Consider the following 57,671-nt stretch of genomic DNA (forward strand, 5'->3'; position numbering starts at 1 on the left):
ACCTTCCGGAGCAAGCCGTGCACCCCACCGCGTTGAAAACCCTGCAGCAACTCGATGCCGCCCATCACCTGCATCCGTTCAACGACAACGCGGCATTGGCCGAGCAGGGCACGCGCATCCTGACCCGCGGCGAGGGCGTGTATGTCTGGGACGCGCAGGGCAACAAGCTGCTGGATGCGTTCGGCGGCCTGTGGTGCGTGAATGTAGGCTACGGGCGCACCGAGCTGGCGCAGGCCGCAGCGCGGCAGATGGAACAGCTGGCCTACTACAACAGCTTCTTCCAGTGCACCACCGAGCCCACCATCCATCTGGCCGCCAAGCTGGCGGAGCTGGCGCCGGGCGATCTGAACCACGCGTTCTTCGCCAACTCCGGGTCGGAGGCCAACGACACCATCCTGCGCTTGGTGCGGCATTTCTGGGCGGTACAGGGGCAGCCGGCAAAACGCATCTTCATCGGCCGTCACGACGGTTACCACGGCACCACCATGGCCGGTGCCAGCCTGGGTGGCATGAAAGGCATGCACAGGCAGGGCGGCTTGCCGATCCCGGATATCCACCACATCGCGCCGCCGTATCACTTCGGCGATGGCGGCGACATGGACCCCGAGGCCTACGGACTGCTGGCGGCACGTCGGCTGGAAGACCGGATTCTGCAGCTCGGGCCGGAGCAGGTGGCGGCGTTCATCGGCGAACCGATCATGGGCGCGATCGGGGTGTACATCCCGCCGCGCAGTTACTGGCCGGAAATCGAACGCATCTGCCGGCGCTACGACGTGCTGCTGGTAGCCGACGAGGTAATCTGCGGGTTCGGGCGTACCGGTGCCTGGTTCGGTGCGGAGTATTACGGCTTCCAGCCCGACGTGATGACGCTGGCCAAGGGCATCACCTCCGGCTACATCCCGTTGGCAGCGGCAATGTTCAACGATCGCGTGGCCGGTGTGCTCAAGGCGCAGGGCGGCGAGTTGGCGCATGGCGGCACCTATGCGGGGCATCCGGTCTGCGCGGCGGTGGCACTGGAGAACCTGCGCCTGCTGCAGGACGAGGGCATCGTGGAACGCGCGCGCACCCACATCGCGCCGAATCTGGCGCAGCGCTGGGCCGAGCTGGGCGAACACCGGCTGGTGGGGGAGGCGCGTATCGCCGGGCTGGTCGGGGCACTGGAATTGGTGCCGGACAAACGCCGGCGCGGCGTCTACTTTCCCGAGCGCGGACGGGTTGGCGCCCTGTGCCGCGATTTCGCGCTGCGGCGCGGGCTGATCCTGCGTGCCACCCATGACGCCATGCTGCTGTCGCCGCCGTTGATCATCACCCGCGAACAGGTCGACGAACTGTTCGACAAGGCCTGGGCGGCGCTGGACGATACCGCGCAGGCGCTGGGCGTCGGCGCGGCGTAAGCCCTGCCGGCGCAGCTCCCGAGGCTGAAGGTCTCGCGCGCATGTGCAAAGGGCGGCGGGCCGGTGCGATTCCGGCATCGGCCGTGCCCGCCTGCCGCAGCGCACGCGGGAATTGCGCCACGCCACGCTGTGCAAACACAAACACCATGGGTAGGCTGGACCTCCGACCGGCCGTACACCGGCCCGCCCTGATCGCGCTGCCCTGGAGACCCGCATGACGCTGCGACTGCTCGCCCTGACGCTGTCCACCACCTTGCTGGCCGCCTGCGGTGGCCGCAATGCGCCCGGCGACGCCGAGGCGCAGGCCAAGGTGCTCAATGTCTACAACTATTCGGACTACATCGCCGAAGACACCATTCCCGCGTTCGAAAAGAGCACCGGCATCAAGGTCACCTACGACGTGTTCGACAGCGACGAGATGGTGGAAACCAAGCTGCTCGCCGGTGGCAGCGACTATGACGTGGTGGTGCCAACGCTGAACTTCTTCGGCAGGCAGATCCAGGCCGGCGTGTTCCTGCCGCTGGACAAGGGCAAGATCCCCAATCTGGCCAATCTGGACCCGGACATCATGCGGCGCATCGCCACGCAGGATCCGGGCAATGCCTATGGCGTGCCGTACATGATCGGCACCACCGGCATCGGCTACAACGTGGACAAGCTCAAGGCGATCTTCGGCAGCACCGAGGTCGCCAACAGCTGGGATCTGGTGTTCAAGCCGGAAAACCTGTCCAGATTGAAGGACTGCGGCGTGACCCTGCTGGACACGCCCTCGGACCTGATTCCGATCGCGCTCAACTACCTGGGCCTGGATCCGCACAGCAGCGCACCGGCCGACATCGAAAAGGCCGCCGCGCTGATCAAGACGATCCGCCCGTATGTGCAGAACTTTCATTCCAGCCAGTACGTGACCTCGCTGGCCAACGGCAACACCTGCCTGGCGGTGGGCTGGTCGGGCGACATCATCCAGGCGCGCGACCGCGCGGTGGAAGCCGGCAACGGCATCAAGGTGGCCTACGCAATCCCCAAGGAAGGCGCGCCGCAGTGGTTCGACATGCTGGCCATTCCCAAGGACGCCAAGCACCCGGACAACGCCTACGCCTTCATCAATTATCTGTTGAAGCCGGAAGTGGCCGCGGCCAACAGCAACTTCATCCACTACGCCAACCCGGTGCGCACCGCCACGCCGCTGGTGGACGCGGCGATCCGCAACGACCCCACCATCTACCCGCCGCCGGAGGTGACCGCCCGGATGTTCACCTATGCGATCAATCCGCCCGAGGTGGACCGGCTGTATACGCGGCTGTGGACCGAGATCAAGACCGGGCGCTGACAGCCGCCATCGCTGTTTTATTCCTGTAGGAGCGTCCGCCGGCGTTTGTCCGGAAGTCCGAGCGGACGCTGACTGCGGTCATCACGCAATCTGTACCGGGCGGTTCAAATAATTGTATGGTTGCGCCGCCTTCGCCGAACCGCTGATGCGGCCCCGTCGTCGCGCGCGCCTCGCCCACGACACAGGACACCCCACCTTGAGCAATCACGACCAGCAGTCCAACGACGGCCAGCCTTCGGGCACGGATGCGCAAGGCAGCGGCGCGCACAACGAGCAGGAGCCACCCAAGCCCTCGCCGTTGAAGAATCCCAAGGTCAAGTGGACGCTGATCGTGGTCGGGGTGCTGGTGGTGGTGCTGCTGGTGATCTGGCTGGCCTATTACCTGATCAAGGGCCGCTACATGCAGGACACCAACAACGCCTACCTGCAGGCCGATTCGGTCGCCGTGGCGCCGCGGGTCAGCGGCTACGTGACCAAGGTGATGGTGAGCGACAACCAGATCGTGGAGGCCGGCCAGCCGCTGCTGCAGATCGACGACCGTACCTATCAGGCCACGCTGCAGCAGGCCGAAGCCGCAATCGCCGCGCGCCAGGCCGATATCGCCGCTGCCACCGCTAATGTCTCCGCACAGGAGTCGGCGCTGGTGCAGGCACGTAGCCAGGTGAGCTCGGCAGCGGCGAGCCTGACGTTTGCCCAGGCCGAAGTGAAGCGCTTCGCGCCGTTGGCCGCCTCTGGCGCGGACACCCACGAACACCAGGAAAGCCTGCAGCACGAACTGCAACGCGCACGCGCGCAGTACCAGGCCGCGCAGGCGCAGGCCAAGGGTGCGCAAAGCCAGATCCTGGCCAGTAACGCGCAACTGGAACAGGCCCAGGCCGGCGTCAAGCAGGCCACTGCCGACGCCGACCAGGCCCGCGTGGCGGTGGAAGACACCTTGCTGACCAGCCGCATCCACGGCCGCGTCGGCGACAAGACCGTGCAGGTCGGCCAGTTCCTCGGGGCGGGTACCCGCACCATGACCATCGTGCCGCAGGAATCGCTGTACCTGATCGCCAATTTCAAGGAAACCCAGGTCGGCCTGATGCGTCCTGGCCAGCCGGCCGAAATCGAGGTCGATGCCTTGTCGGGCGTCACGCTGCACGGCAAGGTCGAGAGCCTGTCGCCGGGGACCGGCTCGCAGTTCGCACTGCTGCCGCCGGAAAATGCCACTGGCAACTTCACCAAGGTGGTGCAGCGCGTGCCGGTGCGCATCCGCGTGCTGGCCGGCGAGGAGGCGCGCAAGGTGCTGGTGCCGGGCATGTCGGTCGAGGTCACCGTGGACACGCGCTCGGCCAAGGACGCCAAGCAACGGGCCGAGGAGGAATCCGATCGCGTGCAGGCGCAGGAGCGCGCGCAGTGAGTGCAGCGGCGGCCACCGGCCCGCGTGCCGGCGGCAGCGCGCAACGCGAGAAGGCCGAGCCGGGCGCCTGGCTGGCGGTGCTGGCTGGCACCATCGGCTCGTTCATGGCGACGCTGGACATCTCCATCGTCAATGCGGCGCTGCCCACCATCCAGGGCGAGGTCGGCGCCAGCGGCACCGAAGGCACCTGGATCTCCACCGCGTATCTGGTGGCCGAGATCATCATGATCCCGCTGACCGGCTGGTTCGTGCGCACGCTGGGCCTGCGCAACTTCCTGCTGATCTGCGCGGTGATGTTCACCGCGTTTTCGGTGGTGTGCGGGCTGTCGACCTCGTTGACGATGATGATCATCGGCCGCGTGGGGCAGGGCCTGGCCGGTGGTGCGCTGATTCCCACCGCGCTGACCATCGTCGCCACGCGCCTGCCGCCCAGTCAGCAGACCATGGGCACCGCCCTGTTCGGCATGACCGTGATCATGGGCCCGGTGATCGGCCCGCTGCTCGGCGGCTGGCTCACCGAAAACGTCAGCTGGCACTATGCGTTTTTCATCAACGTGCCGATCTGCGTTGGCCTGGTGGCCTTGCTGCTGCTCGGCCTCAAGCATGAGAAAGGCGATTGGGCCGGCCTGCTCAATGCCGACTGGCTGGGTATCTACGGCCTGACCGCCGGCCTGGGCGGGCTCACCGTGGTGCTGGAAGAGGGCCAGCGCGAGCGCTGGTTCGAATCCAGCGAGATCAACACGCTCAGCGTGATCGCGCTCAGCGGATTTGCTGCACTGGTCGTGGGCCAGTTCCGCAAACGGCCGCCGGTGATCCACCTGTCGCTGCTGCTGCACCGCAGTTTCGGCGCGGTGTTCGTGATGATCATGGCGGTGGGCATGATCCTGTTCGGCGTCATGTACATGATCCCGCAGTTCCTGGCGGTGATCTCCGGCTACAACACCGAGCAGGCCGGCTACGTGCTGCTGCTGTCGGGCCTGCCGACCGTGCTGCTGATGCCGATGATGCCCAAGCTGCTGGAGGTGGTGGACGTGCGCATCCTGGTGATCGCCGGGCTGATCTGTTTTGCCGCAGCCTGCTTTGCCAATCTGTCGTTGACCGCCGACACCGTCGGCATGCATTTTGTCGCCGGCCAGTTGTTGCAGGGTTGCGGCCTGGCGCTGGCGATGATGTCGTTGAACCAGGCGGCCATTTCGTCTGTGCCGCCCGAACTGGCCGGCGATGCGTCCGGCCTGTTCAATGCCGGCCGCAACCTGGGCGGCTCGGTGGGGCTTGCGCTGATCTCCACCTTCCAGGAGCGCCGCATGACCTTCCATACCGAAACCATCGGCAGTGCGATCACTGCCAATTCCTCGCGCGCGCAGGATTTTCTTTCCGGCCTGACCGCGCAGATGCAGGGCAGCGCCGGCGGCGAGGCGGCCATTCGCTCGGTTGCGCAGCTGGCGCGGCTGGTGCAACAGCAGGCCCTGGTGATGACCTATAGCGATCTGTTCTGGATCTTCGGCGTGATCGTGGTCTGCACGATTCCGCTGGCCTTTTTGCTCAAGCCGTTACCCAAGGGGGCGCACCTTGCAATGCACTGATTCCATGCGCCTGATCCGCATGCCGCTGGCCGCGGCGTTGAGCGTGGTCCTGCTCGGCGGCTGCATGCTGGGTCCCAACTACACCAAGGCGCCGGCAGTGGCCGATGCGGCGATGCAGGCGCCCGCATTGCATCGCGCCAGTGGCGCCGACGTGGTCGCTGCCGCGCCGCTGAATCACTGGTGGGAGGAGTTGCACGACCCGACCCTCACCCAGCTGGTCACCCAGGCCCTGGCCGACAGCCCCAACCTGCGCGCGGCGCAGGCGCGGCTGCGCGCCAACCGCGCACTGGCCAGCCAGCGCCGTGCCGAGCGCCTGCCCAAGCTCAATGCCAGCGCGGTGTATGCGTACGCCGAGCCGCCGCAGACCATCGTCGATACGCTGGGCGGCTTGCAGAATGGCCAGAACGGCCAGCCACCGGCCCAGGGCAGCGAGGCGCTGGATCTGGAAAAGACCCAGATCTACAGCGCCGGTTTCGATGCCAGCTGGGAGCTGGATTTCTTTGGCCGCCGCCGTCGCGCCGCCGAAGGCGCCCTGGCGCAGGCGCAGGCCTCGGAAGCCGAGCTGGCCGATGCGCAGGTGCAGCTGGCGGCCGAAGTGGGGCAGGTGTACCTCAACTACCGCGGCCTGCAGGCACGGCTGGCGATCGCCGATGCCAACCTGGACAAGATCGGGCAGACCCTGCGCCTGACTCAGCAGCGCCGCGCGCGTGGTGCGGCCTCGGACCTGCAGGTCGAGCAGATCGCCACGCAGGTGCAGCAACAGGAAGCGCAGCGCCTGCCGCTGGAGATGCAATCGCAGGAAGCGCTGGACCAGCTGGCGCTGATGGTGGGGCGCGCGCCCGGCGCGCTGGATGCGCAGTTGCGCGCGCCGCAGCCGTTGCCGATGCTACCCACGCAGGTGCGCGTGGACGATGCCGGCGCCCTGATCCGTCGCCGCCCCGATGTGCGCAAGGCCGAGCGCGAGCTGGCGGCCTCCAGCGCGCAGATCGGCGAGGCGTTGAATGGCTATTTCCCGCAAGTGACCTTGCTGGGCGGCCTGAGCTGGGTCGCCGGTTCGCCCAGCGATTTCAATTCCGACGCGTTGACCACGCTGGCGGTGCCGATGCTGCGCTGGTCGATCTTCGATTTCGGCAAGACCCGCGCGCAGGTGGAGCAGGCGCGTGCCGGCAACGCCGGCCGCGAGGCGGCCTACGAGGGTGCGGTGCTGGCGGCGTTGCAGGACGCCAACTCCGCGTTGTCGCGTTTCGGCTCGGCGCGCAAGCAACTGGTGGTGGCGCGGCAGGCCGAAGCCTCGGCAACGCGTTCGGCCGGGTTGATGCAGCAACGCCGCGATGCCGGTGCCACCTCGTCGATCGATCTGCTCGACGTGCAACGCCAGCAGCTGTCGGCGCAGGACGCTGCCGCACAGGCGCAGGTGCAGTTGCTGGTGAACTACGTCGCGCTGCAGAAGAGCCTGGGGCTGGGCTGGAGCGCGCCGGTGCAGGAGGCACGCTGATCGCGACCGGTCGCGGCGGGCATGGGCACGTGGTCCTGGCAGGGTGCTGCCAAGCTGCGCTACCCGCGCTGGCAGGTGCGCATCAGACATGCCGCGTCGGCGTCAGCTGGTGGCAGAGCACGCGATTGAACTGAAGGGGACCGGTGCCGACATTCGCACCGGGCACTGGCGGCCCCGGCGTCTTGCGGTGCACAGTCATTGCCGGGCCACGCTTCGCAAACGAGAGGGTTCATGGCACTTACCCAGGCCGCAGCGGCGCCGCTTTCCGCTGGCGACAACGCCTATCTGAGCATCAGCGAGGTCCGCAAGGAGTTCGACGGCGTCGTCGCGGTCGACGAAGTCAGCCTGCAGATCCGCAAGGGCGAAATCTTCGCGTTGCTGGGCGGCTCGGGCAGCGGCAAGTCCACCTTGCTGCGCTGCCTGGCCGGCTTCGAGCGGCCGACCAAGGGCCGCATCGTCCTCGATGCCCAGCCGATCGACGCGCTGCCACCGTACGAGCGCCCGATCAACATGATGTTCCAGTCGTATGCGCTGTTTCCGCATATGAGCGTGGAGCAGAACATCGCCTTTGGACTGAAGCAGGAAGCCCTGCCCAAGGCCGCAATCGCGGCGCGCGTGGGCGAGATGCTGGAGCTGGTGCAGCTCGGCAGCCTGGCCAGGCGCAAGCCGCATCAACTCTCCGGCGGCCAGCAGCAGCGCGTGGCGCTGGCGCGTTCGCTGGCCAAGCGGCCCAAGTTGCTGCTGCTGGACGAACCGATGGGCGCACTGGACAAGAAGCTGCGCTCGCAGATGCAGCTGGAGCTGGTCAACATCATCGAGACCTCCGGCGTCACCTGCGTCATGGTCACCCATGATCAGGAGGAGGCCATGACCATGGCCACCCGCATCGCATTGATGGACCAGGGCTGGATCCAGCAGGTCGGCACCCCGGACGAAATCTACGAGCAACCGGCCAACCGCTTCGCCGCCGAATTCATCGGCTCGGTCAATCTGATCGATGCGGTCATCGTCGAGGACAAACCGGACCACGTCAGCCTGAAGTCCCCGGCATTCGACGCCAGTATCCGGGTCGGCCATGGCATCACCGGTTTCGAAGGGCAGGCGGTGGCGTTCGCGCTGCGTCCGGAAAAACTGGTCATCGGCAAGGAGGAACCCGCCCAGCCCTGCAACAAGGCGCAGGGCGTGATCGAGGACATCGCCTATTTCGGCAGCCACTCGGTCTACCACGTGCGCCTGCCCGGTGGCTTCAAACTGATGGCCAACTTCGCCAATCGGCAGCGCTGGGCCAGCGAAGCACTGACCTGGGGCGACACCGTATGGCTGAGCTGGGGCGAGGACGACGGCGTGGTGCTCACCGCATGAGGCGCCGCCTGTTCCGCGCAGCAGTGCCGGGCGCGCGCTGGGGCGTGATCGCCGCACCGTATCTGTGGCTGCTGGTGTTCTTCGCGATCCCGTTCCTGATCGTGCTGAAGATTTCCTTTGCCGAGCGCGCCACCGCGATGCCGCCGTACACGCCGCTGTTCGCCATCGCGGCCGATGGCGCGGTGAGCGTCAAGCTGCATCTGGGCAACTATCTGGTCCTGCTGCACGACAGCCAGTACCTGGCGGCGTATGCGAGTTCGATCAGGATCGCGGCGCTGTCGACCGTGTTCGCGCTGTTGATCGGCTACCCGATGGCCTATGTCATTGCGCGGCTGCCGCTGGCCACGCGCAACGTGGCGATGATGCTGGTGGTGCTGCCGTCGTGGACCTCGTTCCTGGTCCGCGTGTACGCCTGGATCGGCATCCTCGACGGCAACGGCTTGCTCAATCAGGCGCTGCTGGCGCTGGGAGTGATCCGCCAGCCGTTGCAGTTGCTGTACACGCCGCTCGCCGCCTATATCGGCATCGTGTACTGCTATCTGCCCTTCATGGTGCTGCCGTTGTACGCCAACCTGGTCAAGCACGATCGGCGCCTGCTCGAAGCCGCCTACGATCTGGGTGCGCGGCCGTGGCAGGCGTTCGTGCGCATCACCTTGCCGCTCTCGCGCAACGGGATCGTGGCCGGCTGCATGCTGGTGATGATTCCGGCGGTGGGCGAATTCGTGATTCCGGAAATGCTGGGCGGGCCGGATACCTTGATGATCGGCCGCGTGCTGTGGGGCGAGTTCTTCAACAATCGTGACTGGCCGGTGGCCGCTGCGGTGGCCACGGTGATGTTGCTGCTGTTGCTGGTGCCGATCGTGCTGTTCCACCGGTATCAGCAGCGCGAGCTGGAAGGGCGGCTGACATGATGCGCGCCTGGCGCGGTGGTCGCGTGCTGGGTGGCAGCGTGCTCGCGCTGGGCTTCGGCTTTCTGTACCTGCCGATCCTGTTGCTGATGGTCTACTCGTTCAACGCCTCGCGGCTGGCGATGGTGTGGGGCGGCTTTTCCACGCGCTGGTATGGCGAATTGCTGCGCGATCGCCAGCTGCTGGATGCGGCCTGGGTCAGCCTGGAAGTCGCGTTCTGGACCGCCGGGGCATCGACGGTGCTGGGCACGATGGCGGCGCTGGCGATGGTGCGCATGCGCCGTTTCCCCGGCAAGACCCTGTTCGGTGCGCTGATCACCGCACCGTTGGTGATGCCGGAGGTGATCATCGGCCTGTCGATCCTGTTGTTGCTGGTCTCGATGGGTGGCGTGCTCGGCATCGCACCGCGCGGCGCGGTGGCGATCTGGGCGGCGCATGTCACCTTCACCGTCTCGTTCGTGACGGTGGTGATCTCCTCGCGCCTGCAGGAACTGGATCGCTCGCTGGAAGAAGCGGCGATGGATCTGGGCGCGACACCGTTGAAGGTGTTCTTCCTGATCACCTTGCCGATCATCGCCCCCGCATTGGCATCAGGCTGGCTGCTGGCGTTCACGCTGTCGCTGGACGATGTGGTGATCGCCAGCTTCCTGGCCGGGCCCAGTTCGACCACCTTGCCGATCAAGGTGTTCGCGTCGGTGCGGCTGGGCATCAGCCCCAAGATCAACGCGCTTGCCACGCTGATGGTGCTGGCGGTGTCGATCGCCGCAGCGATCGGCTGGTGGCTGCTGGCGCGCAGCGAACAACGTCGTCAGCGTGATGCGCAACTGGCGCTGCAAGCTGCTTCCTGAGCAGGCACCAATATGAGTGTGGCGAATGCATCGCCACCAGCGGCGGCCAGACGGCTGCGAACGCCGACGCCACCGACATCCACGATGGCTGCACGCCGATTGCGGACGCCTGATGCGGCCACCGGACGCCGGGCACGGCAGTTGGTTGGGCCGCTGTTACCTGGCCGGAGGCGTGTACCCGCTGTCCCAGGGCTGCGGCTTGGTCAGGTAGCACTGATACTCGGCGCTGATGTCGTAGCCCTGTTGCTCGACCTTGGGTTGTTCGTCGGCGCGATCCTTGTCCTTGTTCTTTCCGTTCTTGTCGCCGTCGTCCTTGGATTTCTGCTTGCTCGGATAGATCGTGACCATGTTCGGCGACGAGTGCGCGGTGACGAATTGGCGGATGGCAGTGTCCGAGCAGGCACGCAGTGCCTCTTCCTCGCAGGGTTGGCTGGGATTGGGCAGCGTGTTGTTGCAGCTCACGGTGACAAATCCGTTCGGGCCGGGGCGCGGGCCGTGCAGCATGTCCTGCAGGACGGCGCATCCCGGCAGGCAGGCGCCGATGCCAAGTACAACTAGAACAATCAGATCCCGGCGCATCGTGGTGGTCTTCCATGAATGGATGAAGCTGCCAAGTGCCGAATGCTAGAGCATTTTTGTGCGGTGGGACGGTCAGGACAGGGCAGGGCTGCTTTCATCAGCGTGTCTGGGTGCGTTGTTCCAACTGCCATTGATCCGCGAGCGGTGCGATGTGGGTGCGGCATTGCGTCGCGGCTCGGGTAAACACAGCGTTGCAGCGATTTGCTGCGGTTGTGACGCGGCTGCAACTTGCCGGCGACTAGCATGGCGGGCCTGTAACAGGAGACCGTCATGTCCTACGACACCGTCAACCCGGCCAATGGCCAGGTCGAGCACACCCAGCACACCCTCGACGCCGCCGCCATCGAGGCGCGTCTGGCTGCTTCCGCCAAGGCATTCCCGCAGTGGGCGGCGCTGCCGTTGGCCGAGCGCGGCGCGCTGTTGCGGCGCGTGGGCGAAGAGCTGACCCGGCGGCGCGAGGAGTTGCAGCGCATCATGACCGCCGAGATGGGCAAGCTGCGACACGAGGCGCTGGCCGAGGTCGACAAGTGCGCACAGGCCTGCGCCTATTACGCCGAGCATGCGGCCGAATATCTGGCACCGCGCGACATCCCGACCGAGGCGCAGTCCAGCTATGTGCGCTACGAGCCGCTGGGTTGCGTGTTTGCCGTGATGCCGTGGAATTTCCCGCTGTGGCAGGCGTTTCGTTTCCTCGCCCCGGGGCTGATGGCCGGCAATGTCGCGCTGCTCAAGCATGCCAGCAATGTGCCGCGCTGTGCCGATGCGATGAAGCAGGTGCTCGATGCCGCCGGTATTCCGCCCGGCGTGTTCGACGTGCTGCATATCGACAACGATCAGGCCGCAGATGTGCTGCGTGACGATCGCATCGCCGCGGTGACGCTGACCGGCAGCGAGCGCGCCGGGCGGTCGCTGGCTGCAAATGCGGGCGATCAGTTGAAGAAGTGCGTGATGGAACTGGGCGGCAGCGACGCGTTCGTGGTGCTGGAAGACGCCGACCTGGAGCACACCGTCGCTTCAGCCGTGCAGTCGCGTTTCGACAACAGCGGGCAGACCTGCATCGCCGCCAAGCGCTTCATCGTGGTGGACGCCATCGCCGATCGCTTCATCGAACGCTTCGTGGCCGCCGCGTCCAAGCGCGTGCTCGGTGACCCGCAGCAGGAGGGCACCACGCTGGCGCCCATGGCCCGCGCGGATCTGCGCGACGAGTTGCACAAGCAGGTACAAGCCAGCGTGGAAAAAGGCGCCAAGGTGCTGCTGGGCGGCGAACCGGTGCCTGGTTCGCATGCCGGCTATCCGGCCACCATTCTCGATCACGTCGCCCCGGGCATGCCGGCCTACGAGGAAGAATTCTTCGGTCCGGTGGCCTCGGTGATTCGCGTGCGCGATGAGGCGGAGGCGGTACGCGTGGCCAACGACACCAGCTTCGGCCTGGGCGGCAGTGTGTGGACTTCCGATGCCAAGCGCGGCGAGCGTGTGGCGCAGCAATTGCAGTGCGGCGCGGCGTTCGTCAATTCGGTGGTCAAGAGCGACGTACGCCTGCCGTTCGGCGGCATCAAGCGCTCGGGATTCGGCCGCGAGCTGGCCGAGCACGGCATCCACGAGTTCATGAACATCAAGACGATCTATGTGGCTTGATGGCCGGGATTGGCGATTCGGGATTTGGGATTCGTAAAAGCAGGCCTTCCTTCTCCCCTCGGGAGAAGGTGCCCGAAGGGCGGATGAGGGTACGGGCAGCCCACGATGATGCCGACGCCTTCAAACCAGCCAGTACAGAGCCAGCGCGCCTTGCAGTACGTGCAGTGCGGGAACCTCCAGCAGCTCTGCGCCAAGCCAACACTCAGCAGTCAGAAAAACCTGCTCTACCCATTCCCGAATCCCGAATCCCGATTCCCAGGCCGCAGCGCGGCCTCAAAGCCACCGCGCACGCTTGAACAGGCGATACAGCACCAGGCATGAGGCGACCACGCCGGCGACCAGCAGTGGATACGCGTAGCGTTTGTCCAGTTCCGGCATGTGGGTGAAGTTCATGCCATACCAGCTGGTGATCAGGGTGGGGGCGGCCAGCAGCGCGGCCCAGGCGCCCAGGCGCTTGACGGTTTCGCCCTGGGCCAGGGTCACCATCGACAGGTTGACGCTCAGCGCAGTGCCCAGCATCTCGCGCAAGGTGTCGATGGCGTCGTTGATGCGCACCGCGTGATCGAGCACGTCGCGCAGGTAGATGCCGACTTCGTCGTGGATCAGCGAGCCCGGGTTGCGCTTGAGGTGCGAGAGCACGTCCTGCAGCGGCGCCACCACCAGCCGCATCTTGTTGAGTTCGCGCTTGAGCTCGTACAGGCGCACCACGGTTTCGCGCTTGTAGTTGTCGGCAAAGATGTCCTTTTCCAGGCCTTCCAGCGTGTCGCGGAACTCGTCCATGATCGGCAGATAGTTGTCGACCACGAAATCGAGCACGCCGTACAGGCAGAACGAGGCGCCCATGCGCAGCATGGCCGGTTCGCGTTCGACCCGGTGCCGCACCGGCGTATACGACAGCGATGCGCCATGGCGCACCGTCAACAGAAAGCGCGCGCCCAAAAACGCGTGCGTCTCGCCGTAGCGGATGCGCTCGTTGACCAGCTGCGCGGTATTGACCACCACGAACAGGGAGTTGCCGTAGCTCTCGGCCTTGGGGCGCTGGTGCGCCTTGAGCGCATCCTCGATGGCCAGATCGTGCAGGCCGAACTCGTCCTGCAGTTTGTGCAGCACCGATTCCTGCGGCTCGTACAGCCCCACCCAGACGAACCCATCCGGGCGCTGCAGCACGTCGCTGATCTGCTCCAGGCTGATGTCGTGGCGTTCGCCCTCACCGTCGTAATAGGCACAGGTGATGACGCAGGAGGGGTTGTCCGGATGGCGGCCGTGGTGGTTCATGGACGCATCCTGGATCAGCGCGTGCGCACGGACAAGTCACGCCGCCGCAAGGCGATGGCGAGCGCGGTGTGGATGGGCAACAGCAGCAGCACCCATTGCAGGTTGTCCTGCGCCTGGAACGACAGCCAGTGGATCAGCAAGGCCAGCAGGGCTGAGCCGGCGACCAGCCAGCGCAGCACGTCGAACCAGCGTCCGGGCCGGCGCCCGCGCAGCAGGGCGATGCCGCCGACCCACAGCAGCACGCACAGCGGGTTGACCAGCAGCAGGTTGCGATTGGCCCAGGCCGATTGATGCACGGTGAAGTCCCACAGATACACCAGCAGGCCGCCGCCGATCGCGCACAGCAGCCAGTACGGCAGGGCGAGAGCGGCGAGCACGCGCTGCCGGCGACCGAGCGCCAGCACGCCGGCAGCGACGATCAACCCGGTCAGCAACCATGGCCACCAGTGCCGTTGCTGTTCGGCCGGCTCCGGTGCGATGCGATGTGGCAACAGCACCTGCGTGGACTGCACCAACGGGCGGCCGGCGCTGTTGTGCACCTGGGTCAGGCTGTCGGCCAGCCGCATCGGTACGAAGGCTTCTTCCCAGCGCGACAACGGGCGGTCCGCGTACGGCCCCAGGCCCAGGTCGAAGCCCAGCCACATCCACGGGGCGGGAGAGGCCAGGCGTACTGCCTCGCTGCGGTAGGTATTGCCACGCGAGCGCCCGGCCAGTTGCGACTTCAATGCGCCGCCCATCGCCCGGTCCAGCGTGTCGCGGACCATCGTGGCGCAGTTGGCCACGAAATAATCGTAGTGGTAGCGCGCGTTCTCGGGCCGGCTGCGGACGGCCAGCCCGTCGGCCAGCGCGCGCGCCTGGTCCGGTGGCAGATCCAGCCACTGGATGCTGACGCCGCGGCCGACCGCGCGATATTGCTGCAGGTCTTCGTCCAGCGGCAATGCAACCAGGTAGTACATCATCTCGCCACGCGCGAAACGCGGAACGAAATCCGGCTCGCTGGGATCGAAGAAGCCGAAGTTGTAGGAGGTGGCCTGCCCGGTGACCGGATCGACCACCACGATGGCATCGTGGCCGAAGCGCTCGAAGAACACCTCGCCCGGCTGCATGGTGACCACGCCGACACGCGGTGCCGGCACGGCGGGCTGGGCCGCCGCCCGATCTGCACCCTGGGCAACGGCGGCAGGCGCCACCAGCAGTGCAAGCAACAGCAGCAGACAGGACGCCGCCCATCGCCGAACCCTGCCGCGGCCTGTTGCTGCAGCAGTCATGCGGTGCGAAAGGTTCAAGCGTCGTCCTGCGGGTCTGGCGGCAGGATGGTCACGTGGAAGGCGTGCACGCGCCGCGCATCGGCCTTGGCCACGCGGAACGCAAAGCGCCCCAGCGTCAGCTCCTCGCCGGTTTCCGGCAGATGCCCGATCGCATCGGTAACCAGGCCGCCGACGGTGTCGTACTCGTCATCGGGGAAGTCGGCGCCAAAGCGCTCGTTGAAGTCCTCGATCGGCGTCAGCGCATCGACCACATAGCGGCCGTCGGCCTGGATGGCGATCAGCGAATTCTCTTCCTCGGCATCGTCGTGCTCGTCGTCGATCTGGCCGACGATCTGCTCCAGCACGTCCTCGATGGTGACCAGCCCGGCGACACCGCCGTACTCGTCCACCACGATGGCCATGTGGTTGCGCGACAGGCGGAATTCCTTGAGCAGGACGTTGAGCTTCTTCGACTCGGGGATCAGCACCGCCGGGCGCAGCAGCTCGCGCACATTGCCGGGGCCGTTGTCGGCGACCACGCCGCGCAACAGGTCCTTGGCCAGCAGGATGCCGAGCACTTCGTCCTTGTTCTCGCCGTGCACCGGGAAGCGCGAATGGCCCGATTCCACCACCTGCTTCATCAGGTCGATGAAACGCGCCTCCACCGGCAGCGAGACCATCTGCGAGCGCGAGATCATCACATCGCCCACGGTGAGCTCGGACACGGAGATCGCGCCTTCCATCATGCGCAAGGTGTCTGCGGCGATCAGGCCGTCCTGTTCGGCGGTCCGCAGCAACGCGACCAGTTCGTCGCGGGTATGGGGCTCGCCAGAGAAGGCAGCGCTCAGGCGCTCGAGCCAGCTACGGCGTTTTTCGGGTGTTTCTTGAGATTGGCTACTGTCGTCTTCGGACATCGTGACGGGGGGCGGCACCCGGCAAACCAGGCGATAGCAGGCAGTCTAACAGGAAGCCGCTAAGGCGCTGTAGACGGGGCGGGCGGGGCGGGCACCGCGTCAGGGCAGGTCCAGGCTGTAGCCGCAGCCGACCACGGTCTTGCCCGGATGCGACTTCACGTTGGAGACGCTGAGCACGATCGATTCGATCATCGCCTCGCCGGTCTTGGGGTTGGTGGTGTCTTCGCTGACCAGCTCGCGGCCGTACATGACCTTGTCGGCGTTATCCACGCCCAGTTCCAGGTTCAACTGCTTGGCCAGCGGGCGCGGGTCGGGCAGGTCCAGCAGCGCCATGACGCTGGCGCCGGAGAACGCGATATGGGTGGTGTGGTGGCCGAACACGCTGATCGGCGTGTTGAGCGTGTACTCGGTCATGAACAGGTTGGCCTGTTCCAGCGGCGTCCAGCCCAGCGCCACCGCCTTGAGCGGGTCGGCCAGCACCGGCGCCAGCGCGTTGAAGTCGCCGATACGCTGGCGGCATTCGATCAGGGCCGGCAGGTCCGGACGCACCGGCGCGGTCTGGGCCCAGGCGCCGGAGCAGGCCAGCAACAGCAACGCGGTGGCGACACAGGCCCGCATCAGTGCTCTCCCGCATAGGGATCGTCGATGCCGAGATCGGCCAGGATCTCGCGTTCGAGTTGCTCCATCGCGTCGGCCTCCTTGTCGTCCTCGTGATCCCAGCCCAGCAGGTGCAAGGTGCCGTGCACGGTCAGATGGGCGTAATGGGCGGCCAGCGACTTGCCTTGTTCGGCGGCCTCGCGCGCCACCACCGGCGCACAGATCACCAGATCGCCGAGCAGCGGCATCTTGATGCCCTTGGGCAGGCCCTCGGGCAACTCGGCCGGAAAACTCAGCACATTGGTGGCGTAATCCTTGCCACGGTAATGGTGGTTGAGCGAGCAGCCTTCCTTCTCATCGACAATGCGCACCGCCAGATCGGCCTCGCGGATGCGCCCCTTCAGCGCGGCCGCCACCCATTTGCGAAAACTCACCGCCGACGGCAGGCCGGCGCGCGGCAGCGCATAACTGACAGCGACGTCGAGGCGGACAGGTCCACGGGTCATGGGGAGAGTTTCCTGGGCTGGGGTCAGTGCGTGCACGTGATCAGCAGTATCACCGCAGGCCCGTTGGCCACGCGGTAGCTCGAACTTCCGATCGGGCCGCGCCCGCAGCCGTGATTGTAATCCCGCACCCGCAACCTTGAAACGAATCCGGGGTGATCATGCACCCAGACCGCAGCGATACCGCTTTCCAGGAGCCCGCCGACCAGTGACTGGCTTGCGCGGTGCGCGTGCTGGATCGGTGAGCTTTCGCAGCCGCGTGCATCGGTGACCGTTCCCGGTAGATCGAGCAGCCAGCGTGCACTGCGCCCTTGCTGCCAAGCACCGAATCGTGCGCGCTCGTTTCCTGCCGGCATATCGCCTTGCGCCTGTTCGGCCAGTTTCTCCAGGTACGTGGTTGGAATGCTGATGCTGGTGTGGTCGGCAGCCAGCGATACACAGGGGGGCGCCACTTGCGCCGCCGGGATCACATCGCGATCCACAACGGGGATTCCAGGTCCCGGCGGCGCTTCGGTGGCATCGAGCGATGCCGCCGCGAGCAATCCGCTTGCCAACGTCAGGCCGGCAAAGCGCAGCTTCATTCAGCGTTGTTCTTGGTAGCGGCGTCCTGCTGATCGCGCTTCTCATAAGCGGTAACGATGCGCTGCACCAGCGGGTGGCGCACCACGTCGCGCGCCTCGAAGAAGGTGAAGCTGGCGCCGTCCACATCGCGCAGCACCTCGATGGCGTCGCGCAGGCCGGATTTGACGTGCTTGGGCAGGTCGATCTGGGTCAGGTCGCCGGTGACCACCGCGGTGGAGCCGAAGCCCAGGCGGGTCAGGAACATCTTCATCTGCTCGATGGTGGTGTTCTGCGCCTCGTCCAGAATCACGTAGGCATCGTTGAGCGTGCGGCCGCGCATATAGGCCAGCGGCGCGATCTCGATGACGTTCTTTTCCAGCAGCTTGACCACCTTTTCCACGCCCAGCATCTCGTACAGCGCGTCGTACAGCGGGCGCAGGTACGGGTCCACCTTCTGGCTGAGATCGCCAGGCAGGAAACCCAGCTTCTCGCCGGCTTCCACCGCCGGGCGCACCAGGATCAGGCGCTGTACGCGCGATTCGTTCAAGGCTTCCACTGCGCTGGCCACGGCCAGGAAGGTCTTGCCGGTACCGGCCGGGCCGATGCCGAAATTGATGTCGTGCGTGGCAATCGCATGCAGGTACTTGGCCTGGTTGGCGCCGCGGCCACGCACGGTGCCGCGCTTGACCTTGATCGCCACGTCCTGGGCCACGTAGGAACGATCGACCACGTGCTCGACATTGGCATCGTTCAGGCGCAGGTGGATGGCGTGGTTGTCGAACGTGGTGGCGGCGGCTTCCTCGTACAAGGCCTTCAGCAGCGACTGCGCGGCGGTGACCGCCGGCTCCGGGCCGGTGATGCGGAAGATGTTGCCGCGGTTGGCGATCTCCACGCCGAGCTTGAGTTCGATCTGGCGCAGGTGCGCGTCGAACGGGCCGGCCAGATTGGCCAGGCGCTCGATGTCGTCGGGTTCCAGGGTGAAGTCGCGATGTGCAGGTGAGTTCATGGTCGGATCGGACCGCGCACGCATGCGCTGGTCGGTTGGGCGGCAGACGAGGGTAGCGCGCAGCGTGTGATCCCACCAACACGCCCGGGCACTGCAATCACCCGGTCTGGCCGGGACCCGGCGGCGTGCGCGGGTTTTCCACAGTCGCTGTGGAGTCACGCATCACTAACCTGTGGATAAAAATTGTGGCGCCTACTCGCACAAGGTCTGGCAGGCAGGTGGCGAAAAAATCGCCACTGCGATGGCGGTTGTCCACAAGCGGTGTGGATCGAATTCGGCAAAGCCTGTGGGTAAGTGCTCGCACGCCTTGTGCTGCAAGGTGTTGCAGATGGGTGGTGAAATTTTGATCACTCGCTGTGCGTGCTGCGTGCTGAGGTGAGTCACTGTCGATGTTGTGGCTCTGCGCGATCAACAGATTGCCCGGGGTCTGCGAACGATGCGCGCTGTCGTTGGCTTGCACACCGAACATGGTCCAGTACAGCGCAAGGCCACAGGCGCAATTGCAGACGCTCGAGCGCCAGTTGGCGACTCAGCGCGATGCGCACGCCGCTGCGTGCTCGCGAAAGATCGAGGCGCGCGGCGTGACGCGCGTGAGCTGGCTGAAGTGCCAGCGTATTGCACACACGCACGCAGCCACGCAAGGTAAGAACCATCGCAGGCAGATGCGACATCGGGTGGCTGACGGCAGCACCACGACCGTCGCGACCGACCAGCACGCACTCTGTCCTCCATCACGAATCCGCCACCGAGCGCTGACGGAAGGCGCCAACGCAAGCCGGCGCCCGTGCCGCGTCAGCTTGCGCTGTCGTCCACCTGGATAAGGCCACGCAGCGAATTGCTCATCGCCTCGGTGATCAACACATCGACGAAGTGCCCGATCAGGCGCGGGTTGCCGGGGAAATTCACCGGGCGCATGTTCTCGCTCTTGCCGGTCAACTCGTTCGGATCGCGCCGCGACGGGCCTTCCACCAGAACCCGTTGCACGCTGCCGACCATGGACTGCGAGATACGCGTGGCGTGCGCATTGATCTGCGCCTGCAGGCGGGCAAGCCGCGCCTGCTTGACGGCTTCCGGCGTGTCGTCCTGCAGGTCCGATGCCGGCGTGCCGGGACGCCGCGAATACACGAACGAGAAACTCTGGTCGAAGCCCACATCCTCGATCAGCTTCATGGTCTTTTCGAAATCCGCTTCGGTCTCGCCGGGAAAGCCGACGATGAAGTCCGAGCTGATCGAAATGTCCGGGCGCACCGCGCGCAGCTTGCGGATCTTGGACTTGAATTCCAGTGCGGTGTAGCCACGCTTCATCGCCGACAGGATGCGGTCGCTGCCGGCCTGCACCGGCAGGTGCAGGTAATTGGCCAGCTGCGGCACGTCGCGATACGCATCCACCAGCGAATCGGAAAATTCCAGCGGATGGGAGGTGGTGAAACGGATACGACCGATGCCGTCGATCTGCGCGATGGTGCGGATCAGCAGGCCCAGATCCGCGTACTGCGCCGCGTCGCCGGCATCGGCGCCGTACGCGCCGCGATACGCGTTGACGTTCTGGCCGAGCAGGTTGATCTCACGCACGCCCTGCGCAGCCAGTTGCGCCACTTCTACCAGCACGTCCTCGAACGGCCGGCTGACTTCCTCGCCGCGGGTGTAGGGCACCACGCAGAACGAGCAGTACTTGGAGCAGCCTTCCATGATCGACACGAATGCCGACGGGCCATCGGCACGCGGCTCGGGCAGGCGATCGAACTTCTCGATTTCCGGAAAGCTGATGTCCACCTGCGACTTGCCCGATTCGCGCCGCGCGCGGATCAGCTCCGGCAGGCGATGCAGGGTCTGCGGGCCGAACACCAGATCCACGTAGGGCGCGCGCTTGACGATGGCCTCGCCTTCCTGCGACGCCACGCAGCCGCCCACCCCGATGATCACCGGCTTGCCGCCGGCCTTCAGTGCCTTCCAGCGGCCGAGCTGGCTGAACACCTTTTCCTGCGCCTTCTCGCGGATGGAGCAGGTGTTGACCAGCACCACGTCGGCGTCTTCGGGGTTGTCGGTCAGCTCCAGGCCCTCGGAGGCGGCGAGCACGTCGGCCATCTTGGCCGAGTCGTACTCGTTCATCTGGCACCCGTGGGTCTTGATGTAGAGCTTGCCGCGCACCACGGCAGGCGCCGACGGGCGGGCCACCGGCAGCGGCAACAGGGCAGGTGCGTCCACGGCGGTGGCCGCGGACAGGTCGGAAACGGATGTCCCGGGCATGGCGCTTATTCCAGGCGGGTAGAAGATAGCCGCACAGTTTACCCGCTTGCGCCGGGCCCGTCCGCCTGGTCAGGCCTTGGCGTTGGTCGCCTCGGCACGTGCAAACGCCGGCCGGTCGGCCATGCGGGCGATGTAGGCGCGGGTGCTGGCAGGCGGATCGACCAGGCCGAAATCGAGCATCCAGCCCAGCGCGCCGCCCCACAGCACATCGGCCGCGCTGCAGCGTTCGCCCAACAGATAGTCGCCCTTGGCCAGTTGCGCATCGATCACCTGCAGCACCGTGTCGCAGTCGGCGTAGGGCGAGATCGCGCGCGGCGGCGCGTCGCGCTTCAGCGCGCGGTCGATGATTGCCGGCTCGAACGCCGAGCCGTAGAAGGCCAGCCAGCGCAGGTAGGCGCCGCGATCGGCATCGCCCGGGGCCGGCGACAGGCCGGCTTCCGGATACAGCTCGGCCAGGTACTGGTAGATCGCACCCTGTTCGGTGACCACGCTGTCGCCGTGCCGGATCGCCGGAATCTTGCCCATCGGGTTGATCGCCAGGTAGTCGCTCGTCAGTTGCTCGCCTTTTTCCAGATTGACGATCTGCAGGTCGTAACTGGCGCCGAGCTCTTCCAGCAGCACCAGCACGCCGCGCGAGCGCGAGCGGGGATTGTGGAACAGGGTGATGTGGCGCTGGTCGGACATTGCAGGTTCCTTGGTGGAGGCGGAAGGCATGGGCCGCGGTACCAGCCCATCCTACGCAGCCATTGCGGACAGTTCCTGTCCGCAATACGGTAGCGCGATGGCTTCGACCGCTGCCCGCTTGTTGCGTCTGCTCGCCCTGCTGCAAGGCGGCCGGACCTGGTCCGGTGCGGCGCTGGCCGAGCGCCTGGACCTGCATCCGCGCAGCGTACGGCGCGCGGTCGAGCGCTTGCGCGAACTGGGCTACCCGGTGCAGGCCGCGCCCGGGGCCGGAGGCGGTTATCAGCTGGGGCAGGGCGCTGCGGCCCTGCCGCTGTTGTTTGAAGAGGACGAAGCGCTGACCGTGGCGATCGCCTTGCGCGCAGCGGCTCCGGTGATGCGCGGCATGGATGCGTCGGCGGCGCGGGTGCTGCGCAAGCTCGATCCCTTGTTGCCGCAGCGCAGCGGCCAGCGTGCCAGTGGTGCGCATGCGGCCACGGCCAGTCTGCCGATCACCGAGGACGCCGCTGCCTTGGTGGATGCGGCACTGCTGGCGCACCTGGCCAGCGCCAGCCGCGACCGGGCCACGCTGCGGCTGGACTATCGCCGGCATTCCGGCGCGCCCATCACGCGCTGCGTGGAACCGGCCTTGCTGGTGAACTACGGGCGGCGTTGGTACCTGCTGGCCTGGGACTGCAAGCGTCAGGACTGGCGTACCCTGCGGGCCGACCGGATCGACCAGGCCAGCGCGACCGGCGCCCGGTTCGCCGCGCGCGCGTTGCCGGAGGAGCCGCTGCAACTCCTGCGCAAGGCGATCGGCGAGTCGCCGTTTCCGTGTCGGGCCCGGGTACGCCTGCACGGCACGCTGGATGCACTCGCCGCGCGCATCCCGCCCTGGCTGGGCGCGCTGGAAGCCGACGGGCCGGCACATTGCTGGCTGGGCCTGGGCGCACCGAGCATGCCGGCCCTGGCGGCCAACCTGCTGCTGCTCGATCTGCCCTTCGATGCGATCTCCCCGCAGGCCGTGCGTGCTCCCCTGACCCAGGCGCTGAACGTGTTGCGGACGCGGCTGGAGCAACTGCCCGGATAACCGCGGCAGCCACTTGGCAAGCCGGGGCCAAGCTGGGACACTCCGCCGAATGAAGGGGATGTCAAGAGTGCTGGGGCTGCTAGTTGTCACGTTGTCGGCGGCGCCGGTCAGCGCCGGCACCTTGTACAAGTGCGTCAGCGGCGACGGGATCACCAGCTACCTGAGCAAGCGCCAGAGCGGGGCGACCTGCAGCGTCATCAGCAGCTACACCCCGGACCGGTCCGCGCGCCGCGCCGCGCCGTCCACGCTTCGGCCGACGCCGGGGGTGGCCGCCAACCCGGCGCGCAGCAGCGCCACGATCGACAGTGGCGCGCCGGCCACGATCATCAGCCAGCCAGCCAGCCAACCGCCTCCGCGCGCTGCCGAGCTCGCCTCGGCGCTGAGGCCGCGCGCGCAGGCGGTGTCGGAGTCGTCGATCGTTCAGCCGCCCGCTGCTGCCGCGGTCAATCCGCGCCGGGTGGTCAGCGGGCAGGTCTATTCGTACATGAAGGACGGTGTGCGCCATTACACCAGTGCGCGCCCGCGCCAGGTCGCCAGCATCCAGGGCCTGCGCACCATCCACTACAGCTTCATCGAAACCTGCTACGCCTGCGGGGCTAAGCCGGGCGTCAATTTCGGCGCGATCCGGCTCAATACCAACGCCTACCAGCAGGAAATCACTGCGGCCGCGCGCGAGTTCGGGGTCGAAGAGGCGATCGTGCGCGCGATCATCCATGCCGAGTCGGCCTACAATCCGCTGGCATTGAGTCGTGCCGGCGCGCAGGGGCTGATGCAATTGATGCCCGGGACCGCACGCCGCTTCGGGGTCAGCGATGCCTATGATGCAACGCAAAATATTCGCGGTGGCGTGCAATATCTTTCGTGGTTGCTGAAGCGCTTCAACGGCGATCTCACGCTGGCTGCTGCCGGCTACAACGCGGGCGAGGGCGCGGTGGATCGCTACGGTGGCGTGCCGCCTTACAGCGAGACCCAGCGCTACGTGCAACGCGTCGGCCTGCTGGCCGGACGCTATCGTGGGCAGGCCACGGCAGCCAACTGAGCTGCGTGCCTTCGCACGCATGCGCTGCCCGCTTCGGCCTGCCTTGACCGCAACCAATCGGGACGGATGTCGGGCGGCCACCACGTCGCGCAGGCAGCCCTCGCGGCTGCGCGATGCCGCAGCCCACGCGCAGCAGGTCTTCGCCGGGGCAGGGTCGATGCCAGCACTGCGTCACAGCTGTCGGTCCTGTGCCAGGCTGGCAAGTGATGCAATCGGCGCGCGCCTGCATCCGGTGTTTGCACTGCGCCGGTCCGACTGCGTACATTGCGTTGTCTGTGTATTAAGCGTTCCGCTACACTGCGGTCGATTCATCGCGGCTGGACCCCCCGCCAGCCGTTGGCAGCCTCACGCTACCTAATCAAGATCGGAGAGCCGGATGGCCAACGATGGGGTTAACGCACCTGCGGATATCGGGCGTCGCCGGTTTTTGACCGCGACAACGGCCGTGGTCGGTGCGGTCGGAGCAGGATTTGTCGCAGTTCCGTTCGTGAAGTCGTGGAATCCCAGTGCACGCGCCAAGTTGGCCGGTGCCCCGGTGACTGCCGACATCAGCGCCTTGCAGGAGGGGCAACGGCTGGTTCTGGAATGGCGCGGTCAGCCGATCTGGATCGTCAAGCGCTCCAAGGCGATGCTCGACGCGCTGCCATCGCTGGATGACCGGCTCAAGGATCCCAAGTCCGAGAACAAGGACCAGCAGCCGGACTATGTACTGAAGAATCCCGAATACCGCTCGATCAAGTCCGACATCTCGGTGCTGGTCGGGCTGTGCACGCATCTGGGCTGCTCGCCGGAAATGGTCGCCGAAATCCGCCCCGAGCCCTACGACCCGCAATGGAAGGGCGGCTATTTCTGCCCCTGCCACAAGTCGCGTTTCGACATGTCCGGCCGCGTCTTCGACGGCGTGCCGGCACCGATCAATCTGCTGGTGCCCCCACACCATTACGTGGACGACAACACCCTGGTGATCGGCGTCGATCCCGATGGTGCCGGTACGTCGGCCAACAGCACGGGGGCTGCCTGATGAGCAATATCCTGGTCCGTACCGCCAACGGTGTGTTCGATTGGGTCAACGAACGCGCGCCCGGGCTGATGCCCATGTATCGCAAGCATGTCAGCGAGTACTACGCGCCGAAGAACTTCAACCTCTGGTACTACTTCGGCTCGCTGGCCATCGTGGTGCTGGTCAACCAGATCGTCACCGGCATCTTCCTGACGATGCACTACAAGACCAGCGCCGCCGATGCATTCGCCTCGATCGAATACATCATGCGCGACGTGGAGTGGGGCTGGCTGATCCGCTACATGCACAGCACCGGCGCCTCGCTGTTCTTCATCGTGGTGTATCTGCACATGTTCCGCGGGCTGATGTACGGCAGCTACCAGAAGCCGCGCGAATTGGTGTGGATTCTCGGCATGCTGATCTACCTGGTGCTGATGGCCGAAGCCTTCATGGGTTATGTGCTGCCGTGGGGTCAGATGTCGTTCTGGGGCGCCAAGGTCATCATCTCGCTGTTCGGTGCCATTCCGGTGATCGGCAACGGGCTGACCGAATGGATCATGGGCGACTACCTGCCCGGCGATGCCACGCTCAACCGCTTCTTCGCGCTGCACGTGATCGCGCTGCCGCTGGTGCTGTTGTTGCTGATCGTGCTGCACATCGGCGCGCTGCATGAAGTGGGTTCCAACAATCCCGATGGCGTGGACATCAAGAAGGGGCCGAAGGGCAACCGCTGGGACGCGCACAAACCGGCCGACGGCATCCCGTTCCACCCGTACTACACGGTCAAGGATCTGGTCGGGGTCGGCTTTCTGCTGTTGATCGCGGCCTTCATCATCTTCTTCGCGCCGGCGTTTGGCGGCCTGTTCCTGGAGCACGACAACTTCACCGAGGCCAATCGCCTGGTGACTCCCGAGCACATCAAGCCGGTCTGGTACTACACGCCGTATTACGCGATGTTGCGGGTTGTGCCGAACAAGCTCGGCGGCGTGCTGGTGATGTTCTCGGCGATCGCGATCCTGTTCCTGGTGCCGTGGCTGGATCGGGCCAAGGTGCGCTCGATCCGCTACCGTGGCTGGATCTCCAAGGTCGCGCTCGGCGTGCTGGTGGTGTGCTTCGTGTGGCTGGGCGTGATCGGCTCCGGCCCCGGCACCGACGCGCACGAAACCTATGTCGGGCGCGTGCTGACCTTCCTGTACTTCGCCTTCTTCATCACCATGCCGGTGTGGACGCGGCTGGACAAGACCAAGCCGGTGCCGGAGCGGGTGACCACCCATGACTAATTCCAACGTGAGGTCATGGACGTCGCGCCTGGTCGCCCTGCTGTGCGGGCTGCTCATTGGCGGCGGTGCGATCGCGGCCGAAGGCGGTGCGGTGCAGCAGGCCGGCAACGACCTGAGCGACCGTGCCTCCCTGCAGCGTGGCGCGCAGTTGTTCATGAACTACTGTTCCGGCTGCCACTCGCTGAAATACCTGCGCTATTCGCGCATGGCCAGCGATCTGGGCTTGAGCGAAGCAGAGGTCATGACCAACCTCAACTTCACCGGCGCCAAGATCGGCGAACACATCGAAGGCACCATGCCGCACGATGCGGCGGCCAAGTGGTTCGGCAAGGCGCCGCCGGACCTGACCCTGATCGCCCGCGTGCGCGGCACTGACTGGGTCTATACCTACCTCAAGTCGTTCTACCTGGATCAGACCCGCCCCCTGGGCTGGAACAACCAGTTGTTCCCGAATGCGTCCATGCCCAACCCGCTGTGGGAGCTGCAAGGCCTGCAGCAGGCGCAGTTCGGCCCGCCCGACAAGGCGACCGGCGACAAGCCGGTGCAGGCGCTCAAGCTCGGCCAGCCCGGGCGACAGACGCCGGTGGAGTTCGACCAGACCGTGCGCGACATCGCCAACTTCCTCGAGTACGCGGGCGAGCCGGCGGCGCTGAAACGGCAAAGCATGGGCGTGTGGGTGATCCTGTTCCTGGCCTTGCTCACCTTCATTGCTTACTTGCTCAAGAAGGAATACTGGAAGGACGTGCATTGATCGTGCGGTGAACCCGAGGCGGCCGCGCAATGCCGCGGCCGCCCAGGAATAGCAACCGATCGCCCGGTGCATGCAGGCGCTGCGCAGGGCAGGGGTGCGCATGCTATGTGCCGATTCCGGGCCTGGGCCGCGTCCATCGGCGGTGGCGCAGTCGTTGAGCGGCATGGACGCCGTTCAAGAGCCTAGATCGACTCAAGAGCCTACATCGACGTACTTGCGGCGTGTGCCGCGATGGTGGGCGGGCAAGGGCCCTGCAGCACACTCGCAACGTCGAGGGCGCGGCGCCCTCACCGCTTGCGGGACACGCCGTGAACCCGTCCCTGGGGGCTCGGTGGCGGCATCCATGCCGCCACACGGTCCCGCAACCGGCAAGGGCACCGCACCAGACAATTGGTCGGCGCTCATCTGAAAGCCGTCTGTCGTGCGGTGTGCATCAGACGTGGAGCCGCTGCTCATGATCAAACGAGGCGCTTCCAGCACTGCTATTGCCATGCACACCGACCATCTCGACTGGTCCTTGCCCGCTCACCGTCGCGGGACCCTAAGCGGCATGGATGCCGCGCCGGAGCCTACACGGACGTACTTGCGGCGTGTCTCGCGATGGTGGGCGTGCAAGGGCCTGCACAGAATCCGCAGATCCGCTGCGGACCCTGCCGATGACGCGTCATCGCCGGCCGCGCCAGACATTGAACGCCACAATATGGCCAGTTGGTGTTTTTGAGGCCCTATCACCCTTGGCTTTTGCGTGACGTGATTGCACACTCGAAGGACCGTGGTGACGGTCGGCGTTGGGCCGGCCGCGCCGATGCGGCCGGCGGATTCCGGTCGTCGGAGAGCCTTGAATGGCGACGAGTGTGCGTATGCGGAATACCTTGACTTTGTTTTCGTCCAACGACGACGTGTTGTGCCACCGGGTCCGTCTGGTCCTGGCGGCGAAAGGGGTGACCTACGACCTGGTGCCGGTCGACCCGCAAAATCCCCCGGAAGATCTGATCGATCTCAATCCCTATCATTCGGTCCCGACCCTGGTCGAACGCGACCTGGTGCTGTACGCCGCATCGGTGGTCAGCGAATACCTGGACGAGCGCTACCCGCATCCGCCGTTGATGCCGGTCGACCCGCTCTCTCGCGCGCGCCTGCGTCTGGCGATGTTGCGGATCGAGCACGACTGGGTGCCGCAGGTGCAGGCCATCCAGCTCGGCAACAAGACCCAAGCCGAAGCCGGCCGCAAGCGCCTGAAGGAACTGCTCACCGCGTCGGTGCCGCTGTTCAAGGCCAGCAAGTTCTTCCTCAATCCGGAAATGAGTCTGGCCGATTGCGCGATGGCGCCGATCATCTGGCGACTGGACGCGTTGGAGATCGGGCTGCCCAAGGATGGCAAGGCGATCGAAGATTACGGCAACCGGATCTTCCGCAATCCCGGCTTCATCCGCAGCCTGACCGATCAGGAAAAGAAACTGCGCGACCTGCCAGGCTGATGCGACGGCTGTATGCCAACAGACCGACACCGCATCGCGCAGCCGCCGCTGCGGGCCGTGTGCGGGTAAAATGACGCCATGAGCGAAGATTTCCCCCGCATGACCAGCCATCGCCCGTACCTGCTGCGGGCCTTGGTCGAATGGATCAACGACAACGGCATGACGCCGCACGTTCTGGTGGACGCAGGACTGCCCGGCGTGCAGGTGCCTGCCAGTGCGGTCAAGGACGGCCGTGTGGTCCTGAACATCGCCGAGCGCGCCGTGGTCGGGCTGCAGGTCGACAACGAAAGCGTGCAGTTCACCGCGCGCTTTGGCGGCGTCAGTTATCCGGTGATGGTGCCGATGGCCGCCGTCCTGGCGGTATATGCGCGCGAGACGGGGCAGGGCATGGCCTTGCCGGACGATATCCCCGGTACCAGCACCGAACCGCCGGATCCGGGGGCGTCGCCGCCGCCGGGCGCGCCCACGCCGGACGAGCCGCCGGCTGCCGGCAAGCGTCCGCATCTGCGCGTGGTCAAGTAACCGGCAACGGGCGCGCACCGCGCGTCCGTCCGGTGCCGCGGCAGGTACGCGTGGTGTGTGCGCCGCGGTCGAATGAGGGCACCGACAGATGCGGTTGCAGTCACTGCGGCGGCTTCTTGAATGCGCTGCAGGACGCTGGTCTTCGGTTGCCGCCTGCAGGCCAGGCGCCTGCATGCATGCGTACACAGCGACCAGATCGCGGTCAGTTCAGGCGCTGATGATCCGGGCTCAGCGGTGTCACCGTGGCCACTTGCGGTCCGGTAAAGGCGATCAGCTGATCGCCGCGCAGCACCAGGCGGCCGCTATGCCGGTCGATGCCATCGTGCGAATACTCGAACCGGAACGTCCGCTCGAAGCCCAGCCAGCCGTTGGGCTTGCGACAGATGCGCAGGTTGGTGGAATGCACGCTCTGGTCCAGCCATTGCACGTCGGCGGCGCGGCAGGCGTTGCGGCCGAGGATGTCGGCACGTTCGGCTGCGGCACGCGAGGAGTTCCAGAACGCGTACAGCGCGGCGCCGGCAATCATGAAGAGAATCAGGCTGGGCATGGGCGTCAATGTGCCATGGCACGCGCCCGGTCGACAATCGCCGCGCCGGGCCGCAGCGTTGCGTTGGCCGCCGGCGAGGTCGCGCGCCGGTCGTCCTCCGATTTCATGATGCACCGCCATTGCTGCGGCTGGCTTGTGTGGGGCGCAGCGCAACCCCATCCATTGAACTCACCCCCTTGAATCCACGCGCCGTCGGTCCTGGCTTGGCATCACGGCCTGCGGTATCGCCTATGCATCCTGTCCTGCAGCAGTTCCATCCTGTCGTGGCTTCGTGGTTCGCGCAGACCTTCGCCGAGCCCACGCCGGCGCAGATTGCCGCGTGGCCGGCGATCCAGGCCGGACGCCACACGCTGGTAGCCGCGCCCACCGGCTCGGGCAAGACATTGACGGCGTTCTTCGCGGCGATCGATGCATTGATCCGCGACGGCCTGGCCAACGGCGGCGCGCTGCCGGACGAAACCCGCGTGGTCTACGTTTCGCCGCTGAAGGCGCTGTCCAACGACATCCACCTCAATCTGGATGCGCCGTTGCAGGGCATCCGCACGGCCCTGGTCGCGAGCGGCCTGCCGGACGTGGCAGTGCGCACGGCGGTGCGTACCGGCGACACCCCGCAACGTGAGCGGGCGCAAGCACGCCGCACGCCGCCGCATATCCTGGTGACCACGCCGGAGTCCCTGTACGTGCTGTTGGGCTCGGCCTCCGGACGCCATGCGCTACGGCATGTGCGCACCGTCATCGTCGATGAAATCCACGCGGTGGCGGCGGACAAACGCGGCAGCCACCTGAGCCTGACCCTGGAGCGGCTGCAGCGGCTGGCCGAGCGCCCGATCACCCGCATTGGCTTATCGGCGACGCAGAAGCCGATCGAGACCGTGGCGCAGTTCCTGGTCGGGGCGGGTGATGCCGGCCAGTCGCCGCCTTGCGAGATCGTGGACATCGGCTACACCCGCAAGCGCGATCTGGCGCTGGCCCTGCCGCCGACGCCGCTGAGCGTAGTGATGTCCAACGATCAGTGGCTGCAGGTCTACGCCGATGTCGCCAGGCTTGCGGAGCAGCATCGCACCACGCTGGTGTTCGTCAATACCCGGCGCATGGCCGAGCGGGCTGCGCGCCATCTTGGCGATCTGCTCGGCAAGCAGCGCGTCGCCGCGCACCACGGCAGCCTGTCGCGCGAGACGCGGCTGCTGGCCGAGCAGCGGCTCAAGGCCGGCGACCTCACCGTGCTGGTGGCCACCGCATCGCTGGAACTGGGCCTGGATATCGGCGATGTGGATCTGGTCTGCCAGCTCGGTTCACCACGCTCGATCGCCACCTTCCTGCAGCGCGCCGGACGCTCCGGGCACAAGGTCGGCGGCACGCCCAAGGCGCGCCTGTTCCCGCAGACCCGCGACGAGCTGGTCGAATGCGCCGCGCTGCTGGACAGTGTGCGCCGCGGTGAGCTGGACGCCTTGCGCATGCCGCTGGCGCCGATCGACGTGCTTGCGCAACAGATCGTGGCCGAGGCCGCGTGCGAGGACTGGGACGAAGACGCGCTGTTTGCCTTGGTGCGTCGTGCCTGGCAGTTTGCGCAGCTGAGCCGTGCGAGCTTCGACGACGTGGTGCGCATGTTGTGCGACGGCTTCAGCACACGGCTCGGGCCGCGTGCGGGTTACCTGCATCGCGACGCGGTGCATCGGCGCCTGCATGCGCGGCGTGGCGCACGCATGACCGCGCTGACCTCCGGCGGCACCATTCCCGAAACCGGCGACTACAGCGTGGTGCTGGAGCCGCAGGCCGAAAAGATCGGCACGGTGAACGAGGATTTTGCGGTCGAAAGCCTTACCGGCGATGTGTTCCAGCTTGGCAATGCCAGCTACCGCATCCTGCGCGTGGATGCCGGGCGCGTGCGCGTGGAAGATGCCAAGGGCGCGCCACCGAATATCCCGTTCTGGCTGGGCGAGGCGCCCGGGCGCAGCGATGAATTGTCGGCGGCGGTGTCGCGCCTGCGCGGCGAGATTGCGGTGCGGCTGGAGAGCCCGCCACATCAGGCCGCCTGCGACTGGCTGCACGACGTCTTGGGTCTGTCGGTGGAAGCTGCACGCCAACTGGTCGACTATCTCGCCCATGCCTGCACGGCCCTGGGCGCGATGCCGACCCAGCAGTGTCTGGTGATGGAGCGCTTCTTCGATGCCAGTGGCGGCACCCAGCTGGTGATCCACTCGCCGTACGGCAGCCGCATCAACCGTGCCTGGGGACTGGCGTTGCGCAAGCGCTTCTGCCGCACCTTCAACTTCGAACTACAGGCCGCCGCAACCGAGGATGCGATCGTGTTGTCGCTGTCCACCAGCCACAGTTTTGCGCTGGAGGAGGTGGCCCGCTACCTCCATTCGTCATCGGCCGAGCATGTGTTGATCCAGGCGCTGCTGGATGCACCGCTGTTCGGCGTGCGCTGGCGCTGGAATGCGACCAATGCGATGGCGCTGCCGCGCTTTGCCGGCGGCCACAAGGTCGCGCCCCAGCTGCAACGGATGAAGTCGGAGGATCTGCTGGCGACCGTGTTCCCCGACCAGGTCGCCTGCGCGGAGAACCTGGTGGGCGAGCGCGAGGTGCCGGACCACCCGTTGGTGGCGCAGACGCTGGAAGACTGCCTGCATCAGTCCATGGACAGCGAGGGCTGGTTGCAGGTGCTGCGCGGGCTGGAGTCGGGCGCGATCACGCTGGTGGCGCGCGATCTGGCGGCACCGTCGCCGCTGGCGGCCGAAGCCCTGAATGCGCGGCCGTATGCCTTCCTGGACGACGCACCACTGGAGGAGCGCCGCACCCAGGCCGTGCAGAGCCGTCGCTATACGCCGCAGAGCAGCGACGACCTGGGGCAGCTCGATCCCGAGGCTATCGCCTCGGTGCGTGAACAGGCCTGGCCGCAGCCGCGCGATGCCGAAGAAATGCACGAGGCGTTGGTCGGGCTCGGTGTGCTTCCGGTCGATGAAGCCGGCGATGTGCAATGGCAGGCGTGGCTGGCTGCACTCGCCGGCGATGGGCGCGCCAGTTGTCTCGCCTTCGACGGGGTGCCCGCGTTGTGGATCAGTGCCGAGCGCATCGACTGGTTTGTGCCGCTGTATCCGCATGCCGTTGCCCAACCGCCGCTACAGGCGCCGGCAGATTGCCGCGTTGCCGACTGGCAGCGCGACTGGGCCGTGCGCGAGCTGCTGCGCGGGCGCCTGTCTGCGGTCGGCCCGGCGCAGGTACCGGCCCTGGCGGGTGCATTGCGCCTGCCAGAGTCCGAGATCGTGCTTGCCCTGGCCGCGCTGCAGCGCGAGGGCTATGTCATGGCCGGCCACTTCAGCGCGCAGGCGCAGTCGGAAGAATGGTGCGAACGTCATCTGCTGGCGCGCATCCATCGCTATACCCTGGGGCGGTTGCGCCGCGAGATCGAGCCGGTGGCGCAACGCGACTACGCGCGGTTCCTGTTCGAGTGGCAGCACGTCGATGGCGCCAGCCGTGTGGCAGGGCCGGACGCACTGGCCGGCGTGGTCGGGCAGCTGGAAGGCTTCGAGGCCCCCGCAGTGCTGTGGGAAAGCGAGCTGCTGCCGGCACGCGTGCGCGACTACCAACCGGCCTGGCTGGACGAGCTGTGCACCGCCGGGCGCACCGTATGGGCGCGGCTGCGGCCCGGCGGCGGACGTGGCGGTGCCGCGCTGCGTAGCACGCCGATCGTGTTGCTGCCGCGCCGCGCCGCGCAACGCTGGAGCAGCCTGGCACGCGATGGCGACGACGCACCATTGGGCTCGCGCGCGCAACGGGTGGCGGAGGTCCTGCAGCAGCAAGGCGCCTTGTTCTTCGACGAGATTGCCGATGCGGCCCGGCTGATGAGCACCGAATTGGAAGATGCACTGAGCGAACTGGTGATGCGCGGGCGTGCGCATTGCGACAGTTATGCCGGGCTGCGCGCGCTGCTGGTGCCGGCATCCAAGCGGCCCTCGGCGCTGTCGCGCCACCGGCGCCGCGCCAGTGCCCTGGGCATTCGCGATGCCGGGCGCTGGGCGCCGGTGCGCGCGCTGCCGGAGTTGCCGCTGGCCGAGGCCGGCGAGCGTCATCAGGACATGCTCGAACATGTGGCGCACACCTTGTTGCGTCGCTACGGCGTGGTCTGTTGGCGGCTGCTGGAGCGCGAGGCGGCATGGTTGCCGCCGTGGCGCGAATTGCTGCGCATGTACCAACGCCTGGAAGCGCGTGGCGAAATCCGTGGCGGGCGTTTCATCGCCGGCCTGTCCGGCGAGCAGTTTGCGTTGCCGGATGCGATCGCCGCCCTGCGCCGCGTACGTGCGCAAGCCTTGCCGCAGCAGTGGGTGTGCGTGAGCGCGAGCGACCCGAGCAATCTGCTGGGCAGCCTCCTGCCGGGCGAGCGCGTCGCGCGCGTGCCCGGCAATCGGGTGGCCTATCTCGATGGCCTGCCGATGGCGGTATGGGCGGCCGATCGCTTCCAGCCGCTGCAGGACCTGAGCACCGAGCAGGCCGAGCAGGCCCTGCGCCTGCTGCAGCGTGGGCCTGGCGCCGCCGAGCAGACGCCGATGGAGCAGTGGCTGGCTCAGTCGCCCGGCAGCACCGCGCGCGCGCCTGTCGTCCGTGGCAGCGGACGCGACAGATAGCGGCTATCGGGCACCACCCAGCGCCATGGTGCATCCATCGCCTTGCGGATGCCGATGCGCGGCGTTGCCAGCGGCCCGGATGGCGGCGGCAGGCCATCGTCCTCGATCCACAGGCGTGCGCGCGCGTCGGTCAGGTCCAGCCCGTTGTCCGTGGCGTTCACGCCAAATGCCTGGGCCAGGCGACCGGGGCCGGTGGTCAAGCTCTTGAGCGGGGCGGCGCTGCGCGCGGCCTGCATCGCGGCGATTGCGGCCAGCGGCTCGAGCGCGCGGATCAGCACCGCATGCCCGGGCGCACCACCGCATACCGCGTTGATCGCCCAATGCATGCCGTAGATGAAATACACATACAGATGCCCCGGCGCGCCGAACATCACCTGCGTGCGTGGGGTCATGCCGCGAAACGAATGCGCGGCCGGATCTTCGCTGCCGCAATACGCCTCGACCTCGGTGATGCGGCCGCGGCGCCCATCCGCGCTGACCAGCACCTTGTTGAGCAATCGCGGTGAGACCTGGCGGGCATCGTGCGCATAGAAGCTGCGTGGAAGTGGCTGTGGCGACATGCGCCAAGCCTAACCGTGCAGTGGTGATGTCGCTGCGGACTGTCCGGGCATCAATCCGGGGGTAGGAATTTTCTGAATGCCTGGCCCTGCGAGCGCGTGACCGGTCACAAAAGCGCATATCCGATGGTGTGAATACGTGGTTAAACACCGTTTGTGTCTCAAGCGCGTTTTGACGTCGCCGATAGCCATTAGCGATTGGTTAGACAAGCCGCATCGCAGCGAGCGGCATCCGCATCACGCCACCGGGCGACCCTGCACTGCAGGTCGCACATGCACCATCTCAAGAGAACTTCCCAATGTTAGGCAACTTCAGAATTGGAACCAGGCTGATCGTGGCGTTCCTGATCGTCTCGGCGATCGGCGCATGCATCGGCTGGGTCGGCTATTCCAACTCCGGTCGTATCAGCGACCTGTCGACCTCGCTGTACCAGCGCGAGCTGCTCGGCCTGTCGAACGTGAAGGAGGCCAATATCAACCTCATCTACGCCGGCCGCGCACGCGCCAACCTGTTGTTGGCCAGCAGCGCCGAAGAGCGTCAGTCGCATGTGCAGAACATCGACAAGTACACCGCCAAGGTGGTCGACTACATGACGCGCGCGCGACCCAGTTTCCAGACCGAGGAAGGCAGGAACAAGCTGGCGCAATTCGACCGCGCCTGGCAGAAATATCTGGAAGAGCGCGGCCGCTTCATCGACGCCGCCAACCGCGAAGCCTTGCGCGACGCCAATCCGGAACTGGCCGAGTTGTCGCGCGCGGTACGCGCCAGTTCGGATGAAGTCGATAGCCTGATGACCGACCTGAGCGGGCTGCGCGAGCGCAGTGCCGCCTCGGCCAATGCCGAAGCCGGCAGCATCCACACGCGCAGCTCCCAGCTGCTGATCGCCATCATCTGCGGCGGCGTGCTGCTCGGCGCGATTCTCGGCGTGGTGATCAGCCGTAGCGTCACCGGCCCGATCCGCCGCGCGGTGACGGTGGCCAACGGGCTGTCCGAAGGCGATCTGACCATGCGCATCGACGTGCATGGCCGCGACGAGACCGCGCAGCTGCTCGAAGCGATGCGCACGATGGTGCAGAAGCTGTCGCAGGTGGTCGGCGAGGTCAACACCAGTGCCGAAACCCTGGCCAGCGCGTCGGAAGAAGTCAGCGCCACCGCGCAATCGTTGTCGCAGGCTGCCAGCGAACAGGCCGCCGGTGTCGAAGAGACCAGCGCCTCGCTGGAACAGATGACCGCATCGATCAGCCAGAACACCGAAAATGCCCGCATCACCGATGGCATGGCCACGCAGGCCGCCAAAGAAACCATCGAAGGCGGCGAAGCGGTGGTCGCCACCACCCAGGCGATGAAGCAGATCGCACAGAAGATCGGCATCATCGACGACATCGCGTACCAGACCAATCTGCTCGCGCTCAACGCGGCGATCGAGGCGGCGCGCGCCGGCGAGCATGGCAAGGGCTTTGCCGTGGTGGCCGCCGAGGTGCGCAAGCTGGCCGAACGCAGCCAGGTGGCCGCGCAGGAGATTGGCGAGGTGGCCAGTTCCAGCGTCGAACTGGCCGATCGTGCCGGCCGTCTGCTCGACACCATCGTGCCCAGCATCAAGCGCACCTCGGACCTGGTGCAGGAGATTTCCGCCGCGTCCGAGGAACAATCCTCCGGTGTCAGCCAGATCAATTCGGCGGTGGTGCAGCTGAGCCAGACCACCCAGCAGAACGCCAGTGCATCGGAAGAACTGGCCGCCACCGCCGAGGAAATGAGCGCGCAGGCCGAGCAGCTGCAGCAGAGCATGGCGTTCTTCCGCCTGGGCGGGCAGGGGCCTGCGAGCACCCCGCCCAAGCGCGGCAAGGTGGCGACCGCAGGCCCGGCACGTGCGCCCGGTACGCGCGGCTGGCGCAGCACCGCGGCGCCGGCCTATGCGATGTCCGAGGGCCCGGACGAAGGCCAGTTCGCCCGCTTCTGAGAGACCGATCGATGACTGCACAGACCCCCGATGTGATGCCTGGCGACGCCGCTGCGGCAGCCCAGTACCTGACCTTCCAGCTGGATGGTGAAATCTTCGCCATCAGCATTGTTGGCATTCGCGAAATCATCCAGTACCGCGCGCCCACGCCGGTGCCGTCGATGCCGGCCTGCGTGCGCGGGGTGATCAATCTGCGCGGTGCGGTGGTACCGGTGGTGGACCTGCAGGCGCGGCTGGGGCGTGCCGACAGTGCGATCAGCAAACGCAGCTGCATCGTGATCCTGGCCACCGAACAGGCGCAGGGACCGCAGGTGATCGGGATGCTGGTCGATGCGGTCAACGCGGTGATCGAACTGGCCGATCAGGACATCGAAGCGGCGCCGTCATTCGGCACGCATATCCGCCGCGACCTGCTGCGCGGCATGGGCAAGGTGGGCGAGCGCTTCGTGGTGCTGCTGGAGATGGACCAGGTGCTGCAAGTGGATGAGATTGCCGGCAACACCGATGCCTTGGCAGCCTGAGCCCGGCCAGGCGCAGCCCACCAACACCGCTGCGGACTCGCCGGGCGGCTGCCCGCCACGTGTGATCGACCATTGAAGGAAGCGGGCGCGGATGTATGCACTGCATCCGCAACCGCAACGACTGCAGCCGGACACCGGCATCGACCACGCCGCCCGAGGCCGCGTGGCCGGGGCGATCCGCGCGCTGGTGACCGACCTCCTCAGACCTGGGTGTGGTCTGCCGCTCAGTCCTGCCGATGCCAGCCATCGAAGCGACGCACGCAGTTGCGTCCCTTGCCGATCGCGCCCTGCAGGGCGTGCCGTGCACGCGCCAGCAAGGCGTTGCTGTCGAGCGACGCACCGGCTGCCACCTCGACCAGGCCGGCGCTGATCGTCAGTGCACCGGCTGGCCAGCGTGCCGCTTCGATCGCCCTGCGCACGGCCTCGATCATTTCCATGGCCTCGGTCGCCGCTGTCTCCGGCACTGCGACACAGAGCTGGTCGCGGCTCAACCGCGCCACCGTGGCGGTCTCCGGCAGCTGCGCTTCGATCATCCTGGCAGCCTGGACCAGCGTGGCGTCCGCTGCTGCCGTTCCAGCCTGCAGCTTCAGCCGCTTGAAGCCGTCCAGGTCGATCAGTGCCAGCGCAAGCGATGGCGACGCGGCCGTCTCCGATCCCTGTGCCAGCGTCTGCAGTGCCTGCTCCAGGCCGGCGCGATTCCACACGCCGGTGAGGTCATCGCGCAATGCGTCCAGCTCGACCAGTCTGGCCGCACGCTGCAACTCGATGGTGTTGACGACCTGCCTGGCCAGTGCCTGCAGTGCGTCGCGCTCGGCGACCGACAGGCGGCGGGGTGTGCGATCCAGCACGCACAGCGTGCCCAGCGCGATCCCGTCGGAGGTCAGCAGCGGGGCGCCGGCATAGAAGCGGATCTGCGGCTCGCCGGTGACCAGCGCGTTGCGCACGAAGCGCGCATCCAGCTGGGTGTCGCCCACTTCCATCACATGATCGGGTTCGAGGATGGCGTGGGCACAGAACGACAGCTCGCGCGGGGTTTCACTCGGCGCCATGCCCAGCTTCGACTTGAACCACTGGCGCTGCGTGTCGATCAGCGAAATCAGTGCCATCGGCGTACGGCAGACCGCCGCCGCGATCGAGGTGAATTCGTCGTAGACCGGCTCCGGAGCGGTGTCCAGAAGCTGGTAGTCCTGCAGTGCAGCCAGGCGTTCGTCTTCGTTGGCCGGTACCTGCGCCGCTACGGCGGCATCGCCTGGCAACAGCGTCGCGTGGAAGAGTTGCAGCGCGGACGCATCAGGAATCTGCATACGAAGACCACCGGAACAGGGCGCCGTCAGGCGAGGGAGGTGTGCGTGCGGCGAGGGCGTGTCGCAGCCCATCGCGCGCGCTGGTTGGCGTAGGCCTCATCCACCCCGGCGGATGACGGCTGTCGCCGATCTTGCCACATCGGGCAGGGCGGAGCAGCGCCAGCGAACCCGCGCTGAGGCGCTGCGAAACCGCCCTGCTCGGCAGGTCATTCGCCCTGGCCGGCGTTGCCCTTGGGGCGGCGGGTCTGTTCGTCATGGACCTGCAGGTCTTTCTGTCCGGGGCGCTGCTTGGCGGCCTCATCCTGTTTGCGATCCTGCTGGCTCTCCGAAACACCGTGCTGGTTGTCGGCGGCCTTGTCGGGCTGGCTCTGCTTGTTGTTCATGGCTTGCGTCCGGCGTGATGATGAGACGGACGTTAGCGCGCACGATGTGATCCCGGCGACATGGCCGTGACCGGCACCGGCACTGCACTGGCCGACGCGCTCCCGATGCACACGCCCGACACGAAAAGGCCCCGGAAACATGGCGTTTCCGAGGCCCTACGGTTGAAGCAATGGTGGAGCGGAAGGGGATCGAACCCTCGACCTTCGCGATGCGAACGCGACGCTCTCCCAGCTGAGCTACCGCCCCACGTGTCCTGATTCTACCCACATGTGGCGCGATTCGCCAAGCAGGCCGGCAGCCTGGATCGCCGCCCGAAGGCGCGATCCTGCGGCAATCACTCGCGGACGAGCGGGAACTTGAGGTCCGGATTCTTGGCCTTCCATTCCTTGTACGACACCGACCCTTCCCAGGCGGCGAAGGCCTTGGGCGTGCGGCCGCGGCCGGACCAGGTCTCGCCGGTGTGCGGCAGTTCGTACTTCGGCTTGACTTCGCTGCGGCCGCTCTTGACCACGTCCTTGCGTGCAGCAGTGGTGCCCAGGTAAGCGGCAATATCGTTGCGCTGCTTGGTGTTGAAGTGGCCGGCAAACTGTTCCAGCAGCGAGACGATGGTGGCATGCGCAGAGGATGCCTCGCTGGCGCGCTCGGTCTTTTCCTGTTCTTCCAGCTTCTGCAGCTCGTCCAGCAGCTTGGCTTTGGCTTGTGCGATGGAATCCAGTTTGGAAGTGGTATTGCTCACAGAGGTATAGCCTCGGAATAAGTGGTGGAGACGTTGCCCGATGGACACGCGTCATTATGGCATGTGGCCCGGGGGCGGCCGTTGCGCGCGCGCCTGCAGATAGTGAGCAGGCCTTTCACAGGGCCTGTTCGCGCGTTCGCGGTGTCTGGCGAGGCCGCCGAAGATGCTTGCGCACACGGCGACCCCGGCCGTAACGATACAGCAGCAGGCCAGGCGAGATGACACATCCATGCAGTCCTGGTCAGACACTGACCGCTTCGTGACCAGAACATGTCCTGGTGGACTGCGCCAGCTTCGATGGCGCGAGCTCCATCTCAGATGCGGCGATCGACGGGGATGCCGCTGGCGTGTGCGGTCGGATCCACAGGCTGGGCCGTGGAAGTGAAGCTGGCTGAAAACCGTCTGCGCTTTGCCCGCCTCGCGACGGGCGCATGGAGGCGTGATCTCAGGACCGCTGCACCACGTCACTGCGTCGCAGTGTCTTCCAGCAGTGGCGTCAGCTGCGCTTCCAGGGCGTGGCGGCGCCATTGTCCCAGCGGTGCAGGCCAGCTGCGTTGCTCGATCAGGGTTTCCAGATGCCGGCGCGAGGCCAGGATGCCGTCGGGCAATCCCAGCTCGCGGCTGCGCTGGGCCACCGCATCCTGCAGGCGCTTGAGCACGGCCTTGTTGCCGTCGGTGGCGGCCTGCGCCAGCGGCGCGTGCTCCTCGTCGGGCAGCGGCGTGTTCAGCGCTTCCCATACGGCGGCGGCGAGCTTGCGCGGCGCCTTGGGGAACTTGTCGAACTGACGCAGCAGGGCGTCCAGATCAGCCGGCGGAAACCGTGCCAGCTGGCTGGCCAGTTCGTTGTCCAGGATCCAGCTGCGCGGGCGATCGCTCTGACGCGCCTGCAGGTCGCGCCAGCGCAGCAGGCGCAACAGGCGACGTTGCGCCGCCGGTTCCAGGAACTGCGCGGTGCGCAGGCTCACATGCGGCCAGCGCTCGCCGTCGTCGTGCTCCACCGTGGCGAGCAGGCGCTCGGCATCTTCGGCCAGCCAGCCCAGGCGATCCTGCTCGGTCAGGCGACGGGTGAGTTCGTCGTGGATGGCGAACAGGTAGCGCACATCGTCGGCAGCGTATTCCAGCTGCGCCGGCGACAGCGGGCGGCGCATCCAGTCCGAGCGCGTCTCGCCCTTGCTCAGCAAGGTGCCGGTCACTTCCTGCACCAGTTTCTGATAGCCCATGCCGCCACCCACACCCGCCAGCGCGGCGGCGATCTGGGTGTCGAACAACGGCCGCGGCAATACCCCGCACGCGCATTTGAAGGTGACCAGATCCTCGCTGGCGCTATGCATCACCTTGACGATGTCGGTGGCGGTCAACCACGCCTTTAGCGCCTCGTTCATGCCCGGGATCAGCGGGTCGATCAACAGGATCTCCTCGCCGATGGCCATCTGCACCAGCGCCAGTTGCGGCCAGTAGGTGCGTTCGCGAATGAATTCGGTATCCAGGCCAATGCGGGACGGACGCGACGCCTGCAGGCGTTCGGTCAGCTCGGAGGGGTGGGTGATCCAATGGGGCACGTGATTTCCGTCGACAGCGAGGGTTTGCGCAGAACGCGCAGAATAGCCTAACGTCGCGATCGCCTGTCGTGCGGCAGAGCACTGGAAGGAGCAGGTGGTGGGTGAGTGCGGTAACCGGATCGCAGCATGGGCCTTGCTCGCGCTAGGCGTGTGCGCCTGTTCGCGGACACCGACGCCGGCGCCTGTCGCGGCGCCCCCAGCTGCCGCCGCCGCGCCGTCGAGCCAGCCGAATGTGTCCATCGGTGGCGAGGAATCCGCCGAGACCGTGGCGCAATGGCAGCCACCGCCGGTGGACCTGGGCGACGAGACGCTGGCACAGGCGCGCAAGCGCGCCGACCAGGCATTGCAGGATGACCGGCTGTATCGCAATGCGGACGACGCGATTCCGCTGTACCTGGCGATCCAGCAGCGCGCCGGCGGCAAGGACGCGGCCAGCCGGCGCGGGCTGGAACAGGCGCGGCGTCGCTTGATCGAGCTGGGCGAAGCGCTGATCGAGCAGACCGACCGCCAGGACAGTGCACTGGAACAGGCGCGTGAGCTGGCCATCGTGGCGCTGGCGCTCGCTCCGCAGGATCCGAAGGTGCGTACGCTGCAACGCGCGGTGGAAACCGCGCAGCGGGTGCTGAGCTTCAACCGTGCCGGCGAGGAGGATCTGCGCGGCGGCCGCCTGGGCGAGGACGGCAACGGGGCGCTGGTGAACTTTCGCGATGCGGCGCAGCTGGATCCGGACAACCCGCGCACGCGCCAGGGGCTGGCTGCGGTGGAAAGCGGACTGCTGGCACGCGCCGAGCAGGCCGCAGAAGCGAGCGACTTCATCGGCGCGCGCTACTGGTTGCAGATGGCCGGGCAGGTACGTGAGCGCGCCCCGACCATTGCCGACGCACGTGCGCGCATCGAGCGCATGCGCCGTGCCCAGATCGCCGCCTTGCACGACGCCGGCCTGCACGATCTGACCTCCCCGCGCGGCCTCAAGGCGGCCGGCGAGACCCTGGCCGAAGTGCTGCGCATCGCCGACCCGGGCGATGCGGTGGCCGGCGATCTGCGGCGTCGGCTGGAATTGGCCACCCATTACGGCAGTTTCCGCCCCGGGCAGGTGTTTACCGACGGGCTCAAGGTCGGCGGGCGTGGTCCGCAGATGATCGTGGTGCCGCATGGCGCGTTCCAGATGGGCGCAGGCGATGCCGAGCCCGGCGCTTCCGACAACGAGCGGCCGTCGCATTACGTGCGTTTCGCGCGCGGCTTTGCGTTGTCGATCACCGAAGTGACGGTCGCCGAGTTCCGCCAGTTCGTCGAGGCGACCGGCGCCCGCCCGCGCGCCACCCGGCGCGGGCATTCGGTGGTGTACGACGAGCGAAGCGGCAACTTCATCCGCCGCAGCGGTGTGGATTGGCAGTCCGACTACAACGGCGCGCAGGCCGCCCCCAACAGCCCGGTGATGCACGTCAGCATCCGCGACGCCGAAGCCTATGCGAGCTGGCTGTCGGAACAGACCGGCCGCCACTACCACGTGCCCAGCGAGGCCGAATTCGAATACGCGGTGCGCGCCGGCACCACCGGGCGCTATCCCTGGGGCAATGCCGGCTCGCCGCCGCTGGATGCGGGCAACTTCACCGGCGGCAACGATGTCTCGCGCAGCGGCCGGCACTGGAACAATGGCTTTGTCGGCTACGGCGATGGCTTCTGGGGCCCGGCGCCGGTCGGCAGCTTTCGCGCCAACGCCTGGGGACTGCACGACATGGGCGGCAACCTGAGCGAGTGGGTGGCCGACTGCTGGCATGCCAGCTACCGCCGCGCGCCGGCCGACGGTGCGGCGTGGTTCAACCCCGGCTGCCGGCAGCGCATGATCCGCGGCGGCAGCTGGGCCAATTCGCCGCAGCAGACGCGTGCGGCCTGGCGGCAGTCGCAGGATTCGGACAGCACCAGCGCGCGGATCGGCTTTCGCCTGGCGCGCGGCATCTAGGGCGCAGTTGCATTGCCGCTGCGCATGCGCGGTCTGCGCCCGCATGGCCAGTGATCGCCGATCGCCATGTTGTGTGCCATACCCGCGTCTCGGGGCACGACATCGACGACGACGTGCACGGTCTTCCGCGTCGCGGCGGCCACACACCGAGGTGAGCGCGCTGGCTTAACCGCAGCGAACACCGACCGTGATCGCGCTGGAACCGGTCACCCTGGCCGCGGTCCAAGCGCCAGCGCTTGCGAGGATTGCGGTGATGGGCTGGGGAATCAAACTGTTTCGTTGGGTCGTCGCACTACTGCTGATCGGCGGCAGCGGCTACGCCGTGGCGCGGCATCTGCAGGACGGAAATACCGCCGGGCATTACCGCTCGGTGGAGGTGCTGCGTCCGGAAGGCACGCCGAAGGCCATGGTGGTGCTGTTGCCCGACAGCGGCCATGCGCAGGACGGCCAGCGGCTTGCCGAGATGCTGAGCAACGATGGCGCGCTGGTCGCGGTGATCGACACCGCCAGCTATCGCGAACGCGTGCGCGCGCATCATGCGGCCTGCAGTTCCCTGGCCGACGATGCCGAACGCTTGGGCAAGAAGTTGCTGCGCGCCGAGCATGTCGACGCATTCCTGCCGCCGGTCCTGGTGGGGCAGGGCGATGGCGCGGTGCTAGCGCGGCAGGCGCTGGCCTCGGCCGCGCCCGACGTGCTGGGTGGCGCGGTTGTCGCCGATGGCGGCGCCAGCACTGGCGGCCTGGCCTGCGCACGCGACATGCCCGATGCCAACCAGGGCTTCCTCGACGATCTGGTCGACGCTGCCAGCCCCACGCAGATCGCTGCCGCCACCCGCGGCCATTTCCTCACGGCCCAGGCGCACGGTGTGGGCGATCTGCCGCTGGTCGAACTGCATGCGCCCGGCAGCGACCGCATGGTGGTGATGCTGTCCGGCGACGGCGGCTGGCGCGAACTGGACAAGGGCATCGCCGCGCAATTGCAGCAGCAGGGGGTGTCGGTGGTGGGCTGGAACAGCCTGCGCTACTTCTGGGCGAGCCGCACGCCGCAGCAGGTCGGGGCGGACCTGGATCGGGTGATCGCAAGCTATCGGCAGCGCTGGCATATCCAGCACGTTGCCTTGGTGGGCTACTCGTTCGGTGCCGATGTGCTGCCGTTTGCCTATCCCGAGCTGTCGCCGCAGCAACGTGCATCGGTGCAGTTTGTCAGCCTGCTGGGCCTGGCCCATCAAGCCGATTTCAAGGTGCGCGTCGGTGGCTGGCTGGGCTGGCACAACGATGCCGAGCGTGATGTGGAACCGGCGATCCAGTCGCTGGACGCGCATCGCCTGCAATGCATCTACGGCGAGCAGGAAAAGGACACGCTGTGCCCGGAGCTGCGCGCGCGGGGCGTGCTGGTGGTGGCGCGCCCGGGCGGGCATCATTTCGACCATGATCCGGTCGCGCTGGCCGGGCTGCTGCTGCAAGGGTGGCAGCAGGCGGCGCAGACGCCCGGTCACGGTTAGCGCGCGCGTGATGTCTTGCCGGATGTCAGGCGTCGCCCGGCTCGACCCGCACCGCGATGCTGCCATCGGCCAGCTGCGCACGCAGGCGTTCGCCGGCGCTGACTTCGGCGGCGCTGCGCACCACGCTGCCATCGGCGGGGCGGGTCACGATGGCGTAGCCACGCGCGACGGTGGCGAGCGGGCTGACCGCTTCCAGCGAGCGTGCCAGGCTGCGTAGCCGCAGCTGGTCGTGCTGCAGGCGCCGCTGCATCGCTGCCTGCGGATGCAGTGCACGCAGCCGTTGTTGCAGCGTGGCCAGGTCGCGTTGCGGGTTGTGCGCCTGCAGGCGCGCCTGCGACCGTTGCACACGCGCCTGCAGGCGCTCCAGCACCTGGGTCAGGCGCGCGCGCAGCTGGCGTCCGGCATCCTGCTGGCGGCGTTGCAGCAGCTGCAGCCGCGCCTGCGGACTGTGCGCACGCAGGCGCAGGGCGAGCCGGTCGGCGCGCTGCATCGCAGTGGCCAGCGCATGCTGCTGCAGCTGGGCCATGCGCGCATGCGCGCGCCGCACGCGCGCAACCAGCTCGCGCTGATCGGGCACCAGCAGTTCGGCCGCGACCGACGGCGTGGGCGCACGCACATCGGCCACGAAATCGCTGAGGCTGAAGTCGGTCTCGTGCCCGACCGCCGACACCACCGGCGTGCGCGTGGCGGCAATCGTGCGGGCCAGGCGTTCGTCGTTGAAGGCCCACAGGTCTTCCAGCGAGCCGCCACCACGGGTGATCAGAATGACGTCGTAGCGCCCGGATGCATCGGCGCGCTGCAACAGCGAGGTGATCTGCGCAGCGGCGCTGTCGCCCTGCACCAGCGAGGGCAACAGGTCCACTTCCAGCAACGGAAAGCGGCGCGCCAGGACGCTGAGCACGTCGCGTACCGCCGCGCCGCTGGGCGAGGTGATCACCGCGAGCCGCCGCACATGCGCCGGCAACGGCTGCTTGCGCTCGGCATCGAACAGGCCTTCGGCGGCCAGGCGCGCACGCAGTTCGTCGAAGGCGCGCCGCAGGGCGCCTTCGCCGGCCTCTTCCATGTGGTCGAGCACCAACTGGTAGTCGCCGCGCGCTTCGTACAGCGTCAGGCGTCCGCGCGCGAGCACGCGCAGGCCTTCGCGCGGCTGGAACTTCAGCCAGGTGCTCTTGGGCTTGAACATCGCGCAACGGATCTGCGCGCGCGCGTCCTTGAGCGTGAAGTACAGATGGCCCGAGGACGGGCGCGTGACGCTGCTCAGCTCCGCTTCCACCCACACCAGCGGGAAGCTGCCTTCCAGCAGGTCGCGCGCGAGCGTGTTGAGCTGGCTGGGGGTGAGGATCTGTTCGTTGCGGTCGGCCATCGCCGCATTATCCCGCAGCGGCGATGCGCATGCGTGAGCGTATCCGGCGCAAACCTACAAACCGTGTTGCGCCAGCGCCCAGCCCACGTGTTCGCGTATCAGTTCCGAGTCGTCGTGGCGGCGCGCCTCCAGCGCCGCCAGCACCTCCGGCGTGCCGGGCGCATTGCCCAGGCCGACGGCGATGTTGCGCAACCACCGCTGATGGCCGCTGCGGCGGATCGGGCTGCCTTCGGTGCGGCGCAGGAATTCGTCTTCGTCCCAGGCGAACAGTTGCGGCAGCGTTGCCACATCCAGCTCGTTGCGGGCGCGGAAATCGGCTTCGTCGGTGCGCTGGGCGAACTTGTTCCAAGGGCAGACCAGCTGGCAGTCGTCGCAACCGAAGATGCGGTTGCCGATCGGCTTGCGCATCTGCTCGGGAATCGCGCCCTCGTGCTCGATGGTGAGATAGGCGATGCAGCGGCGCGCATCCAGCCGGTACGGGGCGATGATGGCCTGGGTCGGGCAGATGTCGATGCAGCGCGTGCAGGTGCCGCAATGCGCGGTGGCAGGGGTGTCGATGGGCAAGGGCAGGTCGAGGTAGATCTCGCCCAGGAAGAACCACGACCCGCCCTTGCGATCGATCAGGCAGGTGTGTTTGCCGATCCAGCCCAGGCCCGCGTTGCGTGCTAGTGCCCGCTCCAGCACCGGCGCCGAATCGACGAACACCCGATAGCCGAACGCGCCGACTTCGCCCTGGATGCGCTCGGCCAGTTTCTGCAGCCGGTTGCGCATCAGCTTGTGATAGTCGCGCCCCAGCGCGTACCGCGCCACGTAGGCGCGGCGGCCGTCGTGCAGGGTGTTCCAGGCTTCGCTGTCGTCCTTGCGGCCGTAATCCATGCCCACCGACAACACGCGCAGGGTGCCGGGCACCAGCTCCTGCGGGCGCGAGCGCTTGTCGCCGTGCTGGGCCATCCAGTGCATGGTCCCGTACAGGCCTTCTTCCAGCCAGCTGCGCAGGTGTCCCTCGTCTTCGCCCAGCTCGATGCCGGTGATGCCGCAGCGCTGGAAGCCCGCCTCGCGCGCGAGCGCACGGATGCGCGCGGCGGCGTCGGTGGGGTCGGGACGGGCAAGGACGGCAGACATGGCGACAAGTATAGAATTCCCGGCATGTACGCACCGCTCGATCTTTACGACACCGCCGCCGCGCGCAGGCTGGACACGCAGGCCACCACGCTGCTCGGCGGCGACGGCTATACCTTGATGCAACGTGCCGGGCAGGCCGCCTGGCAGGTCCTGCTGGAACGCTGGCCACGGGCACGCCGCATCGTGGTGGTCTGCGGCACCGGCAACAACGGGGGCGATGGCTATGTGCTGGCACGCCTGGCGCAGCGGGCCGGGCGCCAGGTGCAGGTGGTGCATCTTCCCGGGCACGGCCCGGCCGCGCCGCTGGCGCAGCGCGCCTGCACCGACTATCTGGGCGTGGGCGGTGCGATCGACCTGTTTCCATCTCCGCTGGCGCAGGCCGATGTGATCGTCGATGCGCTGTTCGGCATCGGCCTCAACCGCGCGCCCGACAGCGAGACCGGCGCGTTGATCGATGCCATCAACGCCGCCGGCGTGCCGGTGTTTGCGCTGGATGTGCCCAGCGGCATCGATGCCGATCACGGCGTGGCCTTCGGTGCTGCGGTGCGCGCGGACGCCACCTTGCAGTTCATCGTGCCGCACGTGGGGCTCTACACCGGCGATGCGCTGGAGCATGCCGGCACGCGCGCAGTCGCGTCGCTGGACGTGCCGGATGCGGCATTCGACGGGCTGACGCCGGCCGCGCACAGCTGGGAGATCGATGCCCTGGCCGCGCAGTTGCGCCCGCGCCGACGCAATACGCACAAGGGCGAATCCGGGCGCGTGCTGTGTGTCGGCGGCAACCTCGGCAGCGGCGGCGCGATCATGCTGACCGCCGAAGCTGCCTTGCGCAGCGGCGCCGGGCTGGTGCAGGTCGCCACCCGCGCCGAGCATGTCGCGCCATTGCTGGCGCGCTGCCCGGAAGCGATGGTGCGCGCGCTGCAGGCCGGCGACGACATCGACGCGCTGGCCGATGCGGCCGACGTGGTCGCACTGGGGCCAGGGCTGGGTCAGGACGCCTGGGCGCAGCCGTTGTGGCACGGCGTGTTGGCGTCTGACAGTGCCGTCGTCATCGATGCCGATGGCCTGAACCTGCTGGCCGCCAACCAGGTGCCGACACGCGGCCCGCGCGTGCTGACACCGCATCCGGGCGAAGCCGGCCGTCTGCTGGGGATGTCGACCGGGCAGGTTCAGCACGACCGCCTGGCTGCCGCAGACGCGTTGGCCAAACGTTTCGATGCCGTGGTGGTGCTCAAGGGCGCCGGCAGCGTGATCGCCGCGCCGCACGCAGTGCCGCGCATCATCGACGCCGGTAATCCGGGCATGGCGGTCGGCGGCATGGGCGACCTGCTGACCGGCGTGATCGCAGCCCTGCTGGCGCAGGGTTGGTCGCCGTTCGATGCGGCAAGCCTGGGTGCCTTGCTGCATGCCTGCGCCGGCGATGCGGCTGCGCGCGCGGGCGAGCGCGGCCTGCTGCCGACCGATCTGCTGCCCGAACTGCGCCGCCTCGCCAATGCCGGAGCCATTGCATGAGCCAGCTCAGCGCACACCTGGTCGATGCGCAGGCCACCGAAAGCCTGGGGCAGGCCCTGGCCGCGGTACGGCCCACCCGCGCGATGGTGCAACTGCACGGCGATCTCGGCGCAGGCAAGTCCACACTGGCGCGTGCGCTGCTGCGCGCACTCGGCGTCACCGGCCCGATTCGCAGCCCCACCTACACCCTGGTCGAACGTTATCCGCTCAGCACCGGCGACGAGGCCTGGCACCTGGATCTGTACCGCATCGGGCAGGCCGGAGAACTGGATTTTCTCGGGCTCGACGAGGGCAGCGCGAGCCTGTGGCTGGTCGAATGGCCCGAGCGCGGCGCGGGCGCGCTGCCGCCGGTGGACCTTGACGTGGAACTGGCGGTCGATGGCGAGGGACGCAGCGTCACGCTGCTGGGCCGCAGCCAAACCGGGCGCGACTGGCTGACACGGCTGTCAGGCCTGCCGCAGTTGCAGCGTCTTTTTGCCGGCTCACAACAACAATGAACGCCAGGTTGTGGATTATTAAGGGAAATCACCTTGCAATTCACACGCTCGGGTGATTGAATCCAGCGCCATGACACCGGGGTTCCGCCAGTTCTGTGTTTTCGCCCTGACCGCCAGCCTCAGCCTGGCGGTTTTTGCTGCGTGGGCCGGCGAAATCAAGGGTGTCGGTATCAGTACCGGTGCCACCGGCACGCGTGCGGAGATCCAGCTGGCCGGCAGCGGCGGATTCAAGACCCTGTCGCTGGCCAACCCCAATCGCCTGGTGGTGGATTTTCCCGATTCTTCCGGTGTGCGTGGCCTCAAATTGCCGCCCGCAGCCGGCCTGGTGACCTCGGTGCGGACCGGCCAACCGGTGCCGGGCACCTTCCGGGTGGTCTTCGAGCTGGCAACGCCGGTCACGCCGTTGAAGCCGCAGATGCAGACGCTGGGCAGTGCGTCGACCCTGGTGATCGAGTGGCCGGGCGATTCGCCGGTCTCCGCCGGCACGGTGGCTGCCAACCCGACAACACCTGCGACGCCGCCGCCGCGCCCGGCCAATGCACAATCCGAGGCGGCCCGCGCGACCGCTGCGTTGGCGGCGTCTGCGCAGCGTGCGTCGGTGGTGCCGCCTGCGCCGGCGCCCGCACCGTATGTCCCTGCCTCGGCCATGCCCACCGTCACCCCGGCGCCGGTACCGACGACGGTGGCCACCGGCGTGCCGACACCGCGTCCAGGCACGGCCGCGGCCGCGGTAACCACCAGCGCGTCCGCGCCAGCCGGCACTGCCGGCAACTCCTCCAATCGCACCGTCGCCACCGCCGGTACGTCGCCAGCACCCGCGATGACAGGCAACGCCGCATCGCCGGCTGCCATCTTGAATGGCGGCAATGCGCCGACGGGCGCCGCGTCGGGTAATGCCGTGACTGCCACACCGAATACCGCCGGCGGCGTTGCCGCGGCGGATAGCGACGAGTTGCCGCCGCGTCCGGTGCTGCCCAGCGAGGCCTCGCGGATCAAGATGGCACCCGGCATGCGGCCGCTGATCGTTGCGATCGATCCGGGACATGGTGGCCAGGATCCGGGCGCCATGGGCCCCACCGGCAAGCGCGAAAAGGATGTCACCCTGGCCGTCGGGCGCGAACTGGCGCGCCAGATCAACGCCACGCCCGGCATGAAGGCCTACCTGACACGCGATACCGACGTGTTCATTCCGCTGCCGATGCGCGCGCAGAAGGCACGCGCCGCCAAGGCCGACATCTTCATCTCCATCCATGCCGACGCTGCCGAGAACCGCAGTGCGACCGGCTCGTCGGTCTATGTGCTGTCGACCAAGGGGGCTTCCTCGCAGCGCGCGCGCTGGCTGGCCGACAAGGAAAATGCCGCCGACCTGGTCGGCGGCGTGCGTCTGCAGCAGACCGAAAGCACGCTAGCCAATGTGCTGCTGGATCTAGCGCAGAGCGGCCACATGAAGGCCTCCGAGGATGCGGCAGGGCACGTGCTCGGCGGCCTCAAGCGGATCGGCAACAACCACAAGCCGCAGCTGGAACGCGCCAACTTCGCGGTGCTGCGCACCTCCGACATGCCGGCGATGCTGGTGGAGACTGCCTTCATTTCCAATCCGGACGAAGAGCGTCGCCTGATCGACCCGGCCTACCAGCGCAAGATCGCCGCGGCCGTGCTGGATGGCATCGATACCTTCTTCACCCGCCAGCCACCGCCAGGCACCTTGTTTGCCGCGCGCGCGCAGGCCGAAGCCGATGCCGGCGTCGGCACCGTGGCCGGCGGCAGCCGCTGAGCCGCTCGGCTATCATTCCGCACTGATTCCTTGATGACGGCGCCCGCGCGCCGCCGGATTGCCGTGCCGACGTCTGCCTTGCCTGCTACACCCTCGATGCGCGTGGACCTTTGCGTCCAGCACGAGCGCCTGCGCTGATGGCGATCCGTCAGCTCCCCGAGATCCTGATCAACCAGATTGCCGCCGGCGAAGTCGTCGAGCGGCCCGCGTCGGTGGTCAAGGAACTGGTCGAAAACGCACTCGATGCCGGCGCCACCCGCGTGGATATCGAGCTGGAAGAGGGCGGCGTTCGGCTGATCCGCATCCGCGACAACGGCAGCGGCATCACCCCCGACGAACTGCCGCTGGCGGTGTCGCGGCATGCTACCAGCAAGATCGCATCGCTGGACGATCTGGAGACCGTGGCCACGCTCGGCTTTCGTGGCGAAGCGTTGCCGTCGATCGCCTCGGTCAGCCGTTTCACCCTGATCTCGCGCCGCCACGATGCCGAACATGGCTCCGCGCTGGAGATCGACGGTGGCCGCCTGGGCGAGGTGATGCCACGTGCACACGCGCCCGGCACCACGGTCGAAGTGCGCGAGCTGTTCTTCAACGTACCGGCGCGGCGCAAGTTCCTGCGTGCCGAGCGCACCGAGCTGGGGCATATCGAAGAGTGGCTGCGTTCGTTGGCGTTGGCGCGGCCCGATGTGGAGTTGCGGGTTTCGCACAACGGAAAACCCTCGCGTCGCTACAAGCCGGGCGACCTGTATTCGGATGCGCGTCTGGGCGAAACCCTGGGCGAGGATTTCGCACGGCAGGCCTTGCGCGTCGATCACAGTGGCGCCGGTCTGCGGCTGCACGGCTGGGTCGCCCAACCGCATTACTCGCGCGCCAGTACCGACCAGCAGTATCTCTACGTCAACGGCCGCTCGGTGCGCGATCGCAGCGTCGCGCACGCGGTTAAGATGGCCTATGGCGATGTGCTGTTCCATGGCCGCCAGCCGGCCTACGTGCTGTTCCTGGAGCTGGATCCGGCGCGCGTGGACGTCAACGTGCATCCGGCCAAGCACGAGGTGCGTTTCCGCGAGGCGCGGCTGATCCACGACTTCGTCTACCGCACCTTGCAGGACGCGCTGGCGCAGACGCGCGCCGGCGCGATGCCCAACAGCAGCGCTACGGAAGGCACCGGCGATGCCGGCGCGGTGCCGGCGAGCATGCTCGATCGCCCAGGCTACGGAAGCGGAAGCAGCAGCAGTGGCGCCGGTGGTGCCGGCTACGGCCAGTGGACGCCATCGCAGACCCCGCTGGGCCTGCGCGTGGATGAGGCGCGTGCGGCCTATAGCGCGCTGTATGCGCCGCCGCCCAGCGGCGCGCAGCAGCAGTCGGCACGCTTGCCCGAGGGATCGGGAATGGGCCTGCCGGCGACTGCCGCAGACAGCGGCGTGCCGCCGCTGGGCTATGCCGTGGCGCAGTTGCACGGCATCTACATCCTGGCCGAGAACGCCGAAGGCCTGATCGTGGTGGACATGCATGCCGCGCACGAACGCATCGGCTACGAGCGGCTCAAGAACGCGCACGACAGCATCGGCCTGCACGCGCAACCGCTGTTGGTGCCGATGACGCTGGCGGTGGGCGAGCGCGAGGCCGACACCGCCGAGCGCGAAGCCGACACGCTGGCCAGCCTGGGCTTCGAGGTCACCCGCGCCGGCCCGCAATCGCTGCACGTGCGCAGCATTCCCGCATTGCTTGCCAACGCCGACCCCGAGGCGCTGTTGCGCGATGTGCTCGGCGACCTGCGCGAACATGGCCAGAGCCGGCGCATAGCCGGGGCGCGCGACGAGCTGCTCTCCACCATGGCGTGCCACGGCGCGGTGCGTGCGAACCGGCGCCTGACCGTGCCGGAAATGAACGCACTGCTGCGGGATATGGAAATCACCGAGCGCTCGGGCCAATGCAACCATGGCCGGCCGACCTGGGCACGGTTTACGCTGGGCGAAATCGATCGCTGGTTCCTGAGGGGGCGCTGATGGCTGCATTGCACAGGGGGAACCGCTGGCTGCTCGGCACGCTGGTGTGTGCGGCGCTGGCCGGCTGCGGCAAGGACGCACCGCCGCCGGCGGCACCGGTCGCACTCGACAAGGCCTTCCTGGCCGACAACGCGGCCTGGCGCGAAGCGCGCCTGACCGAACTGCGCGCGCCCGATGGCTGGACCAGCCTGGTCGGCCTGCACTGGCTGTCGCTGAAGGCGCACTACATCGGCAGCAGTGCCGACAGTGGCATCAGGCTGGCGGTCGGGCCGCCCAAGCTGGGCATGGTCGCCACCGAGGCCGACACGGTCTGGTTCGTGCCCGAGCGCAACGCGGCCTTGAGCGTCGATGGCAAGCCGCTGACCGGCCGGATCCGCTTCCAGTCCGATCGCGACCGGCAGCCGACCTTCATCCATTTCGATGGCGGCAAGGGCGTGTTGAGCCTGATCCATCGCGGCGACCGCAACGCGCTGCGGGTCAAGCATGCCGACGCGCCGTCGCGCAGCCACTTCGCCGGGCTGGAGTACTGGCCGGCCGATCCGTCCTGGCGCATCAGCGCACGCTATGTGCCCAACGATGTCGGCAAGACCATTCCGATCGTGGACATCGTCGGCATCAGCAGCGAACAGCCCAACGCCGGGGCCATCGCCTTCGAGCGCGATGGCAAGGCATATCGGCTGCAGACCATCGGCGAACCGGGGCGGCCGATGTTCGTGGTGTTCGCCGACCGCACCAGCGGGCACGGCAGCTATCCGGCCGGGCGCTTCCTGGACCTGGACGTGCCCGACGCCTCCGGGCATGTGGTCGTGGATTTCAACCGTGCCTACAACCCGCCGTGCGCGTTCACTCCGTTTGCGACCTGTCCGCTGCCGCCGCCGGAAAACCGCATCGACCTGGCGGTATCGGCAGGCGAGAAAACCTACAAGGTGCCGCACTGACGTGGAGACAGCGACGTGGTAGAGGCAAGCATGCGCACCCGGCTGGCCGCCTGGTGCTGCGGCGCGGTGATCGCGCTGGGGCTGTGGGGTGGGGCAGCCGCGCCGACCTGGGCACGTGCCGGCCACGACACGCCTGCCGGTTCGCCGGTGCCGTTGTTGTGGAAGGTCGATGGCAAGGGCGGCACGCTGTATCTGCTGGGCTCGTTCCATGTGCTCAAGCCCAGCGATTACCCCTTGTCACCGGATGTGATGCAGGCATTCGCCAAGGCCGACCGGTTGGTGTTCGAACTACCGCCGTCCGATGCGCAATCGCCCGAACTGGCCGGCCGCATGCTGCAGGCGGCGCGGCGCAGCGACGGGCGTCGCCTGCAGGACGTACTCGATCCAAAGACCTGGCAGGCGCTGACCAGCTACGCACGCAAGCGCGGGATGCAGGTGGACAGCTTGCAGCCACTGGAACCCTGGTTCGTGGCGTTGACGATCAGCCTGGCGGAGATGAGCCGGCAAGGCATGGATCCGGCTGCCGGCCTGGACCATTACCTGATGGCGCAGGCGCAAGCCCAGGGTAAACCGGCCGATGGGCTGGAGCGCGCCCAGGAGCAGATTGCCTTGCTCGACGGCATGTCGCCCACCGAGCAGCATCAGCTGCTGGAAGAGGCGCTGGACGACGCCGGCACCACCGATCAGCTGCGTCAGTTGCACGCGGCCTGGCGCAATGGCGATGTGCACACACTGTCCACGCAGATGGCCGAGCAGATGCGGCAGCACTATCCGGCGCTGTACCAGGACATCAATGTCGAGCGCAATGCGCGCTGGGTGCCGCGGCTGGAACAGCGGCTCGACAAAGGGAGCGGGACCACGCTGGTGGTGGTCGGTGCGCTGCATCTGCTGGGGAGCGACGGAGTGGTCGAGCGCCTGCGCGCGCGTGGGTACCACGTGGAGCGGATCTGCGCGGCCTGCGCGGAGCGGGCCGGCCGTTGACTGGCGGCGCCGTGGGGCGTCTCACGCTCCAGGCGCCGCGCTTGCGTCATCCGCGGTTGCGGGCCTTGCCGGTGGTGCCGGCGCTACCGGCGGCAGTGCCGTGGGTGCCGGTGCCCATCGGGCCGCTGCCCATGCCGCTCGCCCCCGGCGGCGGCGTACCAGGGCCGCCCGGACGCCCGAAACCGGCGCCGAAGTTGCGCTGGAACTCCTGCCACAACTCCAGGTTGCGCTCGGTCAGCTGGTTCATCATCGCCCACGGGGTCTGCCCGAGCAGGTTGCCCATCTGCTGGCGGAACTGCTGCTGCTGGTCCAGGAACACCTGCATGCTGCGCTCAAGGTAGTTGCCCATGAAGCCCTGCAGCGAGTCGCCGTAGAAACGGATGATCTGGCTCAGCAGCTGGGTCGACAGCATCGGCTCGCCGTCCTGTTCACGGTCGGCAATGATCTGTAGCAAGACGGCGCGACTGAGGTCTTCACCGCTCTTGGCGTCGCGTACTTCGAATTCTTCGCCGTCGATGATGAGCTGGCGCACATCTTCGATGGTGATGTAGCTGGAGATTTCCGTGTCGTAGAGACGGCGATTGGGATACTTCTTGATGATGCGAAGTCCGGCCATGGAACGTTCACTCACAACGATAGTGCGCGCAGGATGGCGCACCGCAGCAGCCCTTGCAACCGCCGCAACGCCTTATTTTCTTAAGCGCACACCAAAAAAATGCTGCGCAGCATGATTTTCAAGGAATTTTCATGCTGCATCGCGAAGTTGCAGCAAACGTTACCAGCCCATGTGGTGGCCGCCATTGATATCCAGATTGGAGCCCGTGATCCAGGCGGCCTCTTCCGCCACCAGGAAGGCCACCGCATAGGCGATTTCCTCCGGGCGGCCCAGGCGGCCGGTGGGGATGTCGGCGACGATCTTGGCGCGCACCTCTTCCGGGACCGCCATCACCATGTCGGTGGCCACATAGCCCGGCGACACGGTATTGACGGTCACCCCGAACGCGGCATTTTCGCGTGCCAGCGAGATGGTGAAGCCGTGCATGCCGGCCTTGGCGGCCGCGTAGTTGGCCTGCCCGTACTGGCCCTTCAGGCCGTTGATCGAGCTGATCTGGATCACCCGTCCCCAGCCGCGCTGGCGCATGCCTTCGATCACCGGGCGGGTGACGTTGAAGACCGAGTTGAGATTGGTGTTGATGACGTCATGCCACTGTTCGGCGGTCATGCGATGGAAGGTGGTGTCGCGGGTGATGCCGGCGTTGTTGACCAGAATTTCGATCGGCCCAAGCGCTGCCTGGACTTCTTCGACCAGGGCGCGCGCATGCTCGGAAGACGCCACGTCGCCGCGGAACAGGGCGATGTCGTAGCCCTGGCTCTGCATGCGCTGCTGCCAGGCCTGGGCTTTTTCGGCATTGCGGAAGTTGCTGGCCACCCGGTGGCCCTGGTCGGCCAGGCGCTTGCAGATGGCGGTGCCGATACCGCCGGTGCCGCCGGTGACCAATACGACGCGAGATGTCATGACGACTCCAATGGACAGGATAAGACGATGGCGGTCAGGGCACAGGCGCGCTGCCTGGCCCGACGCCGGCGCTGGGGCGCAATTCTAGTCACGCCGGGGCGGTGATGCGCGTCCGTTGGCATCCAGATGCAGCTGCCGGGGCAACCGCTGCGGCAAAAAATGCTGCACCGCATGCTGCAGCACGGTGTCGAGCGCGGCACGGCGCGGCAATGCTGCCGGATCCTGTCCCAGGACCGCCCAGGCGGCGTGCAGCGCCGGTTGTGGGTTTGCATCGTCCAGCGCAGGCGCGGCGTGCGACTTGGACAGCTTGCGGCCGGCGTGGTCCAGGATCAGCGGCAGGTGCAGATAGCGTGGCTGCGGCAGGCCCAGCGCGCGCTGCAGCAGCAACTGACGTGGGGTGGAATCGAGCAGGTCGGCGCCGCGCACGACATCGGTGATGGCCTGCGCGGCATCGTCGACCACCACCGCCAGCTGGTACGCCCAGTAGCCGTCGGCGCGGCGCAGCACCACATCGCCGACATCGGCATGCACGTCCTGCACCACGTGGCCCTGCAGCGCGTCGTCGAAGCCGACCGGTGGCTGTGGCGGCACCCGCAGGCGTACCGCGCGGCGGGCACTCAGCGGCGCCACGCAGGCATGGTGGATGCCGCCCATGCCGGCAAGATCGGCGCGGCTGCAACTGCATTCGAAGGCCAGTCCCGCCTCCAGCAAGCGGGTGACGGCGGCGTCGTAGTGCGCGTGGCGGTCGGATTGATACAGCACCGGCAGGTCCGGGCGCAGGCCGAAGGCGGCCAGGGTGCGCAGTTGACGTTCGCAGGCGCCGGGCTCGGCGCGCGGTGGATCGATATCTTCGACGCGCACGCACCACTGACCACCGGCGTGCCGCGCGAGCAGCCAGCTGCCGAATGCCGCCAGCAGGGAGCCGAAGTGCAGCGGGCCGGTCGGGGAGGGCGCGAAGCGGCCGCGGTAGAGGAGGGCTGGCATGATCGGCTGAATCGTCGGTCAGGTGATCGCTTGATTTCAAGCGCTGACGACCGCAGATCCGCTGCAGGTCACCCTGCTCGCGTGGAGTCATCGCACCATGTTCAACCGCATTTTCCTGTTCCTGCTGACCAATTTTGCGGTGTTGATGCTGGCCGGCATCGTGATGTCGGTCGCGGGCGTCAATCCCGCGCGGATGAGCGGCCTGCTGGTGATGGCGGCCGTGTTCGGGTTCGGCGGCTCGTTCATCTCGTTGCTGCTGTCCAAGTTCATGGCCAAGCGCAGCACTGGCGCGCAGGTGATCACCGAGCCACGCACGCCGACCGAGCGCTGGTTGCTGGAGACGGTGCGCCGTCAGGCCCAGGCGGCCGGCATCGGCATGCCGGAGGTGGCGGTTTACGACGGCCCGGAAATCAATGCCTTCGCCACGGGCGCCAACCGCAACAACGCGCTGGTCGCGGTGTCCACCGGGCTGCTGCAGAACATGAGCCAGGACGAGGCCGAGGCGGTGCTGGGCCATGAAATCGCACATGTCGCCAATGGCGACATGGTCACCATGGCCTTGCTGCAAGGCGTGCTCAATACCTTCGTGATCGTGCTGGCACGTGTGGTCGGCGGCATCATCG

The 57,671-nt window shown here is 67.2% G+C and carries 49 protein-coding genes and 1 tRNA gene (1 of these 50 only partly in view); 28 read left to right on the forward strand and 22 right to left on the reverse strand.

From position 1 onward, the window contains the following. Positions 1-17: 17 nt before the first annotated feature. From EO139_RS14340 to EO139_RS14375, 8 genes are all read left to right on the forward strand, one after another. Positions 18-1,394, forward strand: a complete 1,377-nt coding sequence (locus EO139_RS14340) for an aspartate aminotransferase family protein (protein ID WP_126971268.1) — start codon at positions 18-20, stop codon at positions 1,392-1,394. Between the two features lie 214 nt (positions 1,395-1,608). Then, positions 1,609-2,724, forward strand: coding sequence for a polyamine ABC transporter substrate-binding protein (locus EO139_RS14345; RefSeq protein ID WP_115677435.1), 1,116 nt, complete (start codon positions 1,609-1,611; stop codon positions 2,722-2,724). A gap of 196 nt (positions 2,725-2,920) precedes the next feature. Continuing rightward, the gene (locus EO139_RS14350) at positions 2,921-4,123 is read left to right on the forward strand and encodes an HlyD family secretion protein (RefSeq protein ID WP_047125197.1); all 1,203 of its coding nucleotides are present in this window, start codon (positions 2,921-2,923) and stop codon (positions 4,121-4,123) included. Then, positions 4,120-5,706 carry an MDR family MFS transporter gene (locus EO139_RS14355; RefSeq protein WP_104582146.1) on the forward strand — a complete coding sequence of 529 codons (1,587 nt, stop codon included), beginning with the start codon at positions 4,120-4,122 and terminating at the stop codon, positions 5,704-5,706. Before EO139_RS14350 ends, EO139_RS14355 begins: the two co-directional genes overlap by 4 nt. Positions 5,707-5,710: 4 nt before the next feature. Beyond that, positions 5,711-7,201 (forward strand): efflux transporter outer membrane subunit, encoded by a 1,491-nt coding sequence (locus EO139_RS14360; protein WP_047125199.1) that lies wholly within the window; start codon positions 5,711-5,713, stop codon positions 7,199-7,201. A gap of 231 nt (positions 7,202-7,432) precedes the next feature. Further along, the gene (gene potA / locus EO139_RS14365; protein WP_126971173.1) at positions 7,433-8,563 is read left to right on the forward strand and encodes a polyamine ABC transporter ATP-binding protein; all 1,131 of its coding nucleotides are present in this window, start codon (positions 7,433-7,435) and stop codon (positions 8,561-8,563) included. Then, entirely contained in the window at positions 8,560-9,474 is a 915-nt protein-coding gene (locus tag EO139_RS14370) for an ABC transporter permease subunit (RefSeq protein WP_047125201.1), read from the forward strand. Before potA ends, EO139_RS14370 begins: the two co-directional genes overlap by 4 nt. Further along, entirely contained in the window at positions 9,471-10,319 is an 849-nt protein-coding gene (locus tag EO139_RS14375) for an ABC transporter permease subunit (RefSeq protein ID WP_126971175.1), read from the forward strand. The genes EO139_RS14370 and EO139_RS14375 overlap by 4 nt, the downstream gene beginning before the upstream one ends. Positions 10,320-10,475: 156 nt before the next feature. On the opposite strand, the gene EO139_RS14380 is transcribed toward EO139_RS14375, so the two are convergent. Beyond that, the gene (locus tag EO139_RS14380) at positions 10,476-10,781 is read right to left on the reverse strand and encodes a hypothetical protein (protein ID WP_241235966.1); all 306 of its coding nucleotides are present in this window, start codon (positions 10,779-10,781) and stop codon (positions 10,476-10,478) included. Positions 10,782-11,168: 387 nt separating this feature from the next. On the opposite strand from EO139_RS14380, the gene EO139_RS14385 reads away from it, so the two are divergent. Beyond that, complete coding sequence (locus EO139_RS14385) at positions 11,169-12,533, forward strand: NAD-dependent succinate-semialdehyde dehydrogenase (RefSeq protein WP_126971179.1); 1,365 nt, start codon at positions 11,169-11,171, stop codon at positions 12,531-12,533. Positions 12,534-12,806: 273 nt separating this feature from the next. Here EO139_RS14385 and EO139_RS14390 read toward each other — a convergent pair whose 3' ends face one another. The 9 genes from EO139_RS14390 to EO139_RS14430 all read right to left on the reverse strand — a co-directional run bounded on the left by EO139_RS14390 (position 12,807) and on the right by EO139_RS14430 (position 21,567). After that, positions 12,807-13,808, reverse strand: a complete 1,002-nt coding sequence (locus EO139_RS14390; protein ID WP_047125205.1) for a magnesium and cobalt transport protein CorA — start codon at positions 13,806-13,808, stop codon at positions 12,807-12,809. Between the two features lie 14 nt (positions 13,809-13,822). Beyond that, positions 13,823-15,076, reverse strand: coding sequence for a DUF4105 domain-containing protein (locus EO139_RS14395; protein ID WP_241235969.1), 1,254 nt, complete (start codon positions 15,074-15,076; stop codon positions 13,823-13,825). Between the two features lie 14 nt (positions 15,077-15,090). Next, a complete protein-coding gene (locus tag EO139_RS14400; protein WP_016901625.1) occupies positions 15,091-15,969 on the reverse strand; it encodes a transporter associated domain-containing protein in 879 nt (292 codons plus the stop codon). A gap of 99 nt (positions 15,970-16,068) precedes the next feature. Beyond that, entirely contained in the window at positions 16,069-16,587 is a 519-nt protein-coding gene (locus EO139_RS14405) for a hypothetical protein (protein ID WP_126971183.1), read from the reverse strand. Next, positions 16,587-17,072: an rRNA maturation RNase YbeY gene (gene ybeY, locus EO139_RS14410; protein WP_104582154.1), complete on the reverse strand. Its 486-nt coding sequence runs from the start codon at positions 17,070-17,072 to the stop codon at positions 16,587-16,589. The genes EO139_RS14405 and ybeY overlap by 1 nt, the downstream gene beginning before the upstream one ends. 23 nt (positions 17,073-17,095) lie before the next feature. Next, entirely contained in the window at positions 17,096-17,650 is a 555-nt protein-coding gene (locus EO139_RS14415) for a hypothetical protein (protein WP_126971185.1), read from the reverse strand. Further along, on the reverse strand, positions 17,647-18,636 hold the full coding sequence (locus EO139_RS14420) for a PhoH family protein (protein WP_126971187.1): 990 nt from the start codon (positions 18,634-18,636) through the stop codon (positions 17,647-17,649). Before EO139_RS14420 ends, EO139_RS14415 begins: the two co-directional genes overlap by 4 nt. Before the next feature lie 792 nt (positions 18,637-19,428). Continuing rightward, positions 19,429-20,883, reverse strand: coding sequence for a tRNA (N6-isopentenyl adenosine(37)-C2)-methylthiotransferase MiaB (gene miaB / locus EO139_RS14425; protein ID WP_104649064.1), 1,455 nt, complete (start codon positions 20,881-20,883; stop codon positions 19,429-19,431). Between the two features lie 69 nt (positions 20,884-20,952). Next, positions 20,953-21,567 carry a glutathione S-transferase family protein gene (locus EO139_RS14430; protein WP_119128638.1) on the reverse strand — a complete coding sequence of 205 codons (615 nt, stop codon included), beginning with the start codon at positions 21,565-21,567 and terminating at the stop codon, positions 20,953-20,955. Positions 21,568-21,664: 97 nt separating this feature from the next. Between EO139_RS14430 and EO139_RS14435 the strand changes: the two genes are divergently transcribed. The 7 genes from EO139_RS14435 to EO139_RS14470 all read left to right on the forward strand — a co-directional run bounded on the left by EO139_RS14435 (position 21,665) and on the right by EO139_RS14470 (position 28,703). Next, complete coding sequence (locus EO139_RS14435) at positions 21,665-22,633, forward strand: WYL domain-containing protein (protein WP_119128858.1); 969 nt, start codon at positions 21,665-21,667, stop codon at positions 22,631-22,633. Positions 22,634-22,682: 49 nt separating this feature from the next. Further along, on the forward strand, positions 22,683-23,672 hold the full coding sequence (locus EO139_RS14440) for a lytic transglycosylase domain-containing protein (protein ID WP_119128639.1): 990 nt from the start codon (positions 22,683-22,685) through the stop codon (positions 23,670-23,672). Positions 23,673-24,048: 376 nt separating this feature from the next. Beyond that, the gene (gene petA / locus EO139_RS14445) at positions 24,049-24,693 is read left to right on the forward strand and encodes a ubiquinol-cytochrome c reductase iron-sulfur subunit (RefSeq protein WP_026064126.1); all 645 of its coding nucleotides are present in this window, start codon (positions 24,049-24,051) and stop codon (positions 24,691-24,693) included. Next, positions 24,693-25,952 (forward strand): cytochrome bc complex cytochrome b subunit, encoded by a 1,260-nt coding sequence (locus EO139_RS14450; protein WP_104649060.1) that lies wholly within the window; start codon positions 24,693-24,695, stop codon positions 25,950-25,952. Before petA ends, EO139_RS14450 begins: the two co-directional genes overlap by 1 nt. Then, positions 25,945-26,703 (forward strand): cytochrome c1, encoded by a 759-nt coding sequence (locus EO139_RS14455; protein WP_164739859.1) that lies wholly within the window; start codon positions 25,945-25,947, stop codon positions 26,701-26,703. The genes EO139_RS14450 and EO139_RS14455 overlap by 8 nt, the downstream gene beginning before the upstream one ends. 842 nt (positions 26,704-27,545) lie before the next feature. Continuing rightward, positions 27,546-28,181, forward strand: coding sequence for a glutathione S-transferase N-terminal domain-containing protein (locus EO139_RS14465; protein ID WP_024939278.1), 636 nt, complete (start codon positions 27,546-27,548; stop codon positions 28,179-28,181). Positions 28,182-28,259: 78 nt separating this feature from the next. Then, positions 28,260-28,703 carry a ClpXP protease specificity-enhancing factor gene (locus tag EO139_RS14470; protein ID WP_104582164.1) on the forward strand — a complete coding sequence of 148 codons (444 nt, stop codon included), beginning with the start codon at positions 28,260-28,262 and terminating at the stop codon, positions 28,701-28,703. A gap of 202 nt (positions 28,704-28,905) precedes the next feature. Here the strand turns inward: EO139_RS14470 and EO139_RS14475 are convergent, their stop codons facing one another. Beyond that, complete coding sequence (locus EO139_RS14475) at positions 28,906-29,250, reverse strand: DUF3301 domain-containing protein (RefSeq protein ID WP_119128642.1); 345 nt, start codon at positions 29,248-29,250, stop codon at positions 28,906-28,908. Positions 29,251-29,480: 230 nt separating this feature from the next. Here EO139_RS14475 and EO139_RS14480 point away from each other — a divergent pair, with 230 nt between their 5' ends. Next, entirely contained in the window at positions 29,481-33,875 is a 4,395-nt protein-coding gene (locus tag EO139_RS14480) for a DEAD/DEAH box helicase (RefSeq protein ID WP_119128643.1), read from the forward strand. On the opposite strand, the gene EO139_RS14485 is transcribed toward EO139_RS14480, so the two are convergent. Continuing rightward, entirely contained in the window at positions 33,815-34,435 is a 621-nt protein-coding gene (locus EO139_RS14485; RefSeq protein ID WP_119128644.1) for a DNA-3-methyladenine glycosylase, read from the reverse strand. The two genes, EO139_RS14480 and EO139_RS14485, sit on opposite strands and share 61 nt — an antisense overlap. 296 nt (positions 34,436-34,731) lie before the next feature. Between EO139_RS14485 and EO139_RS14490 the strand changes: the two genes are divergently transcribed. Together EO139_RS14490 and EO139_RS14495 are read left to right on the forward strand one after the other, a co-directional pair. After that, on the forward strand, positions 34,732-36,390 hold the full coding sequence (locus EO139_RS14490) for a methyl-accepting chemotaxis protein (protein WP_119128645.1): 1,659 nt from the start codon (positions 34,732-34,734) through the stop codon (positions 36,388-36,390). 11 nt (positions 36,391-36,401) lie between these two features. Beyond that, positions 36,402-36,911, forward strand: a complete 510-nt coding sequence (locus EO139_RS14495; RefSeq protein WP_119128646.1) for a chemotaxis protein CheW — start codon at positions 36,402-36,404, stop codon at positions 36,909-36,911. A 224-nt stretch (positions 36,912-37,135) separates the two neighbouring features. Here the strand turns inward: EO139_RS14495 and EO139_RS14500 are convergent, their stop codons facing one another. The 5 genes from EO139_RS14500 to rnd form a co-directional block, all read right to left on the reverse strand. After that, a complete protein-coding gene (locus EO139_RS14500; RefSeq protein ID WP_119128647.1) occupies positions 37,136-38,215 on the reverse strand; it encodes a sensor domain-containing diguanylate cyclase in 1,080 nt (359 codons plus the stop codon). A 206-nt stretch (positions 38,216-38,421) separates the two neighbouring features. Beyond that, the gene (locus tag EO139_RS21445) at positions 38,422-38,598 is read right to left on the reverse strand and encodes a hypothetical protein (protein ID WP_164739860.1); all 177 of its coding nucleotides are present in this window, start codon (positions 38,596-38,598) and stop codon (positions 38,422-38,424) included. A 171-nt stretch (positions 38,599-38,769) separates the two neighbouring features. Next, positions 38,770-38,845: transfer RNA gene (locus EO139_RS14505), tRNA-Ala, on the reverse strand. A gap of 88 nt (positions 38,846-38,933) precedes the next feature. Continuing rightward, on the reverse strand, positions 38,934-39,335 hold the full coding sequence (locus EO139_RS14510) for an H-NS family nucleoid-associated regulatory protein (RefSeq protein WP_104649055.1): 402 nt from the start codon (positions 39,333-39,335) through the stop codon (positions 38,934-38,936). A gap of 464 nt (positions 39,336-39,799) precedes the next feature. Further along, positions 39,800-40,894, reverse strand: a complete 1,095-nt coding sequence (gene rnd, locus EO139_RS14515; protein WP_104649054.1) for a ribonuclease D — start codon at positions 40,892-40,894, stop codon at positions 39,800-39,802. A gap of 97 nt (positions 40,895-40,991) precedes the next feature. Here rnd and EO139_RS14525 point away from each other — a divergent pair, with 97 nt between their 5' ends. Both EO139_RS14525 and EO139_RS14530 read left to right on the forward strand, forming a co-directional pair. Continuing rightward, a complete protein-coding gene (locus EO139_RS14525; protein ID WP_164739861.1) occupies positions 40,992-42,854 on the forward strand; it encodes a formylglycine-generating enzyme family protein in 1,863 nt (620 codons plus the stop codon). 253 nt (positions 42,855-43,107) lie between these two features. Continuing rightward, positions 43,108-44,355, forward strand: a complete 1,248-nt coding sequence (locus tag EO139_RS14530; RefSeq protein WP_126971191.1) for a virulence factor — start codon at positions 43,108-43,110, stop codon at positions 44,353-44,355. A gap of 25 nt (positions 44,356-44,380) precedes the next feature. Here EO139_RS14530 and xseA read toward each other — a convergent pair whose 3' ends face one another. Next, positions 44,381-45,718 (reverse strand): exodeoxyribonuclease VII large subunit, encoded by a 1,338-nt coding sequence (xseA, locus tag EO139_RS14535; RefSeq protein WP_126971193.1) that lies wholly within the window; start codon positions 45,716-45,718, stop codon positions 44,381-44,383. A gap of 54 nt (positions 45,719-45,772) precedes the next feature. Further along, positions 45,773-46,840 carry a tRNA epoxyqueuosine(34) reductase QueG gene (gene queG / locus EO139_RS14540; protein WP_126971195.1) on the reverse strand — a complete coding sequence of 356 codons (1,068 nt, stop codon included), beginning with the start codon at positions 46,838-46,840 and terminating at the stop codon, positions 45,773-45,775. A gap of 24 nt (positions 46,841-46,864) precedes the next feature. Between queG and EO139_RS14545 the strand changes: the two genes are divergently transcribed. The 6 genes from EO139_RS14545 to EO139_RS14570 all read left to right on the forward strand — a co-directional run bounded on the left by EO139_RS14545 (position 46,865) and on the right by EO139_RS14570 (position 54,548). Beyond that, positions 46,865-48,352, forward strand: a complete 1,488-nt coding sequence (locus EO139_RS14545) for an NAD(P)H-hydrate dehydratase (RefSeq protein ID WP_126971197.1) — start codon at positions 46,865-46,867, stop codon at positions 48,350-48,352. Beyond that, positions 48,349-48,849, forward strand: coding sequence for a tRNA (adenosine(37)-N6)-threonylcarbamoyltransferase complex ATPase subunit type 1 TsaE (gene tsaE / locus EO139_RS14550; protein WP_126971199.1), 501 nt, complete (start codon positions 48,349-48,351; stop codon positions 48,847-48,849). Before EO139_RS14545 ends, tsaE begins: the two co-directional genes overlap by 4 nt. A gap of 70 nt (positions 48,850-48,919) precedes the next feature. Continuing rightward, on the forward strand, positions 48,920-50,623 hold the full coding sequence (locus EO139_RS14555) for an N-acetylmuramoyl-L-alanine amidase (RefSeq protein ID WP_126971201.1): 1,704 nt from the start codon (positions 48,920-48,922) through the stop codon (positions 50,621-50,623). 137 nt (positions 50,624-50,760) lie between these two features. Beyond that, positions 50,761-52,629, forward strand: coding sequence for a DNA mismatch repair endonuclease MutL (gene mutL / locus EO139_RS14560; RefSeq protein ID WP_126971203.1), 1,869 nt, complete (start codon positions 50,761-50,763; stop codon positions 52,627-52,629). Continuing rightward, positions 52,629-53,567 (forward strand): DUF1684 domain-containing protein, encoded by a 939-nt coding sequence (locus EO139_RS14565; protein WP_164739862.1) that lies wholly within the window; start codon positions 52,629-52,631, stop codon positions 53,565-53,567. The genes mutL and EO139_RS14565 overlap by 1 nt, the downstream gene beginning before the upstream one ends. 30 nt (positions 53,568-53,597) lie before the next feature. Next, positions 53,598-54,548, forward strand: a complete 951-nt coding sequence (locus tag EO139_RS14570) for a TraB/GumN family protein (RefSeq protein ID WP_126971205.1) — start codon at positions 53,598-53,600, stop codon at positions 54,546-54,548. A gap of 46 nt (positions 54,549-54,594) precedes the next feature. Here the strand turns inward: EO139_RS14570 and phaR are convergent, their stop codons facing one another. The 3 genes from phaR to gluQRS form a co-directional block, all read right to left on the reverse strand. Beyond that, the gene (gene phaR, locus EO139_RS14575; protein WP_104582180.1) at positions 54,595-55,164 is read right to left on the reverse strand and encodes a polyhydroxyalkanoate synthesis repressor PhaR; all 570 of its coding nucleotides are present in this window, start codon (positions 55,162-55,164) and stop codon (positions 54,595-54,597) included. Between the two features lie 159 nt (positions 55,165-55,323). Continuing rightward, on the reverse strand, positions 55,324-56,064 hold the full coding sequence (locus EO139_RS14580) for a beta-ketoacyl-ACP reductase (RefSeq protein ID WP_126971207.1): 741 nt from the start codon (positions 56,062-56,064) through the stop codon (positions 55,324-55,326). An 84-nt stretch (positions 56,065-56,148) separates the two neighbouring features. Next, positions 56,149-57,048: a tRNA glutamyl-Q(34) synthetase GluQRS gene (gene gluQRS / locus EO139_RS14585; protein ID WP_126971209.1), complete on the reverse strand. Its 900-nt coding sequence runs from the start codon at positions 57,046-57,048 to the stop codon at positions 56,149-56,151. A 97-nt stretch (positions 57,049-57,145) separates the two neighbouring features. Here gluQRS and htpX point away from each other — a divergent pair, with 97 nt between their 5' ends. Beyond that, positions 57,146-57,671, forward strand: partial view of a protease HtpX gene (gene htpX / locus EO139_RS14590; RefSeq protein ID WP_126947302.1) — the 5' portion only. The gene runs 353 nt beyond the window's last position; the window shows 526 of its 879 coding nt (coding positions 1-526); the start codon lies at positions 57,146-57,148; its stop codon lies off the right edge, out of view.

Source organism: Xanthomonas sp. BRIP62411, from assembly GCF_003993525.1.
Lineage (GTDB): Bacteria > Pseudomonadota > Gammaproteobacteria > Xanthomonadales > Xanthomonadaceae > Xanthomonas > Xanthomonas euroxanthea.

Bases quoted from the DNA above. Each gene is read 5' to 3' on its own strand.
- EO139_RS14345 (WP_115677435.1), top strand. From the start codon at position 1,609: ATGACGCTGCGACTGCTCGCCCTGACGCTGTCCACCACCTTGCTGGCC.
- EO139_RS14360 (WP_047125199.1), top strand. From the start codon at position 5,711: ATGCGCCTGATCCGCATGCCGCTGGCCGCGGCGTTGAGCGTGGTCCTG.
- potA (WP_126971173.1), top strand. From the start codon at position 7,433: ATGGCACTTACCCAGGCCGCAGCGGCGCCGCTTTCCGCTGGCGACAAC.
- EO139_RS14370 (WP_047125201.1), top strand. From the start codon at position 8,560: ATGAGGCGCCGCCTGTTCCGCGCAGCAGTGCCGGGCGCGCGCTGGGGC.
- EO139_RS14375 (WP_126971175.1), top strand. From the start codon at position 9,471: ATGATGCGCGCCTGGCGCGGTGGTCGCGTGCTGGGTGGCAGCGTGCTC.
- EO139_RS14385 (WP_126971179.1), top strand. From the start codon at position 11,169: ATGTCCTACGACACCGTCAACCCGGCCAATGGCCAGGTCGAGCACACC.
- EO139_RS14390 (WP_047125205.1), bottom strand. From the start codon at position 13,808: ATGAACCACCACGGCCGCCATCCGGACAACCCCTCCTGCGTCATCACC.
- EO139_RS14395 (WP_241235969.1), bottom strand. From the start codon at position 15,076: ATGACTGCTGCAGCAACAGGCCGCGGCAGGGTTCGGCGATGGGCGGCG.
- EO139_RS14400 (WP_016901625.1), bottom strand. From the start codon at position 15,969: ATGTCCGAAGACGACAGTAGCCAATCTCAAGAAACACCCGAAAAACGC.
- EO139_RS14405 (WP_126971183.1), bottom strand. From the start codon at position 16,587: ATGCGGGCCTGTGTCGCCACCGCGTTGCTGTTGCTGGCCTGCTCCGGC.
- ybeY (WP_104582154.1), bottom strand. From the start codon at position 17,072: ATGACCCGTGGACCTGTCCGCCTCGACGTCGCTGTCAGTTATGCGCTG.
- EO139_RS14415 (WP_126971185.1), bottom strand. From the start codon at position 17,650: ATGAAGCTGCGCTTTGCCGGCCTGACGTTGGCAAGCGGATTGCTCGCG.
- EO139_RS14420 (WP_126971187.1), bottom strand. From the start codon at position 18,636: ATGAACTCACCTGCACATCGCGACTTCACCCTGGAACCCGACGACATC.
- miaB (WP_104649064.1), bottom strand. From the start codon at position 20,883: ATGCCCGGGACATCCGTTTCCGACCTGTCCGCGGCCACCGCCGTGGAC.
- EO139_RS14430 (WP_119128638.1), bottom strand. From the start codon at position 21,567: ATGTCCGACCAGCGCCACATCACCCTGTTCCACAATCCCCGCTCGCGC.
- EO139_RS14435 (WP_119128858.1), top strand. From the start codon at position 21,665: ATGGCTTCGACCGCTGCCCGCTTGTTGCGTCTGCTCGCCCTGCTGCAA.
- EO139_RS14440 (WP_119128639.1), top strand. From the start codon at position 22,683: ATGAAGGGGATGTCAAGAGTGCTGGGGCTGCTAGTTGTCACGTTGTCG.
- petA (WP_026064126.1), top strand. From the start codon at position 24,049: ATGGCCAACGATGGGGTTAACGCACCTGCGGATATCGGGCGTCGCCGG.
- EO139_RS14450 (WP_104649060.1), top strand. From the start codon at position 24,693: ATGAGCAATATCCTGGTCCGTACCGCCAACGGTGTGTTCGATTGGGTC.
- EO139_RS14455 (WP_164739859.1), top strand. From the start codon at position 25,945: ATGACTAATTCCAACGTGAGGTCATGGACGTCGCGCCTGGTCGCCCTG.
- EO139_RS14465 (WP_024939278.1), top strand. From the start codon at position 27,546: ATGGCGACGAGTGTGCGTATGCGGAATACCTTGACTTTGTTTTCGTCC.
- EO139_RS14470 (WP_104582164.1), top strand. From the start codon at position 28,260: ATGAGCGAAGATTTCCCCCGCATGACCAGCCATCGCCCGTACCTGCTG.
- EO139_RS14475 (WP_119128642.1), bottom strand. From the start codon at position 29,250: ATGCCCAGCCTGATTCTCTTCATGATTGCCGGCGCCGCGCTGTACGCG.
- EO139_RS14480 (WP_119128643.1), top strand. From the start codon at position 29,481: ATGCATCCTGTCCTGCAGCAGTTCCATCCTGTCGTGGCTTCGTGGTTC.
- EO139_RS14485 (WP_119128644.1), bottom strand. From the start codon at position 34,435: ATGTCGCCACAGCCACTTCCACGCAGCTTCTATGCGCACGATGCCCGC.
- EO139_RS14490 (WP_119128645.1), top strand. From the start codon at position 34,732: ATGTTAGGCAACTTCAGAATTGGAACCAGGCTGATCGTGGCGTTCCTG.
- EO139_RS14495 (WP_119128646.1), top strand. From the start codon at position 36,402: ATGACTGCACAGACCCCCGATGTGATGCCTGGCGACGCCGCTGCGGCA.
- EO139_RS14500 (WP_119128647.1), bottom strand. From the start codon at position 38,215: ATGCAGATTCCTGATGCGTCCGCGCTGCAACTCTTCCACGCGACGCTG.
- EO139_RS21445 (WP_164739860.1), bottom strand. From the start codon at position 38,598: ATGAACAACAAGCAGAGCCAGCCCGACAAGGCCGCCGACAACCAGCAC.
- EO139_RS14530 (WP_126971191.1), top strand. From the start codon at position 43,108: ATGGGCTGGGGAATCAAACTGTTTCGTTGGGTCGTCGCACTACTGCTG.
- xseA (WP_126971193.1), bottom strand. From the start codon at position 45,718: ATGGCCGACCGCAACGAACAGATCCTCACCCCCAGCCAGCTCAACACG.
- queG (WP_126971195.1), bottom strand. From the start codon at position 46,840: ATGTCTGCCGTCCTTGCCCGTCCCGACCCCACCGACGCCGCCGCGCGC.
- EO139_RS14545 (WP_126971197.1), top strand. From the start codon at position 46,865: ATGTACGCACCGCTCGATCTTTACGACACCGCCGCCGCGCGCAGGCTG.
- tsaE (WP_126971199.1), top strand. From the start codon at position 48,349: ATGAGCCAGCTCAGCGCACACCTGGTCGATGCGCAGGCCACCGAAAGC.
- EO139_RS14555 (WP_126971201.1), top strand. From the start codon at position 48,920: ATGACACCGGGGTTCCGCCAGTTCTGTGTTTTCGCCCTGACCGCCAGC.
- mutL (WP_126971203.1), top strand. From the start codon at position 50,761: ATGGCGATCCGTCAGCTCCCCGAGATCCTGATCAACCAGATTGCCGCC.
- EO139_RS14565 (WP_164739862.1), top strand. From the start codon at position 52,629: ATGGCTGCATTGCACAGGGGGAACCGCTGGCTGCTCGGCACGCTGGTG.
- EO139_RS14570 (WP_126971205.1), top strand. From the start codon at position 53,598: ATGCGCACCCGGCTGGCCGCCTGGTGCTGCGGCGCGGTGATCGCGCTG.
- phaR (WP_104582180.1), bottom strand. From the start codon at position 55,164: ATGGCCGGACTTCGCATCATCAAGAAGTATCCCAATCGCCGTCTCTAC.
- EO139_RS14580 (WP_126971207.1), bottom strand. From the start codon at position 56,064: ATGACATCTCGCGTCGTATTGGTCACCGGCGGCACCGGCGGTATCGGC.
- gluQRS (WP_126971209.1), bottom strand. From the start codon at position 57,048: ATGCCAGCCCTCCTCTACCGCGGCCGCTTCGCGCCCTCCCCGACCGGC.